This is a genomic window from Gemmatimonadota bacterium (assembly GCA_009835325.1).
In the GTDB taxonomy this organism is placed as follows: domain Bacteria; phylum JAAXHH01; class JAAXHH01; order JAAXHH01; family JAAXHH01; genus JAAXHH01.
The window spans coordinates 1-51,168 of the sequence record VXWP01000043.1; the positions used below are offsets into that span (position 1 = coordinate 1).

The window sequence follows — 51,168 nt, forward strand, 5'->3', positions numbered from 1 at the left end:
GAAGCCGACACGCGAGCGCATGCCGATGCCGTAGGCCACCGCGAGCGGCCCGCCCGACAGCTCTTCCATCGTGCGCGGCCCCAGGCCGTTGTCACGCACCAGGCCGCCGTCGACGAATTGGCCCACGTTGGGATAGCCGGCATACTGGTTGGCCTGGGTGGAACTGGTGGTCTGGTCCCAGGTGGCGCCCGCGTCCACGAACAACGAACCGCGGATCTGCTGAAAGGCCAGCGGCAGCGGCCAGCCGAAGGCGAGGACCTCGATCAGGGGGAACCGGAACTCGGCGTTGACCAGCGCGACCTTGCTCCCCCAGACGGACCAGTAGTCCGCCCCGCGGAAGTTGAAAGGACCGCCGAATGGATACAGTTCCTGGTCCCGCCCATCGCTGCTCAGTCCGTACAGGCGGAAGGCGAAGGCGTAACGCTGCAGGACGTTGTAGTAGGCGCGGTAGTCGACGAAGACCCGCGTGAACTGCAACTCGCCGAACGTCGGCGTCACTTCGACGCGGCCACGGGCGCCGGCGATCGGGCCGGTTGGTCCGTACAGCGTGTGATCCGTGACCAGGGCGGCGGTGGGCTGGATGAAGTTGACGCTTCCCAGGCTACCCCGCCTGGTCCGCCGGATACCGAAGTAATTGAAACTGACGTCCACCAGTTCACGGGAACGGTTGACACCCTGGACCCCCAGTTCGAACCGGTTGAACTTGCTGAAAGGACGACTCAGGTAGAACTGGACGCCGCGGTTGATCTGGGTCGTCACCTGGGAAACCCAGGGACTCTGGTAGCCGCGGAGCAGGTCGTAGCTGAACTGGAATGCCGCCACGCTCCAGTTGACGCGCCGCGTCAGATTGGTGTACTGGAGCAGCAGGTTCGCGTCCGTCAGGGATCCGAAAACGTTGGCGCCGACGAGTATCTTGTGGTTGTTCAGTATGTCGCTGAAGGAAAGGACGGAACTGCCCACGAGTCCGACGTGCGTGGAGTACCCGGCGTTCCCCCCCAGATAGTCCAGCCCGAATTTGGGGGAGTATTTCCGTTTCGTGAACGTACCGTCGGTCCAGGCGGTGGTATCCGGCAACTCGCCCGCCGGACCGATGCCCCCGGGTATGGGCCCGAACGGGAACTGCGGCGTCTCCAGGAGGCCGGACCCCGTCAGCGATTCGGGCATCTCCCCGGGCGCGGCCGATTCCGCCGCGGACTCCGCGGCGGACGTCGTGTCCGGCGGCGCGGTAAGCACGGTCTGGATCGTGGTCACCTTTTCCCGTTCCGGGGTCCCGACCGGTTGTCCCGCCTCGGATGAGGCGTCCGGCGAAGTGGATGGCGCGGCGTCCTCCGTCACTGCCTGCGAACTTCCCTCCGCGTCCCCGGTAGGGGTTTCTTCCAATGATCTTTCCACGTCCGCGGAAGCGATTTCTTCCGGTGGTTCGGTTCTCAAGGGCGGTGCCAGTTGCTGCGCATCGGGCGACGCACCGGGCATCGCCGCCTTTTCGTGGTCGTAGGGTTCCTTCATCAACGACACCGGGTCGCTGATGGCGAACAGGTCGAACCCCCCCCAGGACAGGGCGGAGAAGACCAGGCGGTCCGACTTCTGCGCCCAGCTGATGGCGGGACCGGCGGCAGTTACATTGGTCACCCCGGTCAGTACGTTGGTAATCTGGTAGGTCTCGCCGTTCTCCATGTCCCGGATGAATATGTTGGACACGCCGGTGCGATTGGAAATGAACGCGATTTTGGTGCCGTCCGCCGACCACTGCGGCGAAATGCTCTTGCCGATCTGGTCCGGGATCTTCTCGACCTCTCCCGTTTCCAGGTCATACAGCGCCAGCTGCTGGTATCCGAAGGTGAGCGTTCGGAAATCGGTCACGACGCCCCGGTCCGTGGAAAAGGCGATCGTCTTGCCGTCCGGCGACCATACGGGGTCCCGGTCCGTGTACCGGTCCCGGGTAAGGGCCTTCAGGTTCCCGCCTTCGGCATCCACCACGTACAGGTCGGACTGCCCTCCCTGGAGCCCGACGAAGACCAGCTTGCTGCCGTCCGGCGACCAGCTCGGCGACGTGGCGCCGTCGAGATTGACCTTGATGCGCCGGATCACCTTCTTCCTTCTGACGTCCATGATATACAGGGCGTCCCGCGCCCCCACCTTGGCCGGGAAGGCGATGTACTGCTCATCGGGCGACCAGGAAATGGACGTGGAAAAGAACCGGAGGGACTCGAAATCGGCCGAGCGCTCGCCTTCGACCAGCTTGGAGATGATCTCGCCGTTGATGGCGGAGGCCAGGTAGATATCGTTGTACAGGCTCCGGTTGGAAATGAAGACCAGCTTGTCGCCCCGCGGTGAAATCGCCGGGGCGAGGTGCAGGCCCGCCCTGGATTCCCGGACGTCGGTCAGCTGACGGGCGAAGGCCTGCGGCTTTTCGTAATCCTCGATCTGCGGCAGATAGGTCTTGCGCACATGCTCGTTCCACTCGTCGGACAGCCTTTCGATGTCCTTGCCGATGGACGAGCGGAAGGCCTCGTTCACGTTCCGCATGCGGGCGGTCTTGCGGAGTATCTCGCCGATCTTCCGATCTCCATACCGGTCGCCGATGTAGGCGAACAGCGCCTGGCCGAACCGGTAGACGCCGAAACTGTAGTCCATGGCGGGGATGGTCGGGGGCAGATAGCCCTGCAGCGCCGCGTCGCGCAGCCACATGTGGGTATAGGCGTCGATGCGGCCGAGCGACAGGTATTCGGCCATGCCCTCCATGAACCACAACGGGGCGACGAAGGCCATGGGATTCAGGATGGAGACCCCCGGGCCCGCGCCGTAGATCACGTCTCCCTGGAAGGCGTGAACGAGTTCGTGGGTGAGTACGTGTTCCAGTTCCGCGTAGGATCCCGTGAAGGGCAGCAGTATGCGGTTCTTGTTGAACTCCGTCACGCCGCCGGTGCCCTCGCTGATAAAGCCGGGCAGGACGTTGGTCTGCTGGAAATCGGTATGGGAGGCGTACAGGATGATCGGGATCTTGTCGCTGAACCGGTGCTGCAGGATACGGCTCAGGCGGTTATACGAACGCTCCGCCATCCTGGCGGCATCGTAGGCGGCCTCTTCCTCTCCCTGGTAGTAGTAGATTTCGAAGTGGGGCGTGGAGATGATTTCCCACTTGAAGTCGCGGTACTGGACCTTGTTCCGACCGAAGTATTCTCCCTGCGCGAGCACGTCCGCAGGCGTGGCCAGGAGGCACAGAATCGCCAGTATATACCGCAACCGATGTGGCATTTTCGGTCTCCTTGAGGATGGACACATCATACGGTCGGCCGCACTCCGTGTCAAGCCAATATTGGACAGGACCCCGCGTCCCGCGCACCGGACGAAGGCCTTACCGCGCGCGTCCACAGTCCATATTGGATTGCACGAAAAACCCCGAATATAGTTTCGATTTAATGGACGACTATGCCAGGAAGGATCGGTCAGAACCGCACGGCCACGCCCGCGGAAAGCAACCGGCCGATTTCCGGAGCGCCGACGAAGGCGCGGTACTTCGTGTTCAGCAAGTTGCTGGCTTCCACGCTGAAGGTGATCGCGGAGAACTGGTAGGCGGCGTTTGCGTCCACCACGGCGTAGGCGTCGACGGGACCCGCATAGACGCCGTCCAGCATCGGGAAGGAGCCCCGGTAGCTGATCTTGCCGCCCAGGGTCAGCGGCATTCCGGAGGGGCGGTACGTAACGCCTCCGCTGAACTTGTGCTTCGGGGAATTCAAGGGGACGTCGCCGAGGTTTTCCACGTTCTCGAACAGGTTCCGGTGTATATACGAGTAACTGCCCGTTATGTGCCACGACCGGTTGGGGAACCAGGAGAACCCCAGGTCTGCGCCGTAGACCGTGACGTCGCCGAAGTTCCGGTAGGTCAGGGCGACGGCCGTCGGGTCGGACGCCTGCTCGGGCGTTACGGTACCAAAGGGAATCATCGCGGTGCCTTCCGCGATCTGGTCGACATACCGGTCGACCTCGTCCGTGTAGTCGCCGTTCCCGTTGCCGCCGAATGCGGCCGTGTCGAGAAACCGGATCAGGGTGGCCAGCTGTGCGTTCGCGGGGTCCGCCAGGTAGTCGGCGATGCCCTGGCTCAGTGCGCTTCGGAGGGAACTTTCATCGAGAAACACCGAGGGCGTAAATATCCAGAGCGGCAGGGTGTAGTCGTTCATCTGCGTGCGGTAGAAATCGGCCGCGAGGACCAGCTTGTTCCGGACGATGCCCTTGTACCCGAACTCGAGGGTCTGCGAGATGGTCGGCCGGATCTTGTCGATGTCCTGGACCGCCGAGACGTCGTACGGATCGAATCCCTGCGTTTCGGGGTTGAGCAGTTGAAGGCTGTTCGTCAGGCCGTGGAGGCGCTCGGGTATCACGCCGGTGAACTGGGCGGCCAGCTCGGGGGTGACCAGCCCGCCGCTGTCGTTACCCAGTTGCTGGATCAACTCCGCGACCACGAGTTCCCTGGCCGCACTCCACAGCAGGTCGTTGGCTTGCGGATCGTCGAGGCGGAGGTAGGTATCCCTGGGAAGCCCGTCCACAGTGGCGAAGGGCGACCGGTACATGGGCCGGCCGCTCTCGTCGCGGCGGAAGGTAAAGGGATTGCGCGCGCCGTACGACCGGATGTCGATGGAGTTGTCCGGACCCAGGCCCAGCCCTCCGAAATAGTCGCCAAGTTCGAACGCGTCGATAACTGCCCTGATGTCCAGCGACAACGTAGTCACCGTGGGCGTGTTGAACGCCCGGTTGTAGGTGACCCTGAACGTGTTCTCCGGATTGGGCTTCATCACTACGGCCGCACGCGGCGAGAACACCGGGTCATCCAGCCTGCTGTGGCGGTCGAGGCGGCCGGCGAGCATCAGGCTCACCTGGTCCGTGAACCGGGTCTCGCTCTGGAGATAGGCCCCCAATTCGTCGGTGTCGTCATCGTCCTCGTAGTTGCCGTGGATGGTCCCTTCGGTCCGCGGACGGGTAAGCAGCAGGTCCACGCCGTAGATGAACTGCTGGCGCAGACCGATATCCGAGGTGTTCTGCAGCTGCATCACGGTCAACGACGACTTGTCCACCACGCCGTCGCCGGTACGCAGCAACTGGGTTTCCCCCGCGTCGCTTTTGTTGTAGAAGAACTGGCCGAACCAGCCCCTGTACTGCATGCGGCCCTGGAGATAGCTGTACACCCAGTCCCTGCCCTGGGCCGAGCCCTGCCCCGTCATCTGGATGCTGGAGCTCTTGGAATACCCCGCCGAACCGATGAACGTCAGCTCTTCCGATGGACGGACGTCGAGCCTGATTTCCCCGTACTGGCCGTCTATGTCGAGATTTCGCGGCACGACCTCGGCGGGATCGTGGTGTTCCCAGTCCCGGGCCTTCAGGTACTTCCCCGAAATCTTGAGCCCGATCATGTCGTTTACGCTGCTGGCATGGCGGAAAGACGCCTTCCGCAGGCCGCGTTCCCCTCCGGAGAGGGACACGAAGTTGCCTTCGGATCCGAAGGGCGACCGGGATATGATGTGCATCACGCCGTTGGAGCTGTTGGGGCCGTAGAGCGCCGAACCGGGACCGCGGACGATCTCTATCCGTTCGATGTCCTCGCTGGTAATGGGAATGATGTGGAAGGAGTTGATCCGCAGCGACGGGATCCGTGCGATCCGGTTGTCCACCATCGTGAGGAGAAGGCCCGACAGCACTTTGTTGAAGCCGCGGATCACCGTACTGGCCTGCATGACGCCCGTCTTCGCGTGGTCCACGCCGCTCAGGTTCTTGATGTGCTCGTCGACGGACAGCGCCTGGGAATCCCGGATGTCCTTCATCTCGACCACTTCGACGGATGCCGGAGCGTCCAGCGCCTTCTCCTGCTTTCGGGACGCCGAAACCACGACCTCCTGACCCACGAGCACCGTGGCGGCCAGTACGAAATCCCGTTCGGTGCGCGCGCCGCGTTGAACCTGGACCCCGGTCGCGGTGTCCGCCACGTAACCCACGAAAGTAACGGTGACCTCGTACTCCCCGGCGGGAAGTCCTTCTACGCGGTACATGCCCCGGCTGTCGCTCGTCGAACCCCGCAGCCCTTCGATCGCAGGGCTCTTAACCACGACGTTGGCGCCGAAAAGCGACACTCCGCTCTCCGAAGCGATCCTGCCGGTCAGGACGCCCGTTTCCTGCGCCGCCGCCGGGACCGCCGTCATGATGACGGCCAGGATAACGCCTGCCAGTCGCATCGGAACGGTTCCTTCCTGCCGGTAAGGGCCGTGGGTATTACAGACCCCGCGCCGATGCGGTTTCGACTTCCGTTTCGCATCGGCGCGGCCAGTTTTACTTGTGTGCGTAATTACTTATAGAATAAGAAAATACGCGGATTTGTCAAGCGAATTATCGGCCGAATACGGTCAGAATCGCACCGCGAGACCCGCCATGACCAGGCGCCCGATCATCGGCGCTCCGACGAAGGCCTGGTACTGCTTGTCGAGCAGATTGCTGGCCTCCACGCTGAACGTGGCCTTAGCAAAATCATAGGAAGCGCTCACGTCCACGACGGTATGGGATTCCACGTCGCCGACGTAGACGCCGTCGGCCATTTCAAAAGCGCCGCGGTAACGCATGCGGGCGCCGAGATTGAGCGGCAGGCCGGACGGCTTCAGGCCGATCGCCAGGGACACCTTGTGCTTTGGCGCGTTCAATGGAATGTCGTCGATGCCGTCCACTTTCTCGAACAGATTCTCGTTGATGAAGGAATAGCTGCCCGACAGGTTCCAGGTTTCGTTGGGATAATAGGAGAACCCGAGGTCCGTGCCGTAGTACGAAACTTCGCCGAAATTGCGGTAGGTCAGCATCACGGCATTGGGATCGGAGGCTTCCTCCGGGGTCACCGTGCCGTAGGGGATCGCGGCCGCCGTACTCACGAAGATCCGGGTCAGCTCGTCTACCGGCGACCCGTTTCCATCGCCGCCCACGCCGGTGGCCGGATCATCGATCACCGCGAGCGCCCCGGCCAGCTGCGCGTTCTCCGGCAGGGCCAGTTGCTGCGCGATACCGGCGCCCAGGGCCGAGGCCAGTGGACCGGGATCCAGGAACACGTTGGGGGTCACGATGTGTATGGAACTGATGAAATCATGAATCCTGTTCCGGTAGAAATCAGCGGTCAGCACCAGCTTGTTGCCGACGACGCCCTTGTAACCCACTTCAAACGTCTCGGTAATGGACGGTCTCATCGGGTCCACGTCCCTGACCGACGCCGGGCCGACGGGATTGAAGGTTCCCGTCCCCGTGTCCAGTACGCCCAGTGCATTCGTGAGCCCCGGCAGGGCGGACGGGATGACGCCCGGGAACGCGGCGGCCAGTTGCGCCGCCTGCTGGGCCGCGAGCTGCGCGGCGTTCGGTGCCGGAAGACCGAGCGAAATCAGGTACTGCGTAATGATGGGGACCGCCAGCCCCTGGAGCTGCGGCGTAAGCTGCGCCAGCACGGCCCCGCGGGCCACGCCCCAGAGGAGATTGGTACTGGCCGGATCGTTCATGGGCAGAAAAGTGTCCGCGGGCAGCCCCGCCACCGGGGCGAAGGGTGACCGGTACATGGGCAGGCCGTTGTCTCCGCGCCGGAACGTGAACTGCGAGTTGACGCCCTGCGTGCGCAAATCGATGGTACGGTCCGGACCCAGGCCCAGGGCGCCGAAGTTCGCACCCAGGCCGAATGGATCGGAACCCGCGATCAGATCGAGGAAGTAATGCACCGAACTGGGTGTGCCGAAGGCCCGGTTGTACGTCAGCCTGAGCGTACTCTCAGGCGAAGGCTTGATAACCAGGGCTGCCCGGGGGGAGAATACCGGGTCCTCGATCTTGCTGTGCTCGTCCAGCCGGCCGGCCAACATCAGGCTGACCTGGTCGTTCAGGTTCGTTTCGCTTTGAATGTAGAACCCGTATTCGTCCAGATTGTCACGGTCTTCGAATTGACCGTGGGTCGTGTTCCCGGTGTTGGGCCGGGTCAGCAACACGTCCGCTCCATAGGTGAACTGTTGCCGGGCGCCCAACGCGAGGTTGTGCTGGAGCTGCATCACGGTCAGCCTCGAGGTGTCCACGATCGGCTGGGTGGTCCGGAGGAGCTTGGTATCGCCCGCGTCGTTCATGTTGAGAAAGATCTGTGCGAACCATCCCTTGTACTGCGAGCGGGCCTGGAAGAACCGGGTGGACCAGTCGACGGCCTGGGCCGCGCCTTGTCCGGTCATCTGGATGCCTTTGAGCCGGGAATACCCCGCCGATCCGATGATGGACAGGTCGTCGGTCGGACGCAGGTCGATCCGGATTTCTCCGACCAGGCGTTCGTTGTCGTTGTCCCGGGGGATGACTTCCAGGGGGTCTTCGAATTCCCATTCGCGGGCCTTCGTGTACTCGCCCGAAACCTTGAACCCGATTTTGCCGTCGACGCTGCTGGCGTGGCGGAAGGTCGCCTTGCGAAGGCTGCGTTCACCGCCGAACAGGGAAAACGCGTTGCCCTCCGAACCGATGGGCGACCGGGTCATGATGTGCATGACCCCGTTGGCGCTGTTGGGGCCGTAAAGGGCGGAACCCGGCCCGCGGACGACTTCGATGCGCTGGATGTCCTCGCTCGTAAGCGGAATGGCGCTGTCCATGTTGAGCCGGAGCGAGGCGATGCGCGCGATCCGGTTGTCCACCATCGTCAGGAGGGATCCGGTGAAGGTGCGGTTGAAGCCCCGGATCACGGTGGAACTCTGGGAAACGCCGACCTTGGCCTGGTCCACGCCGCCCAGGTCATTGATGTAGTCGGTTACCGACAGGGAAGGCCGGTTCATGATCTCGTCCAGTTCCACCACGGATATGGAGGCCGGCGCGTCGAGCAGCTTCTCCTGCTTGCGCGACGCGGAAACCACGACCTGCTCGCCGATCAGCGTCGTAGCCGCCAGGCCGAGGTCCAGCGTGGTGGTTTCACCCCCGCGGATCATTACGCCGGCCGTGGTGAGCGATTCGTAACCGAGGAAGGAAGCGGTCACTTCATAGACACCGGACGGCAGGCCGTCGATGCGGAACGCCCCTTCGCCGTCGGCCGTCGTTCCCCGCAGTCCTTCGATCGCGTCGCCTGCGACAGTGATATTGGCGCCGAACAGCGCCATGCCGTCATCGGTGGCGACTCTGCCGGCCAGGCTGCCGGTTTCCTGGGCCGCCGCCGGCCATACACTGAACAGCAAGAGCAGAACCATGCTCGTAATGCGCATGATGAATACCTCCCCACGGTAGCTGGTGGTGAATGGAGGCCACTGGTACAGGCCCGTAAACTTCAGATCACTCCATGAAAACGTAACGTGCGATAAATACAAGCGCCAGGACGTCGACGAGTGGATGCACGTCCGCGCCCTTGCCGCTCAGTCTCTTGATGACCGGATAGGCGACGAAACCCACGGCCAGCCCGTCGGCGATGCTGAAGGTCAACGGGATCGAAATCAACGTCAGGAACACGGGGACCGCTTCCGTCACGTCGCTCCAGTTCACCCGCGCCGCCGCGGCCATCATCAGCACGCCCGTTACGATCAGGGCCGGCGCGGTGGCGAAAACCGGTATGGATTCGACCAGCGGGGCCACGAACAACGTGCCAAGGAACAGGATGGCGACGACAAGGCTGGCGAATCCCGTGCGCGCCCCGGTGGATATGCCGGTGGCGCTCTCGATGTAGGTGGTCACGGTCGATGAGCCCAGCACACTGCCGAAAACCGACCCGACGGAGTCCGCCAGCAGCGCGCGGTTCGCCCGGGGCAGCCGGCCCTGGGAGTCCAGGAAACCCGAGCGTTCCGAGAGGCCGACCAGCGTGCCCATGGTATCGAACAAGTCTACGAACAGAAAGGCGAAGACGAGATGGAGAAACATCGTGTCCAGGGTGTACGGCAGGTGGACGATCGCCTCCCCGAAGAGGGTGGCCGGCCAGGCGGGCAGGCTGACCACGCCCGCGGGCCAGGGAACCTCACCGATGACCATGGCCAGGAAAGCGACCCCGGCGACACCCAGCAGGATCGCACCGCGAATACCCCGGGCAAGCATGACGCCGATACCCGCCATACCGGCGAGCGTCAACGCGAAAGGCCAGGAACGCACGTCCCCCAGGTCGACCAGGGTGACCGGATCGTCCACGATGATGCCGGCGTTCCTGAGACCGATGAACGCAATGAACAGTCCGATGCCGGCCGCCGTCGCACGCTTGAGCGGTTCGGGCACCGCAGTGATGATGGCTTCCCTGACGCGCAGTACGGTCAACAACAGGAACAGGAGGCCCGACGCCAGCACCACGGCGAGCGCGATATGCCAGTCCACCCCCATGCCCAGCACGATGGTATAGGTAAAAAAGGCGTTGAGCCCCATGCCGGGCGCCAGGGCGAAGGGGTAGTTCGCCAGCAGCGCCATCAAAAGCGTGCCGATGGCGGCGGACGCACACGTGGCGAACAGGAGTTCTCCGAACAACGCCTGGCCCATCGCCTCCGACAGCATGGCGGGGTTTACCGCCACGATGTAGGCCATCGTCATGAAGGTGGTCAGGCCGCCGGTGGCCTCGGTCCGCCAGTTCGTTTTGTGTTCGTCGAACCTGAAGAATGACGCGATACGGTTCATGGCCGCGCTGTCCCGCCGTTCATCCCGGCGCCGGTTAGATCCGCCAGGCGCGCGCGGGGCTGGACGGAAAGCGAAAGTCCGTCCCGCTGCCCGTTGCGAAACCGGTAAGCTCCGGCCGCCGCGATCATGGCGCCGTTGTCCGTGCACAGAATGGGAGGGGGATAGACCACCCGGAGCCCCGATTCGGCGCCCCTTTCGGTCATCCGCTCGCGCAGCCGGCTGTTGCACGCCACGCCTCCCGTGATCAGAATGGCGTCCACTCCGGCGACCGAGGCGGCGGCCACGGACTTGTCGACCAGCACGTCTACGACGGCTTCCTGGAAGGACGCGGCGATGTGGGCGCGGTCGCGGTCGATCTCCGCTTCGGCCTGTCCCGAAAGATACATGCGTATGGCGTTCTTCAGGCCGCTGAAACTGAACTCGAAGCCGTCGGGATCAAGGTAGGTCCGGGGAAAGTCCAGGAACCCGGGATCTCCTTCGCGAGACAGCCGATCGATGACGGGACCACCGGGATACCCGATCCGCATCAGCCTGGCGACCTTGTCGAAGGCTTCGCCGGCCGCATCATCGCGCGTATTGCCCAGGATATTGTAACGGCCCCAGTCCTCGACGAGCACCAGCTGCGTGTGTCCGCCGGATACGACGAGTGCGATAAAAGGAGGGGCGAGCTTCCCGTCCGCCAGGCGTCCCGCGAATACGTGGCCTTCGATGTGGTTCACGCCGACCAGGGGTTTGCCCATGGCCATCGCGATGGATTTGACCGTGGAAAGTCCGATCAGCAGGCAGCCCGCCAGTCCGGGGCCGTAGGTCACGGCGATTGCGTCCAGGCTGTCGGGTTCGCAGGAAGCCTGCTGCAGTGCCGATTCGATCGCGGGCAGCAGAAGGGCCAGGTGGGCCCGGGAGGCCAGTTCCGGCACGACGCCCCCGTATTCGACGTGTATGCCCTGCGAGGAGATGACGTTGGACAGGACCGTCGTTTCATCGCGAACGACGGCGGCCGCGGTTTCATCGCAGGAGGTATCGATTCCGAGGATGAGCATGGCCCCTCGATCCGCTCACTTCCGAAACTGCGCCATGGGTCTTGCCAAAACGGGTATTGTTGTTGTCGATGCGGATGTTGAATCCGCGGACCAGACTGGTACACGTCCTGGACTGGTGCACGTCCAGGCCTGGTGCACGCCCAGGCCTTGTACTCGATCGTCGCGAAATATGAAACAGCCACGAATGGTTTACAAATTATATGGTATCACGGCCGCGGCGTTGTCAATGATTATACCGCGTAAATGGCGCACATGGGCACGGTGCGCCGCGGGAAGGCAGATCCGTATCGTCTCGCTGGAGCGGAGAGGGAGCGGTGCCGCGGGCACGCCGCGCCCGGTCGAGGTACCGGGTAACGGCGTGCTTAGAGGTCAAGGCGGAGGGCGTCTATGATCCGAATTACGGATCGCTGCTTCTCAATCGGAACCTGGTATGGTCGCCACGGAGTTCGAGCAACGAGCCGCCCCCGTTGATCGTGCCGGCGATGATGCCTTCGGCGCGCTGTGACACCCGGGTCGATATCTCGAAATCGGAATCCAGGTCGCTTTGGTGGCTGACGTCGGAGTAGAGGTCGAGTCCCTGATGGCGGGGCAGGTACAGTACCGTCTGGCCCCGGTGTGCGCGTATCCGCGTATCGCCGCTGAGTTGCGTTGCTTCCATGCGAACATCTGCGTGCCGCGCGTCCAGTTCGACGGCGCCTTCCAACTCCGTCAACCGAAGCGTACCGTGATCCAAGTCCAGGCGTGTCAGGCCCGTCCAGTCCGTACCCGTTACTTCGCTGTAATGCGCATTGATGCTAATCGCGCCTTCGACGTCCTGGATTCTCGTGTCCGTGTGGCGGACGTCCAAATCCAGATGGATGCGGCGCGGCGTTCGAATTTCGTAGTGGACATAGGGGATATGCCGGATACTGATGAACCATCGTTTGTAACTGGGAATATCGTCATAGTCGGACCGGATCCGCAACGATCGTCCGGATCCCTCCACTTCGATGCTCAGCGCCGTTACGATCTTACTCGCGTAGTCGGGGTTGATTTCGAAGGGTGACTCGATACGGGCGACGATTTCCACCTCGTTACGGTCCCATGACGACAGTTCAAGACTGCCCCTGCCGGTTTCTATGCCCAGGTGGCCGCCCGGTTCAAATGCAACCGTTTTAGTGTAATGCCTGACCTCTGCGAAAGCGTCCCGTTGAAAACCCGTGAGGTCGTCGGGGAGCAGGATGAGCACGGCGGCAATGGCGAAAACTCTATACGCGAGCGTAAACATAAGGCACCTCCCATCCGGTAAGCTGAGGGTTTCTTGCGATGGGCCCCGGCATGAAGAACGTCAGGTCATCGCGCCTACCAACTTAGACCTCGAATGGAAAGTGTATGTTACCGCAAATCCGTCTCAGCTTCGGACCAGGTTACGCAGGACGAACCATACGTTCTCCTTGCGTTCCCTGAGCCTCCGGTAGAAATAGGGCATCCACTCTGTTCCGAAGGGCACGTAGACACGCATGCGGAAGCCCCTTGCGCGCATTTCCTTCTGGTACCCCGGACGCAGGCCGTAAAGCATCTGGAACTCGAAGTCGTCCCGCGCGACCTCCAGTTGCTCGGCGTATCGTATCACGCCCTCGATCAGGTAATCGTCGTGCGTCGCGAAAGCGGGATAGTGGCCGTCCCGCAGGAGCTGTTCCGTCATCGAAAGAAACGCGCCGCGGATGTTGGGCATCCGCTGCAGGGCCAGGTCGGAGGGTTCCCGGTAGGATCCCTTGCACAGCCGCACGCGGGCTCCGATCTTGTTGAGCACGAAGATGTCGTGGGGGCTGCGCAGCAGCATGGCCTGGATCACCACGCCGGAGTTCCTGTGAAGGTCGTACAGGTTGTAGAATATATCCAGGGTCTGCTGCGTGTAGGGCGAGCCTTCCATGTCCAGCCGTACGAAGATGTCCCGTTCCTTCGCGGCTTCCAGGATCCGGCCCAGGTTGTCCAAGCAGTACGCTTCGTCTATATCCAGTCCCAGGTGGGTGAGCTTGACGGAGATATTGGCCTGGAGCGCGCCGTCCCGGATCAAGTCCAGCATGATAAGATACTGGCGGACGGCCTCGTCCGCCTCTTCGCGTTCACGGGTCGCTTCGCCGAGCATGTTCAGGGTCACGTCGAGCCCGTCGCCGTTCAACGACCGGACGACGTCGACCGCGGCCTCGAGGGATTCCCCTGCGACGAATCTCCTGGCGAGGAAGAACAACCGGCTCATTTTGGCTCCGTTACCTTGTGCGGCGGACCAGGCGGACCGGGACGACCATGCGGACTGCTTACGCCGTGAAGGGATCGCGACCGAACCCGGGGCGGCGCGCATAGGTCCACGCTACCCGGCTCACGTCCTCGTTGGACATGCGCCAGTCCAGCAGTTTCACGCGCAGGTCCCGGACCGCGTCGGCATAGCGCGGATCTTCGGCCACGTTATGAAGTTCGCCGGGATCCCGTTCCAGGTCGAAGAGCACGTCCGGCATGCCGTTGAAGTGCCAGTACTTGAACCGGTCGTCCCGCACCATCCATCCCCGGCATTTCTCCGGCGGGATGCCAAGCTTTTTTGGCGTCCAGTAGAACCGGAAGTCCCAGTCCGCGAAGACCTCTCCGCGCCAGTCGGCCGGGCTTTCGCCCCGCAGGAGGGGAACGAGAGAACGACCCTGCAGGGCAGGCGGCATGCCCGGTGCGCTGGGTCCGCCGGCACCGCCGGCACCGCCGGGTCCGTCCGTTCCATCCGGTCCTCCGGGTCCGCCAAGTCCACACACCTCCAGGCAGGTCGGCAGGACGTCCAGGGACTCGACGAACGCGTCCATCATCGTCCCGCGCGTGGCGTCCGCACAGGACCGGGGATCGCGGACGATGAAGGGCACGTTGTACGCCTCGTCGTAGAAGAGTTCCTTCTCGAACATCCAGTGGTCGCCCACGTATTCGCCGTGATCGGACGTGAAGACGATCAGCGTGTCCTCCCAGAGACCCCGGTCCTTCATGAAACCGAACAGCCTGCCCAGGTGGTCGTCGATTTCCGTGATCAACCCGTAGTAAGTCGCCCTTCGCTGCCGCCACACTTCCTCGTCGTCGTATGCCACGCCGCCCCGTTCGATCCGGAAGGGGACGTGGAAGGGATGGGGTCGCTCCAGTTCCTCCGGAGACCGGTTCGGAGCGGGGGAGTCTGCGGGATCGTACATCTCGTTGTAAGGATAGGGCGCTACGATGGGAAGATGGGGCTTGAAGTAGGAGAGGTGCAGAAACCAGGGCGAATCCCCGGCGTCGTCCATGAAGGCCATGGCCCGGTCCGTCATGAAGGCGGTATCGCTGTCCTCACGCCTGAAACGCGTGGGGTAGGCGGAATGATCCCGGAAAAGGGGTCCTTCCCGGTCGGCATCCGCGGGCATTTCCACCGCGAAAGGATCGGCAATGACATCTTCGGCGTACCCCTTGCTCCTGAGATAGGCCAGCCAGCCCTCCCCCCTGGATTCGTTCAGCTCCCAGGTTTCCAGGCCGGCCAGGGCCGCGCGGCGGAACCCCTGTTCAGGTTGCGCCCCGGGATCGCCGAAGGGATCGGGGGTGTAGTGCGTCTTGCCGCAAAGGGCCGCACGGTAACCCGCCTCGCCGAAGAAGTGGCCCATGGTCTTCTCGTCCGCGGGCAGGGGCACTTCGTTCCAGGGAGACCGGTTGGCGTGGGGATACCGGCCCGTGTAGAAGCACATGCGGCTGGGACCGCAGACCGCCGATTGCACGTAGGCCCGCCGGAAGAGGACGCCTTCGGAGGCGAGTTGGTCGAGATGGGGCGTCCGGACCACGGAGTGGCCGACGCCGGACATGCAGTCCGCCCGCATCTGGTCGGTCATGATGAAGAGTACGTTCGGTCGACCACCGGGCATGTGGGATCTCCGCGCGCTGCGATGTACGGCTGCGGGGTACGGCCGCGCGCTGCGGCGAAAGACCGGTAGGCGCGACGGGCGGCAATGGTGCCGCCTGAACGGTAATATGCAGCCGTGTTTCCCGATAGGCAAAAGCATATTCCTATATGGATACGCGCGCGGGCGCTCTCCGCCTGCCGGGGAGAGACCGGGGATAAAGTGCAAGTGCATCCGCGGAGGGGAAAATCGGACAGGTTTTGTGAATAGGATGGTCCGGAGGAATGTATGCAGTACGTCTCGCCGTTCTATGTCGTTGCGTGAGAACCGGGGGCCTCGAAAAAACGCAACCATTCAGGTCGTTTCCCTGTCTTAGATGCAGCGCGTGAATCGATGGTCGGCGAGGACCCACAAATGGCTGGAGGACATACCTTGTTTCTGAACAGACTGCATCGGTGGACGATCACCCTGTCCGCCCTGATCATACTGGGACCCGTGGAATCCGAAGCACGCCAGCCGGCGCCGGAAAAACGGGTGTACAATACCCGGCACCTCACGTCGCTGCCCCCCGACATCGACGGCAGGGGCGATGATCCGGCATGGAACGACGTGGAGTGGTCCGGCGACTTTACCCAGCTGGATCCCGATGACGGCGGGGAGCCTACGCAACAGACGGCCTTCAAGATCCTTTTCGACGATCACAACCTCTACGTGCTGATCCGGGCCTTCGATACCGAACCGGACCGGATTACCAACCGCGTGACCCGGCGGGACGACTGGGACAACGACTGGGTGGAGATCCATTTCGACAGCTACCACGACAAGCGCACGGCGTTTTCCTTCACGCTGACCGCCTCCGGCGGGCGGGGCGACGAGGCCATATCGAACGACGGCAACGACTGGGACCCGAGCTGGGACCCCGTATGGTTCGGGGCGTCCACCATCGACGAAGAGGGATGGCTTGCCGAGATGCGCATACCCCTAAGCCAGTTGCGGTTCTCCGGCGAGGAGGGACAGGTATGGGGCCTGCAGGTACAAAGAAGGCTGTACCGCCGCGAGGAGCGTTCAGGCTGGCAGCACATCCACCGGAATTCGCCGGGCTGGGTCAGCCTGTTCGGTGAACTGCGCGGCCTGGAAGGGATCGAGTCTTCCCACCGGATCGAGATCCTGCCCTACGTCGTGGGCGACCTGAACCGGTTCCAGGCCGAAGCACAGAACCCCTTCCGCGACGGCCAGCGCACCGACGGGCGCATCGGACTGGACGGCAAGATCGGGCTCGCCGGCAACATCACCATGGACCTGGCCGTGAACCCCGACTTCGGCCAGGTCGAGGCGGATCCTTCGCGAGTCAACCTGTCGGCCTTCGAGCTGTTCTTCGAAGAGCGGCGGCCCCTCTTCGTCGAAGGGAAGAACATCACTGAGTTCCAGGTAGGCGGCGGCGGTCCGTTCCGGAACGATCAGTTGTTCTACTCACGGCGCATCGGCCGGTCTCCCCAGCGGAGCCCGGACCTTTCCGACGGCCAGACCATGGAGAAGCCCCGGAATACGCCCATACTCGCCGCCGCGAAGATTACCGGCAAGACGCCCCGCGGCCTGTCCATCGGTATCGTGGAAGCGGTCACCGGGGAAGCTTCCGCCCGGATAGACACGAAGGGCGCGCGGAGCGAAGAATCCGTGGAACCGCTGACCAATTACCTGGTCGCGCGCCTGCAGCAGGACTTCAACGACGGGGGCTCGTCGCTAGGCACGATGCTCACGGCGACCAACCGGAACAACAACAGATCCCACTTCGATTTCCTCAACCGGGCGGCCTACACGGGCGGGATCGATTTCCGCCACCAATGGAGCGACCGGACCTACTGGCTCAACGCGAGCATGTCGTTCAGCCACATCCGGGGCGAACCGGAGGCGATTACGCGCGTGCAGCGCAACTCCGCGCGGTACTACCAGCGACCCGACGCCGACTACGTGGCCCTCGACTCGACGCTGACCGCCCTAAGCGGCCATGGTGGCAGCTTCGGCATAGGCCGTTCGGGAAACAGCCCGTGGAACATGGGGATCTCCGGGACCTGGCGCTCACCGGGACTCGAACTGAACGACGTGGGATTCCTGCGACAGGCCGACGTTTTCATGCAAAACAGCTGGTTCGGTTACCGGTCGGAAAAACCGAACCGGATCTTCCGCGAGTACAATGTATTCCTGAACCAGTGGCAGGGGTTCACCTTCGGCGGGGACCGGAAGTTCCTGGGCGGCAACGTCAACGGGGGCGGCCAGTTCAACAACTACTGGTGGGTTTGGTTCAACGTGAACTCGGAGATCGAAGGCCTGTCCACCACCGCCCTGCGCGGCGGGCCGGCCCTGAAATCACCGGGCAACGTGGAATTCAATTTCGACGTCGACACCGATGGACGCAAGCCGGTCAGTTTCGGCATCGGCGGTGGGCACAACCGGCGCCGCGATGACGCGGGAAACTCGAGCTGGGTGTACCTGTCCATGCGGTACCGGCCGAGTAACGCCATGAATATCCGCATCAATCCGTTTTTCGACACCGCCCGGAACGAATTGCAGTACGTGTCCAATGAAACGTTCGGCGACGTCGGTCAGTCCGACCGCTACCTGCTGGGTCGCGTAGAACAGAAGACGCTGGGGATCGGTATCCGGCTCAACTACAGTATCACCAACAACATGTCCATCCAGTACTATGGCCAGCCCTTCGTATCGGCCGGCCGCTACGCCCGGTTCAAGCGGATAACCGACCCGCGGGCCGACCGGTACGCAGACCGATTCGAACTGTTTTCGGACGGCCAGCTGGCCTACGACGATTCAGACGAAACTTACCACGTGGATGAGGACATGGACGGCCGGACCGACTATTCATTCGGCGATCCGGACTTCAACTTCCGCCAGTTCCGATCGAACCTGGTGTTGCGGTGGGAGTACACGCCGGGCTCGACGCTGTTCCTCGTGTGGCAGCAGCAGCGCAGCCGCTCGGGCGGCACGGGCGAGTTCGACGCGGGACAGGACCTGAACGACCTGTTCGACACCTATCCCTCGAACATCTTCCTCTTGAAGTTCAACTACTGGTTCTCGCTCTAGGCGGGTGACGGCTAGGCGGGCCGCAGCTTGTTCACCATCTCCAGCATGGCCGTCATGTAACCGATGGCGTAGGCGCGCCCCCGGTGATGCCAGTCGGTGTCATCCACGAAACGGGGCACGTGGTCGGTGATCATGAACCCGGTGAACCCGACCTCCTTAAGGGTCCGCATGACCTCGTAGGGATCCACGTTCCCCTCGTTGATGAAGCACTCGTTGAAACAGGGCACGTTCCCCTGCACGTCGCGGAAATGGACGTAGATTATTCTGCCGGCGCCGCCGAAGTGCCGCACGGCCTTGATCACGTTGTCGTGACCCCCCATCTCCGACCAGCATCCCATGCAGAAATCCAGGCCGTGGTACGGACTGTCGAAGGTGTCCATGGCCCGCTTGAAGCCTTCGAAGCTGCTGAAGATCCGCGCTACGCCGCCCAGCATGGGGATGGGCGGGTCGTCGGGGTGCACGGCGAGCTTGACGTTGCTTTCCTCGGCGACCGGCAGGATCCGCGACATGTAATAGTGGTAGTTGTCCCACATCTCGTCTGCCGTGTACGTCCGGCCATGCGTGGGCTCCAAGTCCTTATGCGCCTCGAAATCGAACCGCGTGGCCGTGGCTCCGCCGCGGAGCACGGCTGGATCGGGCGTACGCCAGACGGCACTGGGCATCCAGTGGTAACCCAGGATGGGAATGCCGGCCTTGCCCATGTTGCGGATCGTGTACTTCATGTTTTCGATCTGGTCGTCGCGGCCCGGCAGCCCCAGCATGGCCTTGTCGTAGAAGGGGATGGGCACGTTCTCCAGGGCCATCAGGCGCAGTTCGGCGTTGTCGGCCCGCTTCTTCAGGTCGACCAGGTCCTCCAGTTCCCAGCGCTTCTCGCCCGGAAGTTTCGGCGTGTTCATGAGGAAGTCGTCTGCGCCGAGCTGCTTGATGTAGGCCAGTTTCTCGTCGGTGAGGACGTTGAACTGCCCGAGGCCGATACGCATTTCCAGGGTCATGTCAGTCCTCGCCTTGTCCGGGTTCGGCCGGGGAAGCCGTGGGTTCCGCCTGCTCCGGCTTCCTGGCCAGCCTCACGCCCTTGAGCGCCTTAGGAGCCAGGCGGATCCCCCTGGCCCGGTTCCCCCGAACGGGAAAGAGCGAAAGATCGAAGGCTTCCTCGAAGACCCGCATCCGCGGCGTGGGCTTGTAGGTGATATTCGCCGTGACGTCGGTATCCGTGGTCAGTTGAAGGATACGGCAATCCTCGGGCACGAGCTCGTATCCCCGATTCAGAATAAACTTGTCCAGCTTGCAGCGCTTGACGTAGGGATGGCCCTTCCGGTCCCGGTAGATCATGGTGAACACCAGGTCGGGATCGACGAACCCGCAGTACAGCATGCCCTTGTCCACGAAGAGCCGTTCGATCTCGTCGTGGAGCGCGTAGGCGCCGGTCTTGCGGATCACGAGGACCCGGTCATAGGGCGATACGTCGAAGAGGGTGTCGCCGCTGCCCAGTCCATACCCCAGGTAACCGGTGCTCCGGTCGTACTTGAGCGCCAGGTTCCGCTGTGCCGCCTCCCGGGCGTCGACCCGCTTGAAAGCGGTGATGGTCGTCCTGCGGGGAAAGGCCTCGCGGTACCGCCCGATGAGCCCTTCCAGGAGCGTGATCGCGTAGGCCGAAAGATGGCCCAGGTGATCCCTGATCTCCCGCAGGCGATTCCGGATGGCCTTCATCTCCTCGTTGGCGCGGTTGATGTCGTACAGGGAGATCCGCCGGATCGGCACCTTGAGCAGCGTATCGATATCCTCGGACGTCAGTTCCTTCACCTTGGATTCGAAGGGTTCGAACCCTGCCCGGATCGCTTCGTGGATTTTTCCCTGCTCCCGGACTTCCTCGATGCGCTTGTATATCCGTTCCTTGATGAATAGCTGCTCCAGCGTTTTCGCGCGCAGCTTCGCGTGCAGCTGTTTCCGTTCGATCTTCAGTTCGGCTTCGAGGACCTCCAGGAGCCGCTGCGTGTTGTGCCTGAGCACGTCGGAAACGGGCAGTATGCACGGGTGGCCCGTCCGGATGACCAGCACGTTCGTGGAGATGGAGGACTCGCAGTCGGTGAAGGCATAGAGGGCGTCAACGGTTTCCTCGGAATGGACGCCCCGGGCCAGGCGGATCTCGATTTCCACCTCGTCCGCCGTGAAGTCGGAGATGCCGGCGATCTTCAGCTTGTTCTTCTTCGCCGCCGCCTCGATGGACGCGATCAGGCTTTCGGTGGTCGAACCGAAGGGCAGCTGGCGTATGACGATGCGCTTGGGATCCTTCACGTCCAGCTGGGCGCGGATCATCACCTTGCCATTGCCGTCATTGTATTCCGAGACGTCTACCAGGCCCCACGTCGGAAAATCGGGCTGGACCTCGAAGGGCTCGTCGCGGAGGCAGGCGATCTGGGCCTCCATGAGCTCGATGAGGTTGTGCGGCAGGATCCGGGTCGCCATGCTCGAGGCGATGCCTTCGGCGCCCATGGCAAGGAGGACGGGAATCTTCGCTGGAAAGGCCACGGGTTCCCTGTTGCGGCCGTCGTAGGAATCCACGTACTCGGTGATCTCCGGATCGTGCAGCACCTCTTTGGCCAGCGGCGTCAGGCGGCATTCGATGTACCGGGCCGCCGAGGCGGGGTCGCCGGTGAGGGTCGAGCCGAAATTCCCCTGCTTCTCGATGAACATGTCCTTGTTCGCGAGATTGACCAGCGAGCCGAAGATGGACTGGTCCCCGTGGGGATGGTACCTCATGGTCTGGCCCACCACGTTGGCGACCTTGTGGAACTTCCCGTCGTCCATCTCGAAGAGGGTATGCAGAATGCGGCGCTGCACGGGCTTGAGTCCGTCGTCGATCTCCGGAATCGCCCGGTCCTTGATGAAATAGGAGGCGTACTTCAGGTAGTAGTCTTCGAAGAGGGTATCGGCGTAGGCCATGGGGTCCTATACTTCGTCCAGCAGGTTCTCCACGATGTAGTCCCTGCGCTCGGGCGTGTTCTTGCCCATGTAGAAGGTGAGGGTTTCCGGTATGCTGTGGATGGAACGGACGTTGACCTTCACGAGCCGCATGTCGGAACCGATGAACTGGCCGAATTCGCCGGGCGAGATCTCGCCCAGCCCCTTGAACCGGGTCACTTCCGCCCCGCGAATCCGGTCCAGGGCCGCGTTCCGCTCCTTTTCGCTGTAGCAGTAGACGGTTTCCTTCGTGTTGCGCACCCGGAAGAGCGGCGTTTCGAGGATGTGGACGTGGCCCGCGAGCACCATCTCCTCGAAGTAGCTCAGGAAGAAGGTCATCAGGAGATTGCGGATGTGGTAGCCGTCGTAATCGGCGTCGGTCGCGATGATCACCTTGTTGAACCGCAGGTTCGATATCCCTTCCTCGATGCCGAGGGCCATCATGAGATTGTAGAGTTCCTCGTTCTTGTAGATGGCCGCCCGCGTGCGGGAGAAGACGTTCAGGGGCACGCCCTTGAGTCCGAAGATCGCCTGGGTCAGCGGGTCCCGCGCCGAGACCATCGAACCGGCGGCCGAAGGCCCCTCGGTGATGAAGATCGAGGAATCCTCCCCGTACTTCGCGTGATCGAAGTGGTACTTGCAGTCCTTGAAATTGGGGATCTTGATGGCGATGCGCCGGGCCGCCTCGCGGGCTTCCTTCTTGACCGCGTTCAATTCCTTCCGCAGGCGTTCGTTCTGGGTGATCTTCTCCTGAATCTTTTGGGCGGACTCCTGGTTCTTGTGCAGGAAGTCCACCACGGCGCTGCGGATCTCCGAGACGAGCCAGCCCCGGATATCGGTATTGCCCAGCTTGTTCTTGGTCTGGGATTCGAAAATGGGTTCCTTCAGCTTGATGGCGATGGCGCCCGCGATGGACTCGCGGACGTCCACCCCGCCGTAGTTCTTCTTGAAGTACTCGTTGACGCCCTTGAGGATGCCCTCGCGGAACGCGCTCTGGTGGGACCCGCCGTCCGCGGTGTACTGGCCGTTCACGAAGGAGAAGAGCGTCTCGCCGTAGTTGGTGGTGTGCGTGAAGGAGAACTCGATGTACTGGCTCTTATGGTACGAAGGCTCGTAGAGGACGTTCTCGCCCACCTCGGCCTTCAGGAAGTCCAGCAGGCCGTACTTGGAGACGAAGCGCTTCTTGTTGAAGACCAGGCGGAGGCCGCTGTTCAGGCAGGCGTAGTTCCACATGCGGCGTTCGACGTAGTCCGGCTGGAAGGCGTATTCCCCGAAGATCTCCTCATCGGGCAGGAATTCGACATAGGTGCCGTCCGGCTCGTCCGCGGCGCCTTCGTTCTGGCCGAGCAACTGCCCCCGCTCGTACACCGCCTCCGCGTAGCGTCCGTCCCGGTAGGCCACGACGCGGAAATCGACGGAAAGGGCGTTGACCGCCTTGGCGCCCACGCCGTTCAGTCCGACGCTGAACTGGAAGACCTCGTCGTTGTACTTGGCGCCCGTGTTGATGATCGAAGTGCACTCCACGACCTTGCCCAGGGGAATCCCGCGGCCGAAGTCGCGTACGCGGACGCGGTTGTCTTCGATGGATACGTCGATCTGCCGGCCGTGGCCCATGATGAACTCGTCCACGGCGTTGTCGATCACTTCCTTGAGGAGGACGTAGATGCCGTCTTCGGGATCGCTGCCGTTCCCGAGCCGGCCGATATACATGCCGGTGCGGAGCCGGATGTGTTCCAGCGACGAGAGGGTTTTGACCTTGCTTTCGTCGTAGACGGCGGCGTCCGAAGCGGTCGCGCCATCCGTGGCATTCGTAGCGGCCGGGGCGTCCGGAGATCCGTTGCCGTCGACGGGTCGTGCGGCCGGAGATCCGTTGCCTTCATCAGGTCGCACGCCGTTTTCCGATTCGACCGGTTTTCGGTTGGTCGTGGCACCGCTGCCGCGCGAACCATTCCCGTTGCCGGACCTGTCGTTCGCCCCTTCTTCCCGCGGCGTGAGCAGGTCGAGCTGGGTGTGCTGGTCTTCTCCGTTTCTCGAACCGTTCCGGGTCGCCATAGGTCCTGCCCCTGTCGCAACAAACCGCAAAACACTATGTGGTCGGCCATCCTCCATGCCGCGCGGTCGGCCAATCCCTCCGCGGCGCGGGCATTAGAACATGTCGTGTCAGGCCATGCAGTTAGCACAATATATGGCCGTAGGCCGCGCGTGTCAATATACGCTACATGGCTGTATGCCGCGCGTATCAATATACGCTACGTTTGTTTGGTAATTTGTCAAGGGAAACCAAGCCCACGCGGGTACCATCGCGCGTACCAGCCTGTGATGGGATCGAGGCACGCGGGACGGACGCCCCGGGACCCACCGCCGGACGCCCTAGGACCCGGCGCCGTCCGACTTCAGGATGTTCCGCGAGATGACGATCTTCTGGGCTTCGGAGGTGCCTTCGTAGAGGGTGGTGATCCGCGCGTCGCGGTAGAAGCGTTCCACGTCGAAGTCGCGGATGTAGCCGTAGCCGCCGTGGATCTGAATGGCTTCGTTCGTGATCCGTATCGAGGCCTCGGACGCGTACAGCTTGGCCATGGACGACGCCGTGATGTAGTCCTGCCCGGCGTCCTTGAGCCACGCGGCCCGGTAGGTCAGCAGGCGCGCCGCCTCGAGTTCGGTCGCCATTTCCGCCAGCTTGAAGGCGATCGCCTGGAACTCGGCGATGGGCTTGCCGAACTGGGTCCGTTCCTTCGCGTACCGCACGGAAGCGTCGTAGGCCCCCTGCGCGATGCCCAGGGCCTGGGCTGCGATGCCGATGCGGCCGCCGTTCAGTATGGACAGCGCGATGTTCAGCCCCCGGCCTTCCTCGCCCAACAGATTTGTCTGCGGCACGCGGCAATCCTCGAATAACAACTCGCTGGTGTCCGAGCCCCGGATGCCGAGTTTCTGCTCCTGGCGGCCGACGGTGAAACCGGGGGTCCCTTTCTCCACGAGAATCATGCTGAGGCCGCGATGGCCGGTGTCGGGGGCGGTGGTCACCAGCACGAGGAGGTAGTCGGCGAAACCGCCGTTGGTCACGAAGTGCTTCTTGCCGTTGATGACGTATTCGGTGCCGTCCTTCTGCGCCGACGTGACCGTCGAGCCGACATCCGTCCCGGCGCCGGGCTCGGTCAGCGCGAGACAGGCCTGCGCTTCGCCTCGCCCCAGGGGCGGCAGATATGCCTTCTTCTGGTCTTCGGTTCCGAAGGCGAAGACGCCGTCGGCGAAAAGGGAGTTGTTCACCGAGACGCATACTCCGGTCGACGCGCACACCTTCGAGAACTCCTCCACGGCCAGCACGTAACTGAGCGTATCCAGGCCGGCGCCGCCGTACGCCTCGGGAATCATCATGGCCATGAAACCCATCTCGCCGAGTTCCCGGATCGTATCGAAATGTACGGCTTCGCGCTCGTCGATTTCCCGGGCGTGGGGCTTCAGTTTCTCCTCGGCGATCCGGCGGGCGGTGTCCCGCATCATGGCCTGGTCGCCGCTCAAGGCGAATTCCATCGGTTCCCCCTCTTCAGTTCACGCCGAGCAACCGGGCCGCGGTGACCGCCATGACCTCGCAGCTCCGGACGAGATGCTCGATCTCACAGTACTCATCGGGCTGGTGGGCGAGATGGAGCAGTCCGGGGCCGTAGGCGATGCACTGCTTCACCCGTCCCGTGTTGTGGACGTGCTTGTGGTCGTAGGTGCCGGGGCTGGCCACTTGTTCCGCGGGAACGCCGGTCAGATCCTCGATCGTGCGGGCGGCCGTACCGACCAGCTCGGCGTCCGGGTCGGTCTCGACCGGGCGAACGACCATCAGGTCGGTGAGCTCCGCTTTGAAGTCCCGGTCTTCCGCGGTCAGGCTGGCGATCAGCGTCTCGATTTCTTTTTTTACGTCGTCGAAGGATTCCTCTATCAGAAAACGCCGGTCGAAGACGGCGGAGCACCGGTCGGCCACGCAGGGCGAGCCCACGCTTCCGTCCGTCTGTCCGCCGGTAATGCCGTTCACGTTGATCGTGGCCCGGCGCGCTTCCGGCGGGTCCACGGGCATGTCCGTTTTGCGGGCGTGTAGGGCCGGCGCGAGGTCTGACGAGACCCGGCCCAGGAAACGCTCCATCTGGCTGATGGCGCTGACACCCAGAAAGGGCATGCTGCCGTGGGCGGTCCGGCCGATGGTGTCGATCCGGAACCAGTACACCCCGCGGTGACCCAGGCAGATGCGTCCCGGTCCGAAGGGTTCCGGGATGATCACGTACGAGGTCCGTTCGGGGGAAATGAGTCCCTCGCGGGCAAGATGGTCCATGCCGGCGAACCCGCCGGTCTCCTCGTCGACCGTCGCGCTGAACTCGAGACTGCCGCGCAACGAGACGCCCGCCTCCCGTACCGCGGCCGCCGCGAAGAGCGCCGCGGCGATGCCGCCCTTCATGTCGCACGCGCCGCGGCCGTATATCCTGCCGTCCTTCTCTTCCCCGCCGAAGGGATCGACCGTCCAGTGCTCCCCAGGCGGAACCACGTCGGTGTGGCCGTTGAAATGCAGCGTGGGCATCGGCGAACGGCCGGGCAACCGGCCCACCACGTTGACACGCGGGTGTTCTTCGGAATGGTCCGGATGGCCGGCGGCGGTGACGTACCGGGTTTCGAAACCCAGTGCGCTCAACCGGTCGCCCACGAGCCGGGCGCAGTCCAGGTATCCTTCACCCGGCGGATTCACGGAGGGGATTTGGATCAACTCCCGCAAAAACCCGATCATGTCGTCGCGGAGGACGCGGACCTGTTCCACGATGCGCTGTTCGAGCGGGGTTATCATGGGCTGGCGGGGGAGGCCGGGTTCCGGGCGCCGGGTCAGCCGGCGTCCTCCATCTCGTCGTAGAATCTGGCCATGCTGCCTCTTTCCTTCGCCGCGTTGAACCGCATGCCCGACCGGGGATGCTGGTTCATGAGGCCCGTGATCATGTAGGGAATGTCGAACCCCCACATCAGTTCGGCCCGCATAGGCTCGACGTGGTACTGGATGCAGTCCAGCAGCGGACGCAGGCGGAACTTCGGGTTGTGCAGGAATCCGACAATCAGTTCCATGGGGCAGTTGCCGGCGCCGCGGCCAAGACCGCCGAGGCTGGCGTCCAGGTAGTTCGCCCCGCGGATAAGCGCCTGTATCGTGTTGGCGAAGGCCAGTTGCTGGTTGTTGTGGGCGTGGATGCCTACCTCTTTGTCGGTGGACTGCAGGGCGTTCAGGAACTTGTCCACGAGCGCTTCGATCTGTTCGCTGTACAGGGCGCCGAAGCTGTCCACCACGTAGATGGCGTCCACGGGCGATTCGACGAGCATGGAGAGCGCTTCGTCCATTTCGCTTTCCGGAACTGTCGACGCCGCCATGAGGTTCAAGGTGGTCTCGTAGCCCTTTTCGTGGGCGTCCTGGATCATGTCCAGCGCCAGCGGAATCTGGTGGATGTAGGTGGCGATCCGGATCATGTCCAGCACGCTGTCCGCGGCCGGCAGGATATCGGTCCTGTAGTCCGATTTCTCCGCGTCGGCCATCGCCGCCAGCTTGACGGGCGAGTCATTGTCGCCTACGACGCCGCGGATGTCCTCTTCGGCGCAGAACTTCCAGGGTCCGTGTTCATCCGGGGAGAAAATCTGCCGCGAGTTGATGTAACCGATTTCCATGTAGTCGATCCCACCGGCGACGCAGGCCTGGTAGACCGCCTTGACGGTATCCGCGTCGAATCGGTGGTCGTTCATCAGGCCGCCGTCCCGTATGGTACAGTCGATGAGCTTGATCTCCGGACGGTAGGTCAGCCACTTACGCGTGGGTGCTTCGTTGAGTGCCGATTGGTCCATGATCCTGTTCACTTCACTCCTGTTTACCGGTGAATTCGCCTGGCATACTTTGACGGCCAGGAATAACGGGGCCGTTCCGCGACAGAACATATACGACACCTGGACGTGGGACAAGGTATTTCAAGCGGCGCGCGAAAGCCGCCTGCGTGTCGGTTCGAGGCATCCGGCTGAATGCCCTTGACTAATCCGCCTTCCCGCTTATCATGCAAGGTGCGTTTCGGACCGCGCCGGTCAGGCGCATAGCCGGACGCACAGGACATTTGACGGTTGCGTTCAGTATTTCGCGTGGCACGGGTTATGGGCATCATTCTCAAGACCGAAAAGCAGATCGAGACCATCCGTCGCAGCGGCCAGGCCGCGACCGCGACGCTGCAGCGCATGGGTGAAGCCGTCAGGCCGGGCATCGCGACCTCCGAACTGGACCGGATCGCCCGCAAGATGATCCGGGATTTCGGTGGCACCTCCTCTTTCCTCGGGTACCGGCCCACCTTCCATCCGCCCTTTCCCGCCACGATCTGCGCGTCCATCAACGATGAGATCGTGCACGGCATCCCCAGTCCGCGGCGCAAAGTCGGGGAGGGAGACATCCTCAGCCTGGATTTTGCCATGATCATCGACGGGTACCACGGCGATACGGCCTTCACTTTCCCCGTCGGCCGCGTTTCACCGGAGGCGCAGCGGCTGCTGGACGTCACGCGGGCATCGGTGTTCAAAGGGATCGAGGAAGCGAAGCCGGGAAACCGCATCGGCGACATCGGGCACGCGGTGCAGCAATACGCCGAATCTTACGGATACTCGGTGGTGCGGGACCTGTGCGGGCACGGGATCGGCCGTAGTCTCTGGGAGGAACCACAGGTCCCCAATCACGGCAGGCCGCAACGCGGAATACGGCTCAAACCGGGCATGGTCATCGCCATCGAACCCATGGTGTGCGCGGGTGCGCACCGAATCCGTATCCTCGACGACGAATGGACGACTTCCACCGCTGACGGACGACTGTCCGCCCATTTCGAGCACACGGTAGCGATCCTGTCCGACGGTCCCGAGATCCTGACGGAAAACACCGATCTCTGGGGTTCGAACGGCCTGCCGGGATGACCGCGGTCCGCCAGGTCCTCACGGTCCTCACGGTCCGCACGGTCCGTCCACCTCGCCCGGTCCTTCAAACCGGACGTCCCCGTCTGAGCAAGAATCATTACAGGTCTTTCAATACCGCGTACTGCCGCGCTTCTTCTCGCGAGCCGGCCAGGACCAGGTAAGCCGTTTCCTCGCAGACTCCGCGGGCGGCCACCTCGTGACCCCGCATGAGCTTCAGGTGGCCCCCGGCGTCGCCCCAGCTGTCCATCCTGACTCCGCTCCCCGGCGCAACGAGAATGAATGTCCGCCCGGTACGCGGGTTGGCTGCCGCGGCCCAGTGTCCGCCATCCTGTTCGACGTACCACGGGCGCTGCTTCCGCTCGCTGTCCGCCGAGAACAGGACGGTGTCGACCATCTCGCAGTCGGGCTTCAGAAACAGATGCCATCCGCCTCTTAAGCGCCGGTGCGCGTCGCTCTCGTTCAGCAGCCTCCAGACCAGTTTGATCACCGGACCGCCCCCCAGGGTCAGGGTATCGAGTTCCAGGGTCAGGCCGCGGGACGCGTCCTTGGTCAACGCCGCCCTTTGCCGCAAGCCCGTCCACTCAAGGCCCCGGGCGCGATAGGAGACGGGCTCCGCGACGAACCTCTCGTCCTCGAGGGATTCCGTCCAGGACAGGCGGTCCAATACGATCTCGGGCTGCAGTCCGCCATACCAGGGGTAGCTCCATCCGAAGGCTTCCGGTTCAGGAAAGGCGGAAGCCAGGTGGTTGCATTCGCCGCCGGCATCCCGGATGGCGCTTACGGATCCGAGGAAGGAGGGGGCGACATCGATTTCGAGCCGTTGGTTTCGAATGGTATACACCCTGTGGCCCCCGGATTCGACGTGCCCCCCGGATTCGACCTCGTCGATTTCCACGGCCGACCCGTCCGTCAACCGGACGAGGGGCAGCTCGACCTCCGCGCCGCGCTCCCCGCTGTCCAGCACCATGCGGCCGGTGTAGACGCCGGGCGGCCGCGATGTGGAAAGCCGCACCGAACCATAGAAGGGTTGCCGCCAGTCGATATCTGAAAACGAAACCCACGGCGGGTCGCACCGCCAGCCGTCCGGCATGACGAAGGAAACGGTCCCGCTGGCCTTCCGGGACCTCCACTGCGCAATCCGGAATCGGAGGTCGGTCTCGTCTCCGCTTACCACGGCCAGGGGAGGATCGATCGATGCCTCGAATGTTTCCAGGATCCGCGGGGTGGGTTCGCTTTCTCCGGGCGGTTCCCCCCGGACACGCCGCCACAGCCTGCGCACGCCTCGCCAGCCGCCGTCCCCGACACGCAGTCTCAGGGCGCCGAAGGATACGCGGGACTGGGGCGCGCAGGTCGTCTCCACGCTCACCGACTGGAATTCAAAACCGTTCCATTCGACCTCGTCCAGGCCGTCGGGCCACAGGACCCCCATCGTTCCATGGGGCATTTCGAAGGCGCCCCACGTTTCCGCGTAGCTGTCGCCCATCTTGAAATCGTGGTCGTCCGGCACGGGCCTCTCGCTGCAACGGTCCTTGAGGATCCCTTCCCGGAGCGGCAGCGCCAGCGTCGCCTGGTTCGGCCCCCCGTTCGTGACGAACTGGTAGAGACGGGTAGTGCGGGGGTCGAAACCGGTGTTTTCGAGCGTGTGCTCCACGGTGATGACCGGCCCGGCGTTCAACCGGATGATCCGGCTGAAGACGAGGCCAGCGGCCTTTCGGGGTGCGTAGCTTGCCGTGAGGACCACCTCGTGCCCGTCCCCTTCGGCTTTCAGCTTGAAGTCCGATTCGCTGTATTCGCTGGGCCATTTCGGCGGTATGGGACGGCCGCCTTCCGTGCCCAGGTGCCTCCCGGTGGCCCGGTCGCTGATCTTCAACTGGCCGCCCTCGGCCTCCAGGGTCGCCCGGAAGATTTCGTTCTCGAACCGTACCGCACCGTCCTGGTGGTACAGTATCCCGCCCGGCGCCAACGCGAAGACGGCGTGTTTCGCATCCGCCAGGTCGACCGCTTTGCCCTCCCGTTCCAGGCGGCCAGACAGGGTCAGTCCGTACACGCCCGGGCGGTCCGCCTCAAGGACGGTTTCGAATCCTCCGAATCCCCGGGCGGGCACCGCGACGGATCGTGCGCTCCGGTCCACCGAGAGGCCGTCCGATGCCGTGACGCGGACCTGCGCTTCCACGTCTTCGGCCAACTGGCTCTGAAGGGTTACGCGCACCGGCCGCGGCGCGCCGGGAGCCAGGGTGATCTCCCCGGGATCGATGGAAAGGGACATCTCTACCCGCGGCCGGATACCGGTGGCGAGGTCGATGGGTAGATCGTCCCAACGTATGCTGGTGCGCACCCGCGGTGCGGTCTTCTTCACGTCCACGGATTCGGCTTTGGCCGAAATGCTCACCGGCGCCTCAAGGGAGACCGTCTCGCCGGGCCCCAGCGTCTTCCGGCAGTGGTAGTCGATGGACAGGTCGCCCGACTCTTTCGCTGTCAACGCGACATCGGCCGGCACGTCCTTCCGGTTCTCCAGTTTCCACCTGAGGACCGTCTGCCCGCCCCGCACCGGCTCGATGTCGTCTACCGTCGCCGAGGCGGACAACTCCGCCGTCTCCACCGCGGTCACGTGCCGGGATTCGCGGTCCACCCGGACCGTCAGTTCCTCCCGGTCCCCGGCGGACTCGGCTTCATCCCCGCCAGACCCGGCCGCGCCGTCAGAGGCCGGCGTCCCACCGGCCGTAAACCGGTAGGTAAAAACCCGCAGCCCTTCCCAGGTTTCGTCGTCGGGCCGCTGGTCGATCTGCCGTTCCAGGGACGCGTACCAGTCGTGCCGGTCGAAGAAGTACCGCGTACAGGGCATCTCGAGGATGGCGGGCATGTAGTTGCGCATAATCGGCCAGCCTCCGGCGTCCCAGAAGAAACCCGTCCGCTTGTAGGGCGCCATCGCCTTCACGTTCCCCGACCAGGTATCGAGGTCGAGGTGGTACTTCTTGTCCTCGATGGCCATCTCCACCGAACGGACGAGCAACCGCCGGCCGATGCTTCTGCCCTGGAAGCGCGGGGAGACGTTCAACAGCGCGAGGTAGAGGGCCTCGCCGTCGTCCTTGTCGTATACCAGGGAACAGTACCCGCCGATCTTATCCCCTTCGGCCCAGACGAAGACCGCGGTGTATTCCTCCTTTTCGTGCCAGTCCCGGATGTCCCGCGCCGTCGTGGGCACGCCGCTGTTCCAGGTACCGGGCCACTCGCCGTCGCTTTCGTTCCACATTTCGGCGATCGCGGCGGCGTCCCGCACAGGGTCGATCAGCCGCAGATTGGCTTGTTCCGCCATCGTCATCTCCTCATCATCTCCTCACCATCTCAAGTTGTCTCGCCATGTTCCGGCCGACCAAGTCGAACTGGCGGAGGAACCGCCGTCTCGTAGGGTACCGCCCCGGCTTCGTTCACTTCGTATCCGAACCGCTCCAGGTAATGGCCGGCGGGAAGCAGCGCGTCGCCACGCCGGGCCATCTCTTGATGCAACTGGTCGTCCAGCCGGCGCTGCAGGTCGGCATGTTCCTCCCGGCCGGCCAGGTTGGACAGCTGGCATGGATCCTCCCGGTTGTCGTACAGCAGCCAGGGCCCGTCGAGATTGCGTACATAGGTGTGTCCGGCGGTCCGGATTCCCCGCCACGGCTGGCCCCGGTATTCCGAAAAAGGCGCGATGCTCATGATGTAGGCGGCATCGTTGCCCGTAAAGGCCTCGCCCCGCACCGCCGGGGCGTGGTCCCGACCCTCGCAGGATCCGGGTACGGGGATGCCCGCCAGACCGAGGAGCGTCGGCATGATATCCACCACGTTGAAGGGGGTACTGATCCGAAGCCCCGAGCAAGCCTGGTCCGGGCAACGCATAACGAAGGGAACGTGGATGGACTCGTCCCAGGGGTGCTGCTTGCGCTGCCGGTCCTGCGACCCGAGCATGTCGCCGTGGTCCGAAGTATAGACGAAGATCGTTTCGTCCATCAGTCCCTGTTCTTCGAGGACGCCGCCGAGCCGCGCCAACTGGTCGTCGAGGGCCGTGATATGCGCATAGTAACCCGCCAGGTCGGTCCGGGCAGGATCGGGACAGTTGGGACGCACCTCCACTTCCTCCGGCGGATACAGGTCGAGGTAGCGGCCGGGCACGGCGTCGTAGGGATTATGCGGCGGCCCCCACGACAGCACCAGCGCGAAGGGCCGGTCCTGCCTCCGGTCCCGTCCCCGTGTGCGCAGGTATTCGATGGCCAGGGAAGTCTGCGCCTCCGCATCGTAGCCGTTCCAGTACAGCGGCGCTTCCGAATCCCGGTAGTACAGGGAGTGCATGTAGTCGTGGGTGCAGTTGCCCACGGCCCAGAAATCGAACCCCTGCCTGCGGGGGCCGGGCGGCGTGTATCCGCTCCGGGACGGACCGTCGAGATGCCATTTTCCGATGTAGGCCGTGTCGTAGCCCACCGCCCGCAGGACCGTGCCCAGGGTTGGCCGGTCCGTTGGAAGCCGCACATCGTTCATGAACATGCCGGTCGTCAATGGATACTGTCCGGTCAGAAGAGCCGCCCGCCAGGGCGTGCAGACCGGGATGTTGGAGACTGCCAGGTCGAAGACGACGCCCTCGTCGGCCATGCGGTCCATGTACGGCGTCCGCACCTGGCGGCTGCCGCCGAAGCCGGAGCTGCACCACCGGTGCTGATCGCTGAATACGAACACGATGTTTCTGGCGTGGTGTCCTGTCATGGATCGCTGACTCCGCAATACGGTGTTACGTTTCCAGGCCGCCGTTACGTGCGCCGGACCGCCCGGTCCAGCAACGACTTCAACGCAGGCGCAAGGTCAATTTCCCAAGCCGCCTCCCGGCCCGCGGGCGACATCTTCTTCCAGGTCTTCGCCAGGATTTCCACCAGTTTTTCATCACCTTGCTTTCTCGCGAACGCGGGCAGATAGTGCCGGAGAAACACCAGGCAGGCGACGTCCTCGAGGGTCTGCGCCTCGGGGTCGGATTTGAAGCGCTCCTTCCGGACGAGGGCCTTTACGCGGTCTACGAGGGCTTCGTCATAGCCGGCATCCCGCAGGATGGCGCCCGCGGTCTGGGCGTGGTACCAGGCCAGTTCCGTGCGCCACTGCCGGTAGCCGAGCCGGCCCACGGGAAAATCGCCGCGAGGTATCTTCCACCGCTGGATGTGCTGGCAGCGCACGGCCAGCCGCAGTGCTTCCGACGCGTCGGGCGCCAGGTCTTCAAGGCAGGCCGACATCCGCAAGCCGTACAGAAGCGCTTTCGGCATCGATCGGCCGTCGACTTCCTCGGATTCCGGATCGGCGCCATTCGCGGCGTCGATGCGTTCCATGGCCTCCGAAAATCGATCATGATCCATCAGTCAAGTCGCTTTCACTTTTCAGTCGCTTTCACCAAAAAGCCGCCGGATGATGATTCCGGCGGCTTTTTAGTAGTGGCATGAAGCGTTACGGGATCGTGTTTCAGGCGGACATGGCGAGCTGTTCGCTGTATTCCTGCGTCTCGAACGACCGCTCGGCCGGTTGGAAATCGATGCCGTGCCGGGCGCACAGCTTGCGCAGCTTGTTTACCGCACCGCCGATATGCTTTCCGCCCCGGCAGATCCCGAACAGGTGCTGGCTCACGACTCTGCGGGAGATGCCCAGGATCTCCGCGGTCTCCTGCTGGGTCTTCTGGTAGATGAAATACAGCACCACGACCTCGCACTGTTTCTGGGTCAGATACTGGGAGAGGAAATCGTAGACCGCGTCGGCCAGTTCGTCCACACGGTCTTCGCGCTGGTACCTGTGCACCCGATCCTCCCCCGTCTCGTACCAGATATTCGCTTCATTGGGATATTGCTCCAGGTCAACCTGGTCCAATCGGATTTCCCAGAATTCTGGATTATACATGAAGTGATTCTACCTCCGGTTCGAATCGTTAAAGGACAAAAAAAACACCGCGTGACGTAGGTCTCGCGGCTCCGGAGGACGTGCGTCAGTTTCCCTGATCGGGTCCGGGACTCAGGGAATGTCCCAACAACACTCCGGAGACGAGAACGGCGTGCCTGCGTCAGAGACGAAGGTCTTCGGACGCGCGATGGACCGCGCTGCAGGGAATCTTCATGCCATTTTGATCCCTCCTTTGGTGGGATTCAACCCGGGGAGGACGGTCGAAACGAACTGCTGTGGTCATCGAGCCGTCCATGGTTTCTGCGTGCTGTGTTCCCGCGGGTGCGACGACGGTATCTACATATATACATTACGGATGCACTTATATACACTCCGGATGCACTTTTTCTTCGATACAATCGCAAAAAATCGTAAAACGCAGGATCTGGTCCAATCAGGTTCCTGTCTGGCTAACGTCGAAGCCCCGATCCGGTTCCCTCGATCTGCGATTCCAGGTCGTCCCGGGTGAACCAGTTGAGCGGTCCGGGAATGGAACAGGAAAGCAAAGCGGCGGCGCGACCGTACTGCAGGGCGGATTGGGTGCAGTCCTCCAGGTAGCCGAGGAGAAATCCGGCCGCAAAGGCGCTCAGCGCCCCGTCGGTATCGACCGCCTTGATCACCTCCGTTCGCTCCTCATAGGTCTCTCCGGACGGGGAAACCGCGACGGCGGACCAGTCCGCGGCTCCCTCGGCGGTCAAGCGATGCTCCACGACGGCCGCGTGCTTCGAATCGAACCGGTTCCGTACCAGGTCGGCCGCCGCGGTCATCGGGCCTTTGAAACTCCAAATCGTCTCCAGGGTCCGCCGGGTCGTCACAAGGATGGCCGCGGTTTCCACGAGGCCGAGCACGGTACTGCCGACCACGGTGTCGAGACGCTCCCCTTCAGGCACATCCAGCAGGACGCTGACCGGGTCGTCCGCGGCCAGGGCAGCCCCGAGGGCGGATTCCAGCCGGCCGGCGTTCGCGGCATCGAGCATCGGCGCCGTGAGATCCAGGTGAAGGACGGCCCCGTCGCGGGCCGCCGTCCAGTCCTCCGCATCGGGAGGGGCATCACGAAAGGCGGTACTTTCCATGTCGTACCAGCACCGGGCCGGCCGGGGCGCGCTGCCCGTCTCGGCGTAGCAAAGCCCGGTGCGGCCCCCGGGCACGCGGACCACGTGCCGGGTGTCCACGCCGTGCTCCCGGACCTTGTTGACGAGTTTCATGCCCAGGGGCGTGTCGCCCACGGCGGAAAGCCAGGCCGTCCGCTGGCCAAGCCTCGCGAGACCGACCGCCGCCTCCAGCGCGCCACCTGACACGGCCGCGTCGAAGCCGCCGGCCTGCTCGAACCGCTCCCGACCCCGCGGGGTAAGGCGCAGATATCCCTCGCCCCAGGTCACGACGTCGTACTTTTTACCGCGCTTCCTCATGGCCTGCGCTCCCGCCCGTCCTCTTCGATGGACTCCAGGAATTTCAGCGACTTAAGCTCCCGCCCGTCGTCCATCTGGTACAGGTAGAAGGCGCGGATTGCGCGCTGGATTTCCCGCCGGGACGTCCCGACGGGTTTCAGCCGGGGCAGATGCTCCAGCGGCATTTCGCGCACACGGGACAGCAACCGGGTGGTGCCCAGGGAGAGCTGCATGGCCTCGCCGTCCTGCGCCTGGCAGTCCCGGCACAGGATTCCGCCCAGGGACGGACTGAACCGGACCGAGGCTTCCTCCGGGCGCTCCCCGCAACCCAGGCAGGCGGTGAACTCCGGACCGGTGCCGTAGACATCGGCAAATTCGATCTGAAAGCGCCAGAACAGCATTTCGCACGCGTCCGCGGACAGCCGGTCGATCGCTTCAAGCGTGCGGAAAATCAGTCCGAAGAGTTGCTCGCCGGGCTCTTCGCCGAGGACGAGCCGGTTCACCAGTTCACAGACGGCGCTGGCATAGGCCACCTTCGTCAGGTCTTCCCCGATTCGCTTGAAGTACGGCCCCGCCTCGACCTTCGAGAGATTTTGCAGTTCACGGTTCTCGCGATGGTTGTACGATACGGTGATCACGCGAAGCGGTTGGAGCGAGGACGCCATCCTGCTCTTCGGTCGCCGCGCCCCGCGGGCCACGAGCTTCACCTTTCCGAACGCCCGTGCGTATACCGTGACCAGGAGACTGGTATCCCCCAGCGGGATTCGATTCAGAACGATGGCTTCCGAGGATCGTATGGCCATGAGGAGGCCCGGTGGTTCCCGGGAGGAAACCGTTTCAGCGGTCTGGATCGGACGTCCTGGCTTCGGTGGAATCCGTTTCAGCGGAATCTACTTCGGCGGAAAACGTTTCCGCGGGGAATCGGTATATCAACTCGTCCTCCCGGACCATGCCGTGTTCCTCCCGGGCCCGCCTCTCCAACTCGAAGCGCGTTTGGTCGTCCGTCTCGGCATCGCCCTCCAGTAGTTCCAGTTCGCCGGTCAGCACGCGCTCCCGGGATTCCAGTTCCTTCAAGTCGGCCTGCAGCCGGGATCGCTGCTCCCTGAGTTTCCACATGTTGTACCAGCCGTAACTGCCGCCGATATAGACGTAGCCGAACACGACGGCGATCACGCCGAGGACGATCCACCTCAGCCGGGTCCGCTTCCGGGGCCGCCGCCGCCCGGCCGCAAACGCCCTCGAGGCATCGGATTCCGCCGAGGCATCGGACGCCCTCGAGGCATCGGATTTGAAAGGCCCCTTATCGGTCATGGGACGTGCTCCGCCTATGAAGCCCGGCGCAGGACGGACCGGCCCGCGTACCTGGCCCGGTCGCCGAGTTCTTCTTCGATCCGCAGCAGCTGGTTGTACTTCGCGGTCCGCTCGGAACGGCAGAGGGAACCTGTCTTGATCTGGCCGGCCGATTTAGCCACCGCGATGTCCGCGATCGTCGTGTCTTCCGTTTCCCCGGACCGGTGGGAGATTACTGCCGTGTATCCCGATGACTGCGCCATGTCGATGGCTTCGAAGGTCTCCGTCAGCGTGCCGATCTGGTTGATCTTGATCAGAATGCTGTTGGCGACGCCGCTTCGGATGCCCCGGGAAAGCCGGCCGGTGTTCGTCACGAAGAGGTCGTCGCCGACGAGCTGCACCTCATCGCCGAGCCGGTCGGTAAGCCGCTTCCACCCGTTCCAGTCGTCCTCCGCCACGCCGTCTTCGATGGAAACGACGGGATACCGGCCGGCCAGGTCCGCATAGTATTCGATCAGCTCCTCCGCGGTTTTCTCGGGCCGGGCTTCCGCTTCCAGCCGGTATATGCCCTGTTCGTGGAACTCCGAGGCCGCTGCGTCGAGGGCGATCGCCACGTCGGCGCCCGGCTCGTAACCGGCGTCGGAAATGCCCGACATCAGCATCTCGACGGCCTCCGCATTCGATGAGAGGTCCGGGGCGAAACCGCCTTCGTCGCCCACGGAGGTCGCGTACCCGTTTTTCAGGAGCACCGCCTTGAGGCTGTGGAAGACCTCGGCGCCCATGCGCAGTGCTTCGGCGAAGGTGGAAGCGCCCACGGGCATGATCATGAACTCCTGCAGGTCGACGTTGTTGTCGGCGTGGGATCCCCCGTTGAGGATATTCATCATGGGGACGGGGAGCATGCAGGCCCGGTCGCCTCCGAGGTACCTGTACAACGGCAGGCCGGCCGCCTCCGACGCCGCGCGGGCCACCGCCAGCGACACGCCTAGAATGGCGTTGGCGCCGACGACGTCCTTGTTGTCCGAACCGTCGAGTTCGATCATGGCGCGGTCCACCCCGGCCAGGTCGGTTCCGTCCCGGCCTCGCAGCGCCGCGGCGATTTCATCGTTGACGCTGGCGACGGCGCCGAGCACGCCTTTGCCGAGGTAGCGCGAACCGTCGCCGTCACGGCGCTCGTGCGCCTCGAGGGCGCCCGTCGAAGCGCCCGACGGGACAATCGCCCGCCCGAAGGCGCCGCAGGACAGCCGCACCTCGGCCTCGACCGTGGGGTTCCCCCTGGAGTCCAGGATCTCTCGACCTCGAATGGAAACGATATCTGTCATGCGGTTACTTTCCGTGTCGCGGTCCGGACGCAATTCACTGCTTCAACCGCTCCATATGTTAACGGCTCCGGGCCATGCGTCAAGGACAAGAAGGAAAGCGTCACGGCGACTGTTCTTCAGGCGTCTGAAGTTCCCTGAGCTGGCGGGTCACCCGGGCCAGTTCGATCAGCATTTCCTCCATGCGCGCCGCGTATTCCCCGGGGTCTTCCTGTTCCTTCCGGGCTCTGAGCTCGTCTATACTCCAACGCAGATCCTCCATGCGCGCCTGCAGCGCCTGCCCTCCAGGCGTAACGGTCCCGGCGGCGGCTTCCGGTCCGCCTGGACCGCGTCCGAAGTATATCCTGCCGGCCAGCGTCCCGTCCGTACCACCGGGTCCCGGTTCCCGGGTACCCCTACCGTCGCCGTTGTCGTCCAGCAGGGCGTGCTCGGTTGCCAGCAGCCCCTGGCCGTCGTACCACTCCGCGGTCTTGTTCCTCGCATAGACAAAGGACTCCAGTACGGAGACCCGTCCGTCCTTGTCCAGGTCTCCCGCCTGAGCTTTCAGCGCGTCGAGCAGGTGCTCCGGGAAGACCGTGGACAGCCGTTCGGCGCCGCTTTTGGTCGCCGTTACGATCACGCGGCCCGGACCGGTGAGCGCGTCGATGAAAGGCGCGCTGGAACTCGCGCCGTTCACCACGACCGTGTACCGGGCCTCGATCTCGCCGAGCGCGTCGCGAAGCGTGTCCGCCGTCAGGTCGGGGCCGGGTATGTTCAATCTGGGGCCCGTGCCCGTGGCGCTGCCATGGCCGATCAGCAGGACGAACAGATCGTCGCCGGGACGCACCAGGCGCGCAAGCTCGGCCAGGACGGCGCGGATCTCCTCGAGCGTGGACTTCACGGCCGGGGGGCCGCCTGCGGCGTCAGGATCCTCGACCAGCAGGTACAACCGGTCTTCCGGGAAACCATGTTCGACCTTCAATACCTCGAAGAAGCCGCGCGCCCAGGTCAGATGCTGGTCCACGTACTTCTGTTCGCCGCCGAGACCCGCGATCACCAGTCCGTATCGCACGCCCGACGATGGACCCGCGTGCTTCTTGTCCTGAGGACCGGCCGCATGAGCCCTTTCCGTAGCCGGACGGGCCGCAGGTTGCAGCGAGTCGGCCGCTGGGCGCGGAGGACCGGCCGCATGAGTCGGCAACCACACGGCCGGCACCAACCCCGCGGACAGCAGGCAAGCGGCCAGCAGGGAAGCGGTCATGCCCTTTGCCAGGCAGACCATGCCCATCACGACAGTCCTTTCTGGCGTCTCAGGAACCATTCGGCGCTCAGGAAGAGCAGTATGGCCGCGAACAGGAAGGGGGCGTCCCGCAGGTCCCTTTCGCGGATCGAAGTAGCCGTATCCTCGACGGGCTCGATCAATTCCGTGAGCTGTCCCGCATCGGACAGGGGCAGGTACACGCCGCCCGTGGACGCCGCGAGCCTTTCGAGTTCTTCCCGGCGAAGCCCCGCGTTCGTGAATTCGGTGGCCGATGGCGCCACGGTAAACCCGGTCTGATCGCGCAGCAACTCGCCATCCCCGGAACGGACCGACACCTCCACTTTGTGCATTCCGCCCAGTGAGGGCCGGAACTCGCCCCCGTACATTCCGCTCTTTCCCAGGGCCCGCTCGAGCCGCACGGCCTCCGTGCGGCCGGCGGGGCCCGTTACGTCGGCCCACACTTCGGCGCCGTCCACCGGTTCGAATTCCGGGTCGAACAAGCGGCTTTCGATGACCACCGGCTCGTGTCCGCCGTAGTTCGTCCGGTCCGTGGCGACCGATACCCGCCCGGGGGCGTACAGGGCGGTCCAGCGGACCATCTGGCGCCAGAACCGTTCGTGCGACTGATCTTCCGACGGAAGATGCATCTGCCAGCGCCACGTGCTGAAACCGGTAAAGGCCATGGATCGCCCTCTTCCGTAACGCTGAACCGCCAGGATCACGTTCGACCCTTCCAGCGCGTCCGCCATCGGGTCGATCGCCAGCACGGCGGCACCGGGTTTCGCACCTCCGATCCGGTTGTAACCGATCAGTTCCGGCAACTCGCTCCAGATCGTATTGTTTTCTTCCCGGGTAGACCCGAAACGGAGCAGAGGATGGTCGATCCCTTCCGCGTCCGGTTCAAGGAGAAAAGCGTGGTCGACGATGCCCATGGCCCAGTCTTCGCCGGTGAGCCGAACCGGCAGCACGTCCTCGATCGGCGTTCCCGCGTACCCGCCTTCCCGGAAGGAACTCAGTCCGCCCATCATCAGGAAGCCGCCGCCGCGGTCACTCACGAAGGCCTCGGTGAGCCGCAGCTGCTCGGGCGTGAACCAGTCCGCCTCGATATCCCCGAAAACGACAGCGTCATAGGCAAACAGCTCCTCGCGGCTCCTGGGGTACCCCGCCGTCAGTTCCTGCTTCGGATCCCGGATGCCCTGGCGGTAGATCCTTCCGTCCGGTGAGATCCGGACTATCGAGACCAGATCGATCCTGGGGTCTTCCTCCAGGGCTCTTCGAATGAACTTGAACTCCCTCCGGGGATATCCCTCCACGTAGAGGACCCGTCCGGTTTTCGACCGGTTGTCCAGCAGGAAGGCCTGCGCGTTGTTCTCCGCGATGGTCTCCGCGTTCTGCGGAGCGACTTCGGCCGAATATTCGAGAATGCCCGGCGATTCCGGCGAGAGAAACACCTGGACCCGCTGGATGTCGCCGTCCCCGCCCAGGCGCACCGGCACCGTCTCGACCACGCGACCGCCCTCCCTGATGTTCAGGTCGACGGACCGGCCCGAATACCCCGAACTGCGAAGGGTGACGACGAGGTCGGTTATGGTACCCTCCGTGACCCTGTCCGAGGCGGCTACCTTGAGAATCTCCACGTCCCGGTCGATCCGTTCCCGGCCTACGCCCACGGCATGGACCGGCGTGTCCTGCGATGCGAGGTACGCGGCCGCGTTGGCCAGCTTGTCCGTACCCGTGCCCGTATTGTCCGCGCCGTCGGTCACCAGCACCACGGCGGCCACGGGCAGGTCCCTGAACTCGCCGGCGGCCTGTGCGAGCGCGCCCGCCATGTCCGTCGCGGTCCCGGAAGCTTCCAGCTCTCCGATACCCGGGACCCGTTCGGTCCGGTCCGCGAACCGGTAGGACCTCAGCCTGAACTGTGCGGCGAGTTCTTCGAGCAGTCCATCATCCCCGAACCGGCGCTTCACCGCTTCCACGCGCGAAAGGCCTTGCGCCGCGTCCTGGATGCCCATGCTCCCGGAGTCGTCGAACAGCATCAGGAGGAAACCCCGGCGGGGCGAGACCTCGGACGACACGATGACGGGTTCCATGAGACAGAACACGACCAGCAACAGGGGCAGTATCTTCAGCCCGGTGAGCAGGGATTTCATCGGCGTAGAGGTCGCCACGGGCATGCGGCGGTAGAACAGGACGACAAGCCCGGCCACGGACAGGGCGAAAAGGACGATGACCCAGAAAGGGATCGTGGTTCTGAATGACAGGTGCTCGGACGCCCCGATCAGGCCGAGCGCGTAAAGGAACGTATCGATCACGGTGTTTACCAGGTGGGGTTACCATCGAACGGGAAGCGACGGTCCGGCCGGGCAGCCCGCCAGGGAGCGCCGCCGGCCCCGTATAGACATCGGTATTGAAAAGGTAAACGGGCGGAACTGTCAATACAAATAAGGCGTCCGGCGTGCCGGAGCAGGCTATGCTGGAAGTGCCGTCGGATGCCGCAGAAAGACCGGCCTGAAAGCCCTTGACAGCGCGGGGGAGCATACCTAATTTCCCCGAACCGCCTGTGGCGCGGGGAAGGCCCGGAGACGCGCAACAGAGTCCGCAATGCCCACGACGAAAGGAGTCGCGATGAAACGGATCATACCGGTGATTGCCGCCTGCTTCGTGATGACGGTCCTGGTCGACGCAACCGTGGACGCCCAGCGCACCCCCCAGAACGTCCAGGTCCTGACGGATCTCTCGACCCGGGATATACGCGAATACATGAAGTCGGTCAGCAGCGGCATCGGGGAAAAGTGCGACTACTGCCACAATCTGAAAGACTACGCCAGCGACGAAAAGGAAACGAAACTTATCGGCCGCGAGTTCATCAGGCTCGTGGAGCAGGTCAACGAGCAGGTGACGGCCATCAACAGCAACGTCATGAAGAAGGAAGACCTGCAGCTGGTAACCTGCTACACCTGCCATGCCGGTGAACTCACCATCATTTCCGAAGAGTAGGCATCCTTCGCTTTTCGCAACCTTCGAACCAGACGGGGTCAGACAGACGTGACAAGATACGCGGCGATCCCATTGCTGATGGGCCTCGTCCTGGCGCCCTTTACATCGGCATCGGCCCAATCACAGGAAGGCGCCTTCGAAGGCAGCCTCGACTTCAGCGTGGCGTTCAGCGGCGGCAACATGCAGGAACGTGCCCAGGTCACCATGCTGGTGCCCGAGTCGTACACCCTCTACATCAAGGGCGGCCAGACCAAGATCCTCATGCGGGGCGGCATGATCGGCCTGACGATGGGTGAAGTCATCATTGACGGCTCGTCGGGCCGCGGATTCGTCATCAGCCACATGAACAGCAAGGCCTACGAGATCGTCGCGGACCCGAACCTGAAAGAGCGGGCCGCGCCGGTCATCGTCGACGAGAACGAAACGACCGTCATCGCCGGCTACGAATGCAGGAAGTACAGAATCACCCGGGCCAATCCTTCCGGCGCGATGACCCAGTACATGTGGGTCACCGACGCGATCCAGCTGGACCTGGCCGCTTCCCTCGGAAACGCGTTGAAGGACAGCATGCCCTTCTGGACCGAGGGCCTGTCCGGATTCCCGCTGCGGATCACCACGTCCTTCCCCGGGACGGCCATGTCCATGACCCTGACCGCGACCGACGTAAAACCCCACGTCGTCGACCCGTCCATATTCGTCGTCCCGGCCGGTTACGCCATCGAGGCCATCAACCCGGGGCAGCTTTTCGGAAGATGACGCGGGCCGCCCAGCCTGATTCCACGGTAAACGCGTGAACGGGGCGTGGCCCCGGCGCCGGGAGTCGTCATGAAAATCGCATCCGTCGATCAGTTCTTCCCCCGTCACCGGACTCGCCTCGTCAGGATCACCACGGACACGGGCCTTGAAGGCTGGGGAGAGTCCACCCTCGAAGGGAAGCCCGAGAGCGTGGAAGGCGCGGTGCGTGAGCTTGCCGACTATCTCCTCGGCAAGGACCCGCTGCGCATCGAGCATCACTGGCAGCACATGTACCGCTCGGCCTTCTTCCGCGGCGGCGCCATCCTCATGACCGCCCTGTCCGCCCTGGACCAGGCGCTCTGGGACATCGCCGGCAAGCATTACGGCGTTCCCGTCTACAAGCTGCTCGGCGGCGCCGTGCGGGACCGCATCCGCGTCTACGCCCACTGGGGCATCGGCAACCTGTCCGAGGAAACCCAGGCCGCGGCCCGGGACCGGCTGGACATGCTGCTGGAGAGCGGGTACACGGCCTTCAAGACCGGCCCCGGCGGCAAGTGGCGGGGCCATGAGCCACCGGCGGTCATCGACGAGTTCGTCGAATGCGCTTTTCTCATGCGGGAATGGGTGGGGCCGGACGTGGAACTCGCCTTCGATTTCCACGGGAAGATGACCCCCGCCCTGGCCATCGAGATCTGCCACGAGATCAAGGACATGCGGCCCATGTTCGTGGAGGAGCCGGTGCCGCAGGAGAACGTGGACGCCCTCAAGCTCGTATCGGACCACGTCACCTTCCCCATCGCCACGGGCGAGCGGCTGCTGAGCCGCTGGGAGTTCCGCCAGGTCTTCGAGAAGCAGGCCGCGGCCTACATCCAGCCGGACGGATCCCACGCCGGCGGCATCACCGAACTGAAGAAGATCGCCAACATGGCCGAGGTCTACTACATCCACGTGCTGCCCCACTGCGCCATCGGGCCCGTGGCTTTCACGTCCTGCATGCACGTGGACGCCGTGATCCCGAACTTCCTCGCCCAGGAACAGGTGGACTGGGCACTCGGCGGGGACATCCTGAAGGAGCACTGGAAGGTCGTCGACGGCCATATCGAACTGTCCGACAAGCCCGGGCTGGGCATCGAGATCGACGAGCAGGCGATCCGCGAACGGGCGCCGTACCGGGAGGAACTGGGCGGCGAGCATTTCTACGACTCGGACGGCAGCGTGGCGGACTGGTAACCCGGCGGACTGGGCGGACGCAGCGCTTTCCGGCCGATCATGCGGGCCAGGCGGACTGGTAACCCGGCGGACTGGTAGCCTGAAGAGACGGGGAGATTCCATGTTGAGAATCGTACTCGCATTATCGTTCCTGCTGTCGGCGCCGGTCCTGATGTCCGGCTGCGCGCAGTCTCCGGAACCGGCCTCTCTGATCGTCCGGGACGCCCGCATCTGGACCGGGCAGTCCGGGCAGTCCGGGCAGCTCTGGGCCGAGGCCCTGGCCGTATCGGAAGACCGCATCCTGGCGGTGGGTACGAACGACGAGATGGACGCCCTGGCCGGCGACGGGACGCGGGTAATCGAGGGCGGCGGGCGTTTCGTGACGCCCGGTTTCATCGACGCCCACGTGCACTTCATATCGGGCGGGTTCAACCTCTCGTCCGTCCAGTTGCGGGACGCGCCGACGCCGCAGGTGTTCATCGACCGCATCGCCGAATTCGCCCGGGGCCTGGAACCCGGAGTATGGATCCTCGGCGGCGACTGGGACCACGAGCAGTGGGGCGGCGAGCTTCCCCGGCGGGACTGGATCGATTCGGTGACGACGGACAACCCGGTCTGGGTCAACCGGCTCGACGGGCACATGGCCCTGGCGAACACGGCCGCGCTGACTGCCGCCGGCGTGACGAAGGATACGGAGGGGGTCGAAGGCGGCACCATCGAACGCTACGAAGACGGCGAACCCGCGGGCATCCTGAAGGACAACGCCATGTACCTCGTGGGCCGGGTCGTACCCGATGCGCCGGACGAGCTGAAGGACCGCGCCCTGGATTCGGCGATGGACTACGTGGCGGCCCAGGGGGTCACGTCGGTCCACGACATGGGCTCGTGGAGCAACGTGGCGGTCTTCGAGCGGGCCCGGTCCGAGGACCGGATGAAGACGCGGATATACGCTGCTATACCGCTTTGGGACTGGCAGACGCTCGAGGCGCGGGTCGACTCGACCGGCCGGGGGGACGAATGGGTCCGACTCGGCGGCCTGAAGGGCTTCGTGGACGGTTCGCTGGGATCGCACACGGCTGCCTTCATGGAGCCTTTCACCGACGCGCCGGACGACCGGGGCCTGTTCATCAGCACCAGCGAGGACCTGTACGCGTGGACCTCCGGGGCCGACAGGGCCGGCCTGCACGTGATGGTCCACGCCATCGGCGACCGGGCCATCCGGGTTCAGATGGACATCTTCGAGCGCGTCGCGGCCGAGAACGGTCCCCGGGATCGGCGCTTCCGGATCGAGCACGCCCAGCACATCGACCCGGACGATATGGCGCGGTTCGCCGCCCAGGACGTGATCCCCAGCATGCAGCCCTACCACGCCATCGACGACGGCCGGTGGGCCACAAAAGTCATCGGTCCGGAGCGGATCAAGACGACCTACGCCTTCCGGTCGCTGCTGGACACCGGCGCGCGGCTCGCCCTGGGCAGCGACTGGTCGGTTGCGCCCGCAACGCCGATTGAGGGGATCTACGCCGCGGTCACGCGTCGCACGCTGGACGAACTGAACCCCGATGGATGGGTGCCCGAGCAGAAGATCACGGTGGAAGAAGCCCTGCGCGGATACACGCTGGACGCGGCCTACGCCTCCTACGAGGAGGACATCAAGGGATCGCTGGAACCCGGCAAGCTCGCGGACTTCGTGATCCTGGACCGCGACCTGACCGCCATCCCGCCGCAGGAAATCAGGGACGCGAAAGTAGACCTGACGGTCGTAGGCGGAAAAATCGTCTATGAACGGTGACGGCATCGGGTACACCAGGACGTGGCAGGCGGCGCCCGCCGAACCGTTCGGGGAACGCCAGCCTGCGGAGGGCGAGATTCACGTCTGGAGGGCGGCCGTCGATCTGCCGCAGGACCGGGTCGGGGAGCTGGAGCGTTTCCTGGCGGCCGACGAACTCGGTCGGGCGAAGCGGTTCCTGGTGCGCAGCGCGCGGGACCGGTATACGGTTGCGCGGACCGTCCTTCGCAACCTCCTTTCCCGCTATGTCTCCGCCGCGCCTGCCGACCTGCGCTTTCATTATACCGAATACGGCAAGCCGGAACTTGCCCACCCGGCGACTTCGATCCGGTTCAACGTATCCCATTCCCACGGCCTGGCCGTATACGCGGTCACGGCGGGTGTGCCGGTGGGGATCGATGTGGAGTACCTGCATCGCCGCGCGACCATGGACCGGCTGAAGATCGCCCACCGCGTTTTTTCCGACCGGGAGTACAACGAGCTGGCGTCCATGCCCCGTTACCGGCGCGACGAGGCCTTCCTGGCCTGCTGGACGCGGAAGGAGGCCTTCGTCAAGGCCATCGGCCAGGGCCTGTCCTGCCCCCTCGATCAGTTCGACGTCTCCGTCGACCCAAACGATCCGCCCGAATTGCGGGCCACGCACTGGGACCCTTTGGAGTCGGACCGCTGGTCCATGGCGTCCGTCGATCCTGGTCCGGACTACATCGGGGCACTGGCCGTGCCGGCCCGGAACCTGAAGATCACCCGATGGCAGTGGGACCACGACCAGGCCAGCGTAAACTGATCGAACCTGCGAAGTCCCGTCAAGGCTGACCGGAACATCCCAGTGAGGAGCGCCCATGTCCGACAAATTCTGCCCGCTGAACCTGTCCCCGGAGGAACTCATCGAGTACACGCCGGACTGGGACGGCGAACGCTTCCCGGACGGACGGCCCAAAGTGCCGGACGGGATCATCGAGCGGATGAAGAACGTCTCCATCACCCAGGCCTGGGGCGTGATGCGCGGCGCGGGCTACGAACACCAGTACGAGGGCGGCTGGGCGCAGACTCATCCCGGCAAGACGCTCGTGGGCCGGGCGCTGACGGCCATGTACATGCCCCGGCGGCCGGCCATGCGCACGGTGATGGAGACGAAAGGCGCCGACGCCGGCTGCATCGGCGACCAGATCTCCTGGCCCATCGACATGCTCGTTCCCGGCGACGTCTACGTGGCGGACACCTACGGCAAGGTGGACGAGGGGCCCATCATCGGCGACAACCTGGCCACGGCCATCTACGCCAACTCAGGCAACGGCGTGGTCTTTGACGGGTCGGTACGGGACCTGGAAGGCATCGAGGAACTGGAGGATTTCGCCTGCTTCGTCCGGGGCTGGCACCCCTCCTACGCCTCGCCCACGATCATGCTCCTGGGCGTCAACACCGCGGTGCGCATCGGCCAGGCCACGGTCATGCCCGGCGACGTCGTCCTGGGCAAGCGCGAAGGCGTCGTCTTCATCCCGCCCCACCTCGCGGAGACCGTGGTGAAGACCTCCGAACTCGTCCAGCTGAGGGATATGTTCGGCAAGCAGCGGCTGCGGGAGGGGAAATACACGCCCGGCCAGATCGACGACCGTTGGACGGACGAGATGGAGGTGGATTTCTCGGAATGGCTGGAAGGCCACATGGACGAACTGCCGGTCCCGAAGTCGGCCATCCAGGACCTGCTGAAGGAACGGACGTGGTGAGGGAGAACGGACGTGGTGAGGGAGACTACGTCAGGCACTCACTTTCGGCCTGCGCTCAAAAGCGAATTCCATGATGTTCGCGTTTTCTTCCGCGTGTTCGATGGTCATTGAGACGAGATTGCCCTCTTCATCAAGGTCCATGTAGACGTTCTCGGACATCTCCTGCGTCTCCACCGCGGCACTATCCAGGAATACGATGTGCAGCGTGTCCGTATCTTCAAAGTAGATGATCTTCATCTTGAAACCTTCCTGATAGAACTATTTCGATACACACTTAGTTCATTGCTTGACACAATCCCAGTCCTAAACAATGTTATGCCGTTATTGACTCACGTCGACAACACAGTCTTACCGTTTAGTGCTGGGGGGTATTTCAATGCCGAATAGTAACGATCGTGAACCTGGGTTCTTAACTCAGATCGGCGAAGATATTGGTGAAGAAAAGGAAACCAGTGCGGTAGATGCGATCACGAATTTGATACAACCGGATCAGTATGTCGGCGATTTACTCTCATTAGACTATGAGTCCGCCGACATACTCATCCACGACAGCCATAGAGTCAGGGTAAATGGTATTCCTTTCGGCTGTCTGCTTATCGCAAGCAGAATCACACCCGATGGACTTACCACAAACGATCCGGGTGACAGCCGTGCTTCCCTACTGCTATTAAGAGTGTCTGGAAACACAAGACTTAACTCGGACATAGACTTAAACAAAGCCAGGTTTGAAATCGTACAACGGTCTAACGATACTGAACGTAACTATGACGATGCTAGGCAAACCGACCAATTCACATTAAACCTCCTCCGTTACACTGGAGTTCGTTGTCGGATTTTGGGTACGTTTAGGGTTTTTCGTTCAGACCAGAATGAAGAATGGCAGCTACATTTTGGTGCTGATATCGACAACTTCTATGCTGGCCAAGGGATGAAAATATACAAGCCTAACGGTGATGCATTGAAGACAATCGTTAACTTTCGAAGTAGCACAACAATTCAGAATAACAAGTCGCGAATTGGCCGTCTACGCTACTCGGCTTCGAATAAAGACGATCAAACACCAGAATCTGTACCGATTGAAATAGCAGCCGATGACTTTATTGCTCAACGTACCGCGCTTTTTGGAATGACACGAACAGGTAAGTCAAATACCACGAAGACGATCGCATCTGCTTTATTCAATCTACGACAGGCGGATTCCAAAACCTGTGTTGGTCAGTTGATTTTCGACCCAAACGGTGAATACGCTAATGACAATCCCCAAGACCAGGGTTGTATTCGCAACTTGAAGTACACGAGTCCAGAATACATCGACGATGTGCATACATACGGTTCATTTAGTCACCCATACGATGAAGATCGCCATATAACTAAATTTAACTTCTACGGCGAAAACGAGCCAACTTCACTACCTTCCAGTAAGGATGTGCTTGATGACGCACTGCGAACGCTCTTACAGGGAAAACAAATAATCAATGACGCGTTAGCTGAAGAGACAGCAGGATACATAAAGGCGTTCTGTAACGCGGACTTGTCCACAACAGAAGAGCACGTAATTAACTACGGCGAATACACACGATTACGACGACGCCTATTCGTGTATCGCTGTATTCTGGCAGAATCGGGATTCGAGCATACCGGAACTGCAAATGCTAGAGGATTATTCAAAGCGGACCTCAGAAATCTGATGGGTAATTCGGAGGACCTAAAACAGTATGTACACTTACTCAATAATGGTGAAATGGAGTGGGAGGTCGCCGGTAATTTCATAAAAGCATTTGCTCAATGGGTAAAAGAATCAGCATTCAACGCATTTGATACTGCTTATGCTATAGATCATGATGGGCGGAATTGGAGCGATCCGCACCTTCTGGGACTTCTCAAATTCTACGACGATACTCGTGCACGCTCAATTACCCAAAATACACGAGTATGGCATGATCTGAGTTCTACTGCGGATTATGCTGATACCATTGTCGAGCAAGTCCGAGACGGAAAGCTTGTAATAGTTGATCAGCTTCTGGGAGATCCTGCGATGAATCGCCAAGCTGCTGAGCGGATCGCACGTAGGTTGTTCCAAGAACAGCAGCGGTCCTTCAGCCAACCGAAAATCGACCCTGATACCAATGAAATTGTTCAGCCGCCACCAGTTATCGTATACGCGGAGGAAGCCCATACGTTGCTTCCCAAAGCGAGTGAAGATGACAGTAACAACATCTGGGCTAGAATTGCCAAGGAAGGTGCTAAATTCAACATTGGCATGGTATACTCTACCCAAGAACCGTCATCATTACAGACTAACATTCTGAAGAACACCGAGAACTGGTTTATTGCTCATCTAAACAACACAGATGAAACAAAACAAGTCAGTAAATTCAACGACTTTGATGACTTCACAAGTAGTATTATCAATGTTGCCGAAGCCGGGCTAATTAAAGTAAGGACCCGGTCAAGCTATTATACGATTCCAGTCCACATGGACCTATTCGAAGCACCCACTGCACCAGAGAATGTGGACAATCAAGAAACAGTTAGCGATTCCAGTACAGACGATGATAGGTAGCATCACTATCTGGGAATAATACCATGCCGTATGTCAATGAAAGAGCGACGGGAGACTCATTGTGGCGACTCGAAGAAAACGAGAGTGTCCGTCAATTTAAGGGGGTAATTCGAACTCGAGATCCTCAGGAAAACCAAGATTTTCCATCTGTCGTGTCTCCTCCACGTAGGCAAAAGGTGATACGAAGGATCATAGCAATTGATGGGTCATCCGTAACAATGAGAGTGCAGAATGGATTCCCTAAAGCCGAGGCAGCATTGTTTAACGCTGCTGTAATTGTGATCAAAATTGATGAACTGCTGAACTTCGAAACCGAACGTATCCCTAGTCCCAGACAACTTCGTGATCTCGAAAAAGTCTATACCATGAGTGCGGTTCTTCCTGGACCCAATGTCACTGGTACTTCGAAGGAGGATGACACACCAAAAAAGTTCTTTCGTTCAACCGTTTGCAAAGAAATGAAC

At 62.8% G+C, this 51,168-nt stretch carries 34 protein-coding genes; 9 read left to right on the top strand and 25 right to left on the bottom strand.

Going from position 1 to position 51,168, the window contains the following annotated elements:
• From F4Z81_05255 to F4Z81_05290, 8 genes are all read right to left on the bottom strand, one after another.
• A partial coding sequence (locus tag F4Z81_05255; protein ID MXW04459.1) for a BamA/TamA family outer membrane protein occupies positions 1-3,285 on the bottom strand: 3,285 nt, incomplete at its 3' end.
• Between the two features lie 161 nt (positions 3,286-3,446).
• Positions 3,447-6,221 carry a TonB-dependent receptor gene (locus F4Z81_05260; protein MXW04460.1) on the bottom strand — a complete coding sequence of 925 codons (2,775 nt, stop codon included), beginning with the start codon at positions 6,219-6,221 and terminating at the stop codon, positions 3,447-3,449.
• Between the two features lie 168 nt (positions 6,222-6,389).
• Positions 6,390-9,224, bottom strand: coding sequence for a TonB-dependent receptor (locus F4Z81_05265; GenBank protein ID MXW04461.1), 2,835 nt, complete (start codon positions 9,222-9,224; stop codon positions 6,390-6,392).
• A gap of 67 nt (positions 9,225-9,291) precedes the next feature.
• The gene (locus F4Z81_05270; GenBank protein MXW04462.1) at positions 9,292-10,605 is read right to left on the bottom strand and encodes an NCS2 family permease; all 1,314 of its coding nucleotides are present in this window, start codon (positions 10,603-10,605) and stop codon (positions 9,292-9,294) included.
• On the bottom strand, positions 10,602-11,645 hold the full coding sequence (gene tsaD / locus F4Z81_05275; protein MXW04463.1) for a tRNA (adenosine(37)-N6)-threonylcarbamoyltransferase complex transferase subunit TsaD: 1,044 nt from the start codon (positions 11,643-11,645) through the stop codon (positions 10,602-10,604). Before tsaD ends, F4Z81_05270 begins: the two co-directional genes overlap by 4 nt.
• Before the next feature lie 397 nt (positions 11,646-12,042).
• The gene (locus F4Z81_05280; GenBank protein ID MXW04464.1) at positions 12,043-12,912 is read right to left on the bottom strand and encodes a hypothetical protein; all 870 of its coding nucleotides are present in this window, start codon (positions 12,910-12,912) and stop codon (positions 12,043-12,045) included.
• Between the two features lie 123 nt (positions 12,913-13,035).
• Positions 13,036-13,884: a proline dehydrogenase gene (locus F4Z81_05285; protein MXW04465.1), complete on the bottom strand. Its 849-nt coding sequence runs from the start codon at positions 13,882-13,884 to the stop codon at positions 13,036-13,038.
• A gap of 58 nt (positions 13,885-13,942) precedes the next feature.
• Positions 13,943-15,868, bottom strand: a complete 1,926-nt coding sequence (locus F4Z81_05290; GenBank protein ID MXW04466.1) for a sulfatase-like hydrolase/transferase — start codon at positions 15,866-15,868, stop codon at positions 13,943-13,945.
• Between the two features lie 39 nt (positions 15,869-15,907).
• Here F4Z81_05290 and F4Z81_05295 point away from each other — a divergent pair, with 39 nt between their 5' ends.
• Complete coding sequence (locus F4Z81_05295) at positions 15,908-18,610, top strand: carbohydrate binding family 9 domain-containing protein (GenBank protein ID MXW04467.1); 2,703 nt, start codon at positions 15,908-15,910, stop codon at positions 18,608-18,610.
• An 11-nt stretch (positions 18,611-18,621) separates the two neighbouring features.
• Here F4Z81_05295 and F4Z81_05300 read toward each other — a convergent pair whose 3' ends face one another.
• The 6 genes from F4Z81_05300 to F4Z81_05325 form a co-directional block, all read right to left on the bottom strand.
• A complete protein-coding gene (locus F4Z81_05300) occupies positions 18,622-19,602 on the bottom strand; it encodes a TIM barrel protein (protein ID MXW04468.1) in 981 nt (326 codons plus the stop codon).
• A gap of 1 nt (position 19,603) precedes the next feature.
• Complete coding sequence (locus tag F4Z81_05305; GenBank protein ID MXW04469.1) at positions 19,604-21,550, bottom strand: DNA topoisomerase IV subunit A; 1,947 nt, start codon at positions 21,548-21,550, stop codon at positions 19,604-19,606.
• Between the two features lie 6 nt (positions 21,551-21,556).
• Positions 21,557-23,278 (bottom strand): type IIA DNA topoisomerase subunit B, encoded by a 1,722-nt coding sequence (locus F4Z81_05310; protein MXW04470.1) that lies wholly within the window; start codon positions 23,276-23,278, stop codon positions 21,557-21,559.
• A gap of 660 nt (positions 23,279-23,938) precedes the next feature.
• The gene (locus tag F4Z81_05315) at positions 23,939-25,096 is read right to left on the bottom strand and encodes an acyl-CoA dehydrogenase (GenBank protein MXW04471.1); all 1,158 of its coding nucleotides are present in this window, start codon (positions 25,094-25,096) and stop codon (positions 23,939-23,941) included.
• Between the two features lie 13 nt (positions 25,097-25,109).
• Positions 25,110-26,384, bottom strand: a complete 1,275-nt coding sequence (locus tag F4Z81_05320) for an acetylornithine deacetylase/succinyl-diaminopimelate desuccinylase family protein (protein MXW04472.1) — start codon at positions 26,382-26,384, stop codon at positions 25,110-25,112.
• A 35-nt stretch (positions 26,385-26,419) separates the two neighbouring features.
• On the bottom strand, positions 26,420-27,415 hold the full coding sequence (locus F4Z81_05325; protein MXW04473.1) for a nucleoid-structuring protein H-NS: 996 nt from the start codon (positions 27,413-27,415) through the stop codon (positions 26,420-26,422).
• A gap of 297 nt (positions 27,416-27,712) precedes the next feature.
• On the opposite strand from F4Z81_05325, the gene map reads away from it, so the two are divergent.
• Positions 27,713-28,513: a type I methionyl aminopeptidase gene (map, locus tag F4Z81_05330; GenBank protein MXW04474.1), complete on the top strand. Its 801-nt coding sequence runs from the start codon at positions 27,713-27,715 to the stop codon at positions 28,511-28,513.
• A gap of 97 nt (positions 28,514-28,610) precedes the next feature.
• On the opposite strand, the gene F4Z81_05335 is transcribed toward map, so the two are convergent.
• The 10 genes from F4Z81_05335 to F4Z81_05380 form a co-directional block, all read right to left on the bottom strand.
• Positions 28,611-31,832, bottom strand: a complete 3,222-nt coding sequence (locus F4Z81_05335) for a GNAT family N-acetyltransferase (GenBank protein ID MXW04475.1) — start codon at positions 31,830-31,832, stop codon at positions 28,611-28,613.
• A 23-nt stretch (positions 31,833-31,855) separates the two neighbouring features.
• Positions 31,856-33,244 carry a sulfatase gene (locus F4Z81_05340; protein MXW04476.1) on the bottom strand — a complete coding sequence of 463 codons (1,389 nt, stop codon included), beginning with the start codon at positions 33,242-33,244 and terminating at the stop codon, positions 31,856-31,858.
• A 44-nt stretch (positions 33,245-33,288) separates the two neighbouring features.
• Complete coding sequence (locus F4Z81_05345) at positions 33,289-33,879, bottom strand: DUF4202 domain-containing protein (protein ID MXW04477.1); 591 nt, start codon at positions 33,877-33,879, stop codon at positions 33,289-33,291.
• 103 nt (positions 33,880-33,982) lie between these two features.
• Positions 33,983-34,411: a sigma-70 family RNA polymerase sigma factor gene (locus F4Z81_05350; GenBank protein ID MXW04478.1), complete on the bottom strand. Its 429-nt coding sequence runs from the start codon at positions 34,409-34,411 to the stop codon at positions 33,983-33,985.
• 449 nt (positions 34,412-34,860) lie between these two features.
• A complete protein-coding gene (locus tag F4Z81_05355) occupies positions 34,861-35,859 on the bottom strand; it encodes a hypothetical protein (GenBank protein ID MXW04479.1) in 999 nt (332 codons plus the stop codon).
• Complete coding sequence (gene recO, locus F4Z81_05360; GenBank protein ID MXW04480.1) at positions 35,856-36,641, bottom strand: DNA repair protein RecO; 786 nt, start codon at positions 36,639-36,641, stop codon at positions 35,856-35,858. The genes F4Z81_05355 and recO overlap by 4 nt, the downstream gene beginning before the upstream one ends.
• Before the next feature lie 34 nt (positions 36,642-36,675).
• Complete coding sequence (locus F4Z81_05365; protein MXW04481.1) at positions 36,676-37,149, bottom strand: septum formation initiator family protein; 474 nt, start codon at positions 37,147-37,149, stop codon at positions 36,676-36,678.
• Between the two features lie 14 nt (positions 37,150-37,163).
• Positions 37,164-38,450, bottom strand: coding sequence for a phosphopyruvate hydratase (locus F4Z81_05370; protein ID MXW04482.1), 1,287 nt, complete (start codon positions 38,448-38,450; stop codon positions 37,164-37,166).
• Positions 38,451-38,550: 100 nt separating this feature from the next.
• A complete protein-coding gene (locus F4Z81_05375) occupies positions 38,551-39,714 on the bottom strand; it encodes a hypothetical protein (protein MXW04483.1) in 1,164 nt (387 codons plus the stop codon).
• Positions 39,714-41,999, bottom strand: coding sequence for a hypothetical protein (locus F4Z81_05380; GenBank protein ID MXW04484.1), 2,286 nt, complete (start codon positions 41,997-41,999; stop codon positions 39,714-39,716). The genes F4Z81_05375 and F4Z81_05380 overlap by 1 nt, the downstream gene beginning before the upstream one ends.
• A 289-nt stretch (positions 42,000-42,288) precedes the next feature.
• Here F4Z81_05380 and F4Z81_05385 point away from each other — a divergent pair, with 289 nt between their 5' ends.
• The 6 genes from F4Z81_05385 (at position 42,289) to F4Z81_05410 (ending at position 48,141) form a co-directional block, all read left to right on the top strand.
• Positions 42,289-42,684, top strand: a complete 396-nt coding sequence (locus F4Z81_05385) for a c-type cytochrome (GenBank protein ID MXW04485.1) — start codon at positions 42,289-42,291, stop codon at positions 42,682-42,684.
• A 48-nt stretch (positions 42,685-42,732) separates the two neighbouring features.
• Positions 42,733-43,440 (top strand): DUF4412 domain-containing protein, encoded by a 708-nt coding sequence (locus F4Z81_05390; GenBank protein MXW04486.1) that lies wholly within the window; start codon positions 42,733-42,735, stop codon positions 43,438-43,440.
• Between the two features lie 69 nt (positions 43,441-43,509).
• A complete protein-coding gene (dgoD, locus tag F4Z81_05395) occupies positions 43,510-44,649 on the top strand; it encodes a galactonate dehydratase (GenBank protein MXW04487.1) in 1,140 nt (379 codons plus the stop codon).
• 100 nt (positions 44,650-44,749) lie between these two features.
• Positions 44,750-46,420 carry an amidohydrolase family protein gene (locus tag F4Z81_05400; protein ID MXW04488.1) on the top strand — a complete coding sequence of 557 codons (1,671 nt, stop codon included), beginning with the start codon at positions 44,750-44,752 and terminating at the stop codon, positions 46,418-46,420.
• Complete coding sequence (locus F4Z81_05405) at positions 46,410-47,201, top strand: 4'-phosphopantetheinyl transferase superfamily protein (GenBank protein ID MXW04489.1); 792 nt, start codon at positions 46,410-46,412, stop codon at positions 47,199-47,201. Before F4Z81_05400 ends, F4Z81_05405 begins: the two co-directional genes overlap by 11 nt.
• An 82-nt stretch (positions 47,202-47,283) precedes the next feature.
• Positions 47,284-48,141 (top strand): RraA family protein, encoded by an 858-nt coding sequence (locus F4Z81_05410; GenBank protein ID MXW04490.1) that lies wholly within the window; start codon positions 47,284-47,286, stop codon positions 48,139-48,141.
• Between the two features lie 30 nt (positions 48,142-48,171).
• On the opposite strand, the gene F4Z81_05415 is transcribed toward F4Z81_05410, so the two are convergent.
• Complete coding sequence (locus tag F4Z81_05415) at positions 48,172-48,378, bottom strand: DUF2283 domain-containing protein (GenBank protein MXW04491.1); 207 nt, start codon at positions 48,376-48,378, stop codon at positions 48,172-48,174.
• A 139-nt stretch (positions 48,379-48,517) separates the two neighbouring features.
• On the opposite strand from F4Z81_05415, the gene F4Z81_05420 reads away from it, so the two are divergent.
• Positions 48,518-50,704: a DUF87 domain-containing protein gene (locus F4Z81_05420; GenBank protein ID MXW04492.1), complete on the top strand. Its 2,187-nt coding sequence runs from the start codon at positions 48,518-48,520 to the stop codon at positions 50,702-50,704.
• Positions 50,705-51,168: the final 464 nt, after the last annotated feature.

Excerpts from the sequence above, each read along its gene's own strand:
- F4Z81_05260 (MXW04460.1), bottom strand. The coding sequence starts at position 6,221 with ATGCGACTGGCAGGCGTTATCCTGGCCGTCATCATGACGGCGGTCCCG.
- F4Z81_05265 (MXW04461.1), bottom strand. The coding sequence starts at position 9,224 with ATGCGCATTACGAGCATGGTTCTGCTCTTGCTGTTCAGTGTATGGCCG.
- F4Z81_05270 (MXW04462.1), bottom strand. The coding sequence starts at position 10,605 with ATGAACCGTATCGCGTCATTCTTCAGGTTCGACGAACACAAAACGAAC.
- tsaD (MXW04463.1), bottom strand. The coding sequence starts at position 11,645 with ATGCTCATCCTCGGAATCGATACCTCCTGCGATGAAACCGCGGCCGCC.
- F4Z81_05280 (MXW04464.1), bottom strand. The coding sequence starts at position 12,912 with ATGTTTACGCTCGCGTATAGAGTTTTCGCCATTGCCGCCGTGCTCATC.
- F4Z81_05285 (MXW04465.1), bottom strand. The coding sequence starts at position 13,884 with ATGAGCCGGTTGTTCTTCCTCGCCAGGAGATTCGTCGCAGGGGAATCC.
- F4Z81_05290 (MXW04466.1), bottom strand. The coding sequence starts at position 15,868 with ATGGTTGCGTTTTTTCGAGGCCCCCGGTTCTCACGCAACGACATAGAA.
- F4Z81_05295 (MXW04467.1), top strand. The coding sequence starts at position 15,908 with ATGGTCGGCGAGGACCCACAAATGGCTGGAGGACATACCTTGTTTCTG.
- F4Z81_05300 (MXW04468.1), bottom strand. The coding sequence starts at position 19,602 with ATGACCCTGGAAATGCGTATCGGCCTCGGGCAGTTCAACGTCCTCACC.
- F4Z81_05305 (MXW04469.1), bottom strand. The coding sequence starts at position 21,550 with ATGGCCTACGCCGATACCCTCTTCGAAGACTACTACCTGAAGTACGCC.
- F4Z81_05310 (MXW04470.1), bottom strand. The coding sequence starts at position 23,278 with ATGTATATCGGCCGGCTCGGGAACGGCAGCGATCCCGAAGACGGCATC.
- F4Z81_05315 (MXW04471.1), bottom strand. The coding sequence starts at position 25,096 with ATGGAATTCGCCTTGAGCGGCGACCAGGCCATGATGCGGGACACCGCC.
- F4Z81_05320 (MXW04472.1), bottom strand. The coding sequence starts at position 26,384 with ATGATAACCCCGCTCGAACAGCGCATCGTGGAACAGGTCCGCGTCCTC.
- F4Z81_05325 (MXW04473.1), bottom strand. The coding sequence starts at position 27,415 with ATGGACCAATCGGCACTCAACGAAGCACCCACGCGTAAGTGGCTGACC.
- map (MXW04474.1), top strand. The coding sequence starts at position 27,713 with ATGGGCATCATTCTCAAGACCGAAAAGCAGATCGAGACCATCCGTCGC.
- F4Z81_05335 (MXW04475.1), bottom strand. The coding sequence starts at position 31,832 with ATGACGATGGCGGAACAAGCCAATCTGCGGCTGATCGACCCTGTGCGG.
- F4Z81_05340 (MXW04476.1), bottom strand. The coding sequence starts at position 33,244 with ATGACAGGACACCACGCCAGAAACATCGTGTTCGTATTCAGCGATCAG.
- F4Z81_05345 (MXW04477.1), bottom strand. The coding sequence starts at position 33,879 with ATGGATCATGATCGATTTTCGGAGGCCATGGAACGCATCGACGCCGCG.
- F4Z81_05350 (MXW04478.1), bottom strand. The coding sequence starts at position 34,411 with ATGTATAATCCAGAATTCTGGGAAATCCGATTGGACCAGGTTGACCTG.
- F4Z81_05355 (MXW04479.1), bottom strand. The coding sequence starts at position 35,859 with ATGAGGAAGCGCGGTAAAAAGTACGACGTCGTGACCTGGGGCGAGGGA.
- recO (MXW04480.1), bottom strand. The coding sequence starts at position 36,641 with ATGGCCATACGATCCTCGGAAGCCATCGTTCTGAATCGAATCCCGCTG.
- F4Z81_05365 (MXW04481.1), bottom strand. The coding sequence starts at position 37,149 with ATGACCGATAAGGGGCCTTTCAAATCCGATGCCTCGAGGGCGTCCGAT.
- F4Z81_05370 (MXW04482.1), bottom strand. The coding sequence starts at position 38,450 with ATGACAGATATCGTTTCCATTCGAGGTCGAGAGATCCTGGACTCCAGG.
- F4Z81_05375 (MXW04483.1), bottom strand. The coding sequence starts at position 39,714 with ATGGGCATGGTCTGCCTGGCAAAGGGCATGACCGCTTCCCTGCTGGCC.
- F4Z81_05385 (MXW04485.1), top strand. The coding sequence starts at position 42,289 with ATGCCCACGACGAAAGGAGTCGCGATGAAACGGATCATACCGGTGATT.
- dgoD (MXW04487.1), top strand. The coding sequence starts at position 43,510 with ATGAAAATCGCATCCGTCGATCAGTTCTTCCCCCGTCACCGGACTCGC.
- F4Z81_05400 (MXW04488.1), top strand. The coding sequence starts at position 44,750 with ATGTTGAGAATCGTACTCGCATTATCGTTCCTGCTGTCGGCGCCGGTC.
- F4Z81_05405 (MXW04489.1), top strand. The coding sequence starts at position 46,410 with ATGAACGGTGACGGCATCGGGTACACCAGGACGTGGCAGGCGGCGCCC.
- F4Z81_05415 (MXW04491.1), bottom strand. The coding sequence starts at position 48,378 with ATGAAGATCATCTACTTTGAAGATACGGACACGCTGCACATCGTATTC.
- F4Z81_05420 (MXW04492.1), top strand. The coding sequence starts at position 48,518 with ATGCCGAATAGTAACGATCGTGAACCTGGGTTCTTAACTCAGATCGGC.